The organism is Thiothrix fructosivorans (assembly GCF_017349355.1).
Lineage (GTDB): Bacteria > Pseudomonadota > Gammaproteobacteria > Thiotrichales > Thiotrichaceae > Thiothrix > Thiothrix fructosivorans.
Map to the genome: position 1 here is coordinate 1,033,283 of NZ_JAFMPM010000006.1, position 52,701 is coordinate 1,085,983.

Sequence of the window (52,701 nt, forward strand, 5' to 3'; positions counted from 1 at the left end):
TCGAAAGAGTTGGCGGAACGCATTGGCATTACCGAACAGAATGTGTCCCTGCTCAAATCCGGCAAGGTCAAAGGCATCCGCTTTGATACGCTGGAGAAAATTTGCGAGGTGTTGCAATGCCAGCCGGGGGATATTTTGGTGTTTGAAGCGGAGAGTGCGGGAATTCTACCGTGATTAATAAAACAGATATTAAGTGTCCTGCTTGCGGTGAAAACACTATTTCTACACTGAGTTTGTTTAGATCAGTTATTGGCATCGGTTTTCACCCTGAATGCTCCGCTTGTCATACGCAGTGGTCGGTTAGTTCAATCTGGCAAGGTGGTTATGCTGGCTTAATCCTATTGTCTTTTGTTTTATCAGCAGTTTTTAGTATCAAATTACATAGCTATGTTCCGTATTACTGGTTGATAGTTGCTTTGTTCTTAGCTGCATATAGCGTTGTCCGCTTTGCTAAACCAATGTTAAGAAAGCCGATACCCTACTGGTTGCAATTGTTGCATTACGTCGTTTTTGGACTGCTTATTTTTATTTTCATGAAAATTTAGTGAAAATTTGATTTATGGTTATTTTTATGTATCTATTTATTCTAATATTGTCGGTGATTTCTTGCTTTGTTGGGTTTGTCTTAGAGGTTGCCGAGGGGAATATTTGCCACATTCAGAATGGACGTTTACCCAATGCAGGTGTTGCGATTTTTCCGAATATTCCCGTTGTGCCGCTTATCTATGTGCTGGTGGTGTGGCTGCTCAACCATCTGTATCAAGACCTTGGGTTTATCGTTGTGGCTACTTATGCGGTTCTGGGTATCGGTGTTCAGCTATTTCAGTACAGGAAAGCTAACCGCCAATTGAAAACGCTAAATACATGACATTTGAGACGGGCGCAGTGGAGTAATCGTCTGATATGCAACAAGTGGTATACTCCGATCATACCAACCATTGACAGGTAAATGCTGATGTCGAGCATACAAATCACCTCACAAGTATCTACCGATGAGCTGCTGCATGGGGTAGAAAGTCTGCCAATTGAAGAATTGGAGCAGTTCGTTGCGCGGGTATTAGCACTTTGTGCCAGACGCAAAGCCAACAGTTTGAGTACCCAAGAAACACGTTTGCTGCAACTGATTAATCGCCCCGTCCCCTCAGTGCTGCAAAGCCGTTACGACGCATTGATTCAACAGCAACGTGCTGGCACTCTCACGCATCCGCAGGGTGATGAGCTAAACAATGTCATTGAGCAAATTGAGCTGTTTGATGCCGAACGTGTCCAACATTTGGTGAGCTTGGCGGCATTGCGGCAAGTATCTATAGATAAGTTAATGAAAGATCTGGGTATTCGCCAGCCTGATTATGTCTGACTACCTATCTAAAGCACTACGTACCACGGTTGCAACACGCGCAAACGGTTGTTGTGAATATTGTCGTAGCCAGGCGCGATTTGCCACCCATGAATCGAGGGCCTTTGGTCAATTTGCGGCGGGCACTGTATGGAATAGGGGAGCATCCGCCTGAATAAAATACAGTACTCACAAGGAGAAATGTTGCCATGAGCCATGCCGTACCTGATGCCCCTTGCCGTTGCGCATGGGTAGATCTGAGCAAACCCGATTACGTCGCCTACCACGACGAAGAATGGGGCGTACCCATCCACGATGACCGCAAATTGTTCGAGTTCATCGTGCTGGAATCGGCGCAAGCAGGCTTGAGTTGGTACACCATCCTGCGCAAGCGCGACAATTACCGCCAAGCCTTCGACGATTTCGACCCCGAAAAAATCGTGCTCTACGATGCTGCCAAAGTCGAGGAGTTGCTGGGCAATGCCGGGATTATCCGCAATCGCCTGAAAGTGTTGGCAACCATCAATAACGCACAACGCTTTCTGGCAGTGCAGGCAGCATTCGGCAGTTTCGATGCCTATCTGTGGCAGTTTGTCGGCGGCAAACCCATCGTCAACCACCGCAAAACCTTGGCAGAATACACCACCACTACCCCAGAATCGGATGCGATGAGCAAGGATTTGAAAAAGCGTGGCTTCAAATTCATGGGTTCAACCGTGTGTTACGCGTTTATGCAGGCGACGGGGATGGTGAATGACCATACGCTCGACTGCTTCCGACGCAATATCTGACGTATGGTCAATGCTTCTTTCATCCCAACGGCTTGTCAAATCAAGCTTTTAGCGATGCCATGTCGATCACGAAGCGGTATTTCACATCGCTTTTCAACATGCGCTCGTAGGCTGCATTAATTTCCTGAATCTGGATGACTTCGATGTCGGAGGTAATGCCATGTTCGCCGCAGAAATCCAGCATCTCCTGCGTTTCGGCAATGCCACCGATGAGAGAACCCGCCACCGACTTGCGTCCCAATACCAGCGGCGCGGAATTCAGGAAGGCAACTTTACCCAGCCGCTGCGTATTGATGCCCTCGCCAAGCAAGTCAATATGAGTACCTCCACCTTGCATCATCATTTCCGTGCGTTGACAGCCAAGAGTCCGCTCCAGTATCAGAAATGGTTACGCTTGCACGAAGCACGCCGCCTGATGCTGACCGAACATCAGGATGTTGCCAGCGCTGCTTTTGAGGTCGGTTATGAAAGCCCCTCGCAATTCAGCCGCGAATACCATCGCTTGTTTGGTGCGCCGCCCTTGCGCGATATTAGCTATTTACGCAATAGTTCAACAAACTGAAATTGCCAAGAGGATTGTCAGCGTGTGCATTTTATCCTACCACCCAATGCTGACGCACTCGCACCTTCGCGCCCATGCGCTCAAAGATTTTGGATAAGTGTAATGGCACGATTCGTTGGAAGCGGCCGAGCAAGGTGCTGCAATAACACCAGCACCGATAAATCTGTATGATGTGTCACCCAAGCCATCCGCTCATTTTGTAAGGAGTCCGCCGTGAACCCCACGATTACCACCAAAGCCATTGCCGTCCTGTTTTCCCTGTCAACCTTGGCGGCGTGTTCCAGCACGGGCATGAATGCCACCGCCAACACCTCCGGCTCAAATGCGGGGGCAACTTCATCCGTAGGAAGTGGTGACGCTTGCGCGGCGCAATACGTGGATGGCACGCAACCGCAATTGACCAACGCCAAACTTGCGCCGAAAACACGGGCGATTTGCTTTTCGGAATACGCGGTGCTGCATTCGGGGGTAACACGCACGCCGTTGTGGGCAAGCGAACACCTGACCTACAACGAGTTGCTGATGGATATTGATCGTAAAGACAATTTCCACGCTGAACAGTCCTTGCCGGAAGACGAACGTGCGGAATTGGCGGACTACGCTGGTTCGGGCTACGACCGTGGTCACCTTGCCCCCGCAGGCGATATGCCCTCGGTGGAAGCGATGAGCGAAAGCTTTTCCTTAGCCAATATGACTCCGCAAAACCCGACCAATAACCGAGGTTTGTGGTCGAGTATTGAGGCGAAAACCCGCAATCTGGCAAAGGAACGTGGTGAGCTGTTTGTGGTGTCTGGGGCGATTTTCGAGGGGTCATCCATCAAGCGCTTGAACAATCGCGTGTTTGTGCCGAGCAGCTATTTTAAAGCGATTTACGATGCCAACACGGGCGAGAGCGGTGCATATTGGGTTGCAAACGATGCCAATAAGAACTACAAGATGTTGAGTATTAACGAGTTGGTGCAAACGGCGGGTATCGACCCGTTTCCGAGCATCAGCGAAACCAGCAAAAATAACGTTATGGCATTACCGCAACCTTGAGACACAAATGGATTATTTCAAGAACGAATCGGAAACCCACATCCTGCACGAATTGAATATTGAAAACCGTTTGGATCGTGTGTCCCTGCACGGCAGCGTGGATATTACTCACGATGCCGCAGGGCTAGCGTTAGCGTGCCAGTTGCAGGCGATGTTGGCGGGGATGATTGCCGTATTGCAGACGGAGCAAGCAAATGGTGCGTTGCCTGAGCAGATCAGTCTTGCTAGCGCGGCTGAGGTGGATAATCCGTTTTTGTGAATCTTCTGTAATACCGTAATCTTCAGCGTTTGCACGCTGGCAAGGTGAATTCGATACGCCGATCCAGCGCATCGCGTTCATCATCACTGCCCGTCCCCACAATATTCTCACTGAAGCCTTTGCCAGCGGTACGGATCTTACTGGCGGTAGCAGGAAAAGCGGTTTTCATCATGTCCCGAACGTGATTGGCACGGCGTAACGACAAAGCATTGTTGAACGCTGCCGAACCGGAATGACTGCCATGCCCCGTAACACCGATACACTTTGGCTGTGCATCCAAGTAAGCGGCAATTTTGTCGACCCACAACGTGTATTGTTCCTGCGTCATTGGATTGCCCGCAAACTGTTCAGTTCCCACTTTGAAGAGGATTTTCAGTGCCAATTCCTTGTTTTGGGTGAAACTCAGTGCCAGCAGTTTGTCGAATGCTTGCTCTGATTGGTCGTTCTGCCCCAGCCGTAAATGGCTGATGTATAAGCCTGCATAGGTGCGCGGGGTCAAGCCGTCGGCGTGTTGGGCGGCAGCCTGATAGAGACGGATTGCTTTGCTGTATTGCTGTTTGGCGTAAGCCTCGCCCGCTTCATTTAACAGTGCCAAGGTCGCAAAGCCTTGCCGCTGGTGGGGAACAATGGTGGTGGGGTGCGGCGATTTCTGGAGCGTGTAAGACGGGCTGTCCTTAAATTCGGGGTAGCGTTGGTAATTCAGATTTTTATCCGTAATCCAAGCATCCGCCCGCGCAATGACTGTGCCATCTTGCGCTTTACGGATGATACCTTGCTGGTGATACAGCTTACCTAACGTTGGGTTGGGGTGTTGTTCCAACGCAATACTGCTTTGCAGCACGTAGTTGCTGTCACGCAGCGACTCGCGGGACAGCGGTAGGATGGGTTCGTCGGTGTACGCTTTTGCCGTTTGCTGGATGTATTGTGTCACTTGCTTGTTGAGCAGTAATTGTTCTTGTGAATACGCATCCACCATCACATCAAGCGCCATGCTCTTGGGGCGTAGTTGACCCCATAGCCCTTGGTTTGCGTGGATGCCTGCAAAAAGCTGGCGAGTGATGCTGGTTGTGGCGGCTTGCAAGGGCTGGGGCTGATCACTGGGTTGGATGACCTGCGTGCTGCAAGCGTTCAGGAAGGTTAGGCACAAGGCGAAGGATACGGCTAATCGTTGTTTTTTCAACATGGCGGTGAGTATTGATGTAGTTATGGGGTGAGGTTTAAGGACTGTTCCAGCATTTTAAACGCATCGGGTGCTTTTTTATGTTTAAGCGGTTGCCCTTTGGCGGGTTTATTGGCGCGTTTAATCGGAATGTCGGCTTTTGCGCTAACCGTGCGGGCTGGCGTGTGCGGTTTAATGCGGGGTTTGGCGAGAACAGGTTGGGCGGTTGTTCGTGTGACCTGCACAGGGGGCGGTGTAGCGACGGTGTTGACGACCGGCAGAATAGTTACCGTTACCGCTGTGGGCAGTGTCGTTATTTTCTGCGGAGGGATGAGAGGTGCTACCGCTTGAGGTGTAAGGTGTTTAGGTGGATCTTTCACAAAGAACAGCATGATGATGCCAATAATGGGCGCTGTCAACAGGATCGACTCTGCTAAGATTTTTAGAACCCATTTGAACGGATTTTGGGGTGTGTGAGTCGATTGCAACATGGGGGCAGCTTCCTGCTTGGTTAACTCCGTGTGCTGCTAACAGCAAATTTATATTAGCACATGTAGGAAATAGCCCTTGGTTATTTTATAATTAATGATTAAATTCTATACGTATAGGGATTCAGGTGTGCATTCCTTCGTCATCTGCTCGCTGTTCGGTGCGTTCGCATTCGGCAATCGCTTGCGCTCCGAACAGCAAAATAATCGCAGCAACTTCCAGAAATACCAAGGCAAGCACAGCGGTGGTGAGTGAGCCGTAGATGATGTTTACCATCGACAAGGTGGAAAAGTACCAGACCAAGATGTGACGGGTGATTTCCCACAACACCGCGACGCACACACTGCCCATCATGGCGTGCCGCCAGGAGATATTGCCGACCGGCATGACCATGTAAAATGAGGTCAGTAGCAAGCTCAAGCCGAAAATACCGAATAAATACAAAATGCCGCCGGTCACATTATCCAATTCCACTGCCCAGAAAAATACCGTGATGACTTGCCCGTGCCAAACGCTTAATGCGCCGCTGATGACCGTGATCAGCAAGATGCCTAGCCCCAACATTAAAATATACAAATACGGGATAATGGCGGAAATCAAGAAATGCCGCCGATGGATTTTAACGCGGTGAAAAAAGATTACCGACATGGCATTTTCCAGCACGGTAAACGCGATGGAACTGAAAAAGATCAAGATCGCAAAGCCGACTGTGCCGACTGTGTGGCGATTTTCCAGAAAAATGTGCATTTGTTCGGTGAGCAAGCCAGCGCGTTCCCCGAAAATCAGGCTGAGGTTATTGCGCACAATGTGCAATAGCTCTTGCTCGTCAATCAAGTGCGACAATGCCACAATCAGCAGCGTGAACAGCGGAATAATCGACAGCAAGGTATAATAGGCAATCGCCCCGGCCAACAGAATTCCTTGATTAGCGCGGAAGCTAACCAAGGTGCGTTTGAAAAAATCCCAGCCTTCGTGGAGGAGTGGCATGTGCTGGCTTAGCTCTTCATGATGAAGTAAGTACCAGCGGCGGCTAATGCCATCCACAAAATTACTGCACCAACGCCCAACATTTCCGAGAGCGTGCCCATGAACAGCAGAATCAGTAAAGCGGCGGCAAGCAAGCCATTGCCAATCCAGAAATTGGTGTTTTTCATTAACGCATCCCCAAGTGTTGCTAAGTGCGCCCATTGTAGGGGAATAGCGTAGCAACAGGTATCCTTAGCAAGGGATAATTCAGACGCGTCCGTCGTATTGATAAATAATACTATGTCTTGCGCTATGCCGTTTATCCGTTGCTTTAAACCGTCGCCGCTGTTCGGCACTCAATAACGCTGACGCGTGACCTATACCCCATCCCATTAGCAAACAGTAAACGGATGGGATCACGATGGCAAAACCAGCATGGCAAACAAAGTTGTGGGTAAGTACGACTGCATTGCTGCTGTTACTCTCAGGTTGCGGGGGCGGTAGCATGGCGCAAAGTCAAATTAACATTATTGCCCGTGCGGTCACACCGCCACAGCCTACAGTGGTCAGCACCGCGTTACTGTTTGAAGGTTCACCCACGGCAGCACGTTATGTTCGCACCGAGGGGATGATGACCACCACGCAACCGTTCCGCGTCGCCAGTATCGCCAAAGTGTTGACGGCGACAGTGGTGCTGCAATTGGTGGAAGAGGGCTATTTCACGCTGGATACGCCGCTGTCGCGCTTGCTGGATGATACGCTGTTGCCTGCGGGTTATACGCTGGATGATTTGCATGTGATGGGCAATCGTAAAGCGGGTGGCAGCATCACCGTGCGTCAATTGTTGCAACACACGGCGGGCTTGCGCGATTACATTGCGGATTCCCCGACGGCGCAGGATAGCAATGGCTTGTTTGCGCAAATGATCACGGATGTGCTGAACAATGACGGGCGCGGTATTGCCTCACGGCATTGGGATGGCAAAGCCTTGCTGGGTCATTACTTGACCACGGGTTTGGGACGCAATGCGTTGTCTGCGCCGGGGCAGCGCTTTGATTACAGCGACACGGATTATTTGCTGTTAGGTTTGGTGGTGGAGCGTGTCACCGGACAGACGCTAACCAGCCATTACCGTGGACGCATTTTCAACCGTTTGGGAATGGCGAATACGTGGCACGAAGGTTTTGAGGCGAATCGTGGCACAGTGGCACAGCATTTCCACACCGTTGCAACGTCGGGCAATTCGCGTACCCTTGACATGACGGCGACGCGCTTGGATATGTCAGCGGCGTGGGCAAGCGGTGCGCTGGTGTCTACACCGGACGAGTTGGCGGTATTTTTGCGGGCATTGATGCGGGGCGAGTTATTCCGCAATCCGGCGACGTTGGCGAAGATGAAGCAAATCAGCAAGGTCAGCCCGAATTACGGTTTGGGTTTGCAACGGGCGGTTTTGAATGGGCGTGAAGTGTGGGGTCATGCGGGGTTCTGGGGCACGATTATGTTGCACGATGCCAGCAAGGATGCGTTATTGGTGATGACGGTAAATGAAACCGGTCACGATATGTACCAAGAAGCAGCGAAGGTGTTGAGCATGGCAACGGGTTGGTAGTGGTAGACCTGACATTGTTATGGGTCATTGTGCTGGGGGCGGGGATTGTTTACGCTCTGTGCCATTCAACCCACTCCACTAGGATACGACAATGACTCAGCAAACAATGAACGAAGCGGAAGAGCTGTTAGTGAAAGCCTTGGCTGGTGAACTGGAAGGCGATGCTTTCATTCAGCAGTTGATGGAAGTGACGCTGTTCATGCCGATCTACGAAAAACACCAGATTGGTGGCTTGCAACCCACTACCAGCGATCAGGCCGTGCCGCTCACGTTGGATGATGAACAGGGCAATAAGATTCTGATCTTATTCACCAGCCCCGATCGCGCCAAGGTGTTTGTGCGTGATTTCCCCGGTTACGGCGGTGGCTTGCTGGCGGAATTTAAGTGGATTATTGAGAAAGTGGGTGTCGGTTACAGCATTTCGATCAATCCCGATCATGAGATGGGGATTGATTTGGAAGTAGGGATGTTGCAGGGCTTACATTAAGGCGTAGGCAAATACTGCGACCAGTCATGGTAATCCTTGCCGAATACGAAGAAATGCGGGTTCAGCAGGGATTCTTTGGTGTTGTAACGCATAGGCTGCATGTCGGTGCGGGTGAAATGCCCACCCGCTTCTTCGACAATGATTTGTGCGGCGGCGGTATCCCATTCGGAGGTTAAGCCAAGGCGTGGGTAAATATCGGCTGTGCCTTCGGCGACTAAACACGCTTTCAGGATGCTGCCCAGCACGGCGTAATCGTGTTCGCCAATGCGTTCCAAAAAGTGCGGCATGATCGGGTCACGGTGCGATTTGCTGCCCATGACTTTGAGCGGCTTGCCCGTCGGGCGCGTGCTGATCGGGAAAGTTTCCCCGTTGGCTTGTTTGAATGCGCCGCCGCCTTGATGGGCAAACCACGTTTCATTGAGGGCGGGGGCGTGAACCACACCGAGGATGGGAACGTGGTTGTGGATCAGCGCAATCAGCGTGCCAAATTCGCCATTGCGTTTGATGAATTCGCGCGTGCCGTCCAGCGGGTCAACCAGCCAGTAGGTTTGCCATTGGCTGCGTTCGCTGAACGGGAGTTTGGCGGATTCTTCGGATAGCACGGGGTATTGCGGGGTCAGCGCGGTTAACGCATCCACAATGTGGTGGTGCGAAGCCATATCCGCAGCGGTGAGCGGCGAGTCGTCGGCTTTGTGTTCCACTGAGAAATCGGCTGAGTTATAGACCTCCATAATTTTGTCGCCTGCTGTTTGCGCAATGCAAACGGTGGCGTGGAGGAGGTTAGGCAAGTCCATGAAAATCCCTGTGTGTCATTTTAATCGTGTTGTTTGAGCCAATCCTGCGCCAAATACAACGCCAGCAAGCTGCGCCCTTCGGTGAAATCATCCTGCAACAGCAAGTCGGCAGCGTCGGACAATTTCCACGGCACGACTTCCAGCGGCTCAGGTTCGTCGCCTTCCGTTCGCTGCGGGTAGAGGTCGCGGGCAAGAATCAGGTGGGTGCTGTGTTGCATATAGCCGGGGGAGAGGCTGACGCGCCGCAATACGTGTAAATCGCGTGCGCCGTAGCCGACTTCTTCCATGATTTCGCGGTTGGCAGCGTCGAGGACATCTTCGCCGCGTTCTACTTTGCCTTTGGGGAAGCCGAGTTCGTAGCGTCCCGTTCCGGCAGAATATTCGCGGATCAACAGCAGGGTGTCGTCATCCAGCAGCGGCACGATGAGCACCGCGCCATTGCCACGGTTGGCAAGGCGCTCGTAGGTGCGGCGTTCACCGTTGCTGAATTCCAAATGGAGTTCTTCCACATGGAACAAGCGGCTGCTGGTGACGGGGTGTATGGCGTGTATCGTGGGTGGTTTTTGCATCCCGCGATTCTAACCTACCACGCCTGACTTATCACCTTGTCCCCGTGCAGGTAATGGATGAATTCGCCAATCATCACCGAACGGTCATTTGGCCATTGGTAGCTGGAGTAGCTGTATGGGTCGGTGGCTGAGGCGGTTTTGCTAACGATGGGCGCAAGTGCTTGCATCGTGCCGGTTTGGGTGTTGATGTTGAGGCGGTAAAGCTCATCCTGTGTCCAGTTGTAGTAGGTGCTGGGTGCTGCGGAACTATCGCTGGCTGCCCCGTCATGTAGGCTGAGTGGCAATGCCATTTGCAGGTTAGCCCCTTGTTGCAACGTGGTTAACGCATGATGACTTTGGGAAACAGCGGTTTCTGTGCCACGTTTGCCAAGAATGATCTTTTGCTTCTCGTAAGGTGTTGCCGGATTGGTGATGTCGATCAGGGAAAGTTTCACGCCCTGATACCATGCGCCGCGTCCCTCATCACCACCTGCTGTGGCAATGGCATCTTTACCAATACCCAACAAGTAATTGTCGCCAACCGGGTGTAGGTAATCGGAATAGCCGTCAATTTTTAATTCGCTGGCAACGAACGGATCGGATGGATTCGACAAGTCTAATAAGTACAACGGGTCAGTCGTGCGGAAGGTGACGATATAGCCTTTATCGCCAAGGAAGCGAGTCGCATAAATCTGTTCGCCCGGTTTACCCAACGCGGTCGGACGGTTTTTGTTGGGTAAGGTTGCGAGAATATCGAGCGCTTGATTCGCGGTATTTTCCTGCAAGGTGGTCAAACGTGCGGGCGATGGATTCGTCGATAAATCGTTATCACCGTTGTAAGTAACCACGCGCAGCACATCCTTATGTTCGCTCATGCGGAATGGTTTTTGCTCTTGATTCCAACCAAGGTGTCCATCCACACGCCCAGAGCCACGGTAATTGATGCCCCCCGCGAGTGAGAATTTGTGTAAATCGGTGGTGATATTTGGTGCGTAAACAATGCTGGTACTGGTGCTATTGCCAGACGCATCGACACTCACGGGGACAGGGTAATTGTAACTGGTGGTTGCTAGATAAATCGCATCGGTGGAGGCGTACAAGGTTTCGGTATCACCCGCGAAACACTTGCCTTGTGGTGTTAGTGTGGCGCTATTCATGTCAATCGCTAGCAGACTGACAATGCTGGTCTGGTAGCTTTTCTTGTCGGTGTATTGCGTCATGAAGCAATCATCGCCGCTGAAGATTTCGTTTTTGCTGCCGCCATTGAGTTGGTAATCGGGCAGGAAATCGGCAAGCGTAGCCTTATCGATCAGTGCGCGGTTGGCTGCTGCTTCGGCTTCAGTGGTTGGGTATTGATTCAAATTGGGTAGGTTGGGGCTGTGACGCGTGGCGACGTACAGTGTTGAACCGATACGGCGGCTGCTAATCACTTGTCCATCCACCGTGAGTTTGGCGGTTTGGGTGGGGTTTTCAGGATTGGCAACGTTCAGCAAATACATCTGGCTTTGTTGGTTTTGCCAAAAGCTGGGGATGAACCAACGACTCCAGATATTGTAGATTTGCTGTTCTTCCGCGAGGGCGACCAGTTTTGCACCATCGAGGTACAGACCACTCAAGCGGGTATTGGTGTCATTCCCCACTGGTAGGTCTTTCACCAGCGTGTTGCTTGCGCCATTGGTTTTGAAAATGCGCACATTCGGCTGGTCGGTTGCGGTGGTGTAGAGGTACGTGCCGTCGGTTTTAATGCGGTCGGCTTCATCGACATTGGTTTCTTGGGTATTGGTGCTAGAAACGCTTTTGGAGGTGTCGGCAACAACGGAAGGTGTGGTTGTTGCCATTACCGGCATAATGCACATATCACTGCCTTTACCACAGGGATACATATTGGAACGTACCGTGCCGTACATTTCCAGCATTTGCTGTTTGATCAGTGTTTCGAGTTCTGCGTTGTTAGCGGCTTGTTTCAAAGCCGGTTTGCTCGCCGTGGTGCTGGGTGTGGTCGTCGTACCCGTGTTATTCGTGCTAACTGTCGTGCTAGAGCCGCCGCCACACGCGCTGAGTAACAAGGCGATAGAAATGCTTAAGCCAAACTGATGCGGATTTTTCATGATACCCTCCGGTATGATGTATTTTTAGTGGTATGTGGAAGCCCATAAGATGAATTATAGCGCAATCAATTTAAATTGGTATGACATTAACACCGTGTTTTTGGACATGGATGGCACGCTGTTGGATTTGCATTTCGACAACCATTTTTGGCTGGAACATTTGCCGGTTCGCTTGGCAGAACAGCGCGGTGCTACGCCGGATGAAATCCGCGCTTACTTGCACGCCCGTTACACCGAAATGGAAGGCACGTTGGATTGGTATTGCCTTGATTTTTGGCAGAATCATCTAGGTACAGATTTGGTGGCGCTCAAACACGAAATCGCCGATAGAGTGGCGATTCGGGCGCATGTTGAACAGTTTTTGCAATCCCTGCACGCACGCGGCAAACGGGTGGTGTTGCTAACTAATGCACATCAAAAAAGCGTGGGGATGAAATTCGGTTACGTGGCGTTAGAGCACTATTTTGACCGGATTATCACCTCGCATTCGCTTGGCTTACCGAAAGAGCACTCTGATTTTTGGCAGAAATTGAGCGAAGTGGAAGCCTACGATCCGGCGCATTCGCTGTTTATCGACGATAACCTGCATGTGCTGCGGGCGGCGCAAGCACATGGGGTTAAATACTTGCTGGCAATCCATCAACCGGATTCACAACAGCCGCCGAAAGACACGGAAGACTTTACGGCGGTGGAGTGTTATACGCAGTTGTTGGGGTGAGCGAAAAGCAGCGTTTAGAAGAACAACGCCACTTTAGCCTCAGCCCGATACTTATGCAGCAACGGCTCGGTATACCCGTTCGGCTGCTCACGCCCTTTGAACACCAAATCGCAAGCCGCTTTGAACGCGACGCTCTTGTCAGCATTGCCGCCCATCTTGGTGTAAGTCGGGTCGCCTTCGTTCTGCCCGTCAACCTTGCCCGCCATGCGCTTGAAGGCTTCCATGATTTGCGCTTCGGTACAGATACCGTGATGCAGCCAGTTTGCCATGTGCTGGCTGGAAATACGCAAGGTAGCGCGGTCTTCCATCAAACCCACGTCATTCACGTCCGGCACTTTGGAACAGCCCACGCCTTGGTTGACCCAACGCACGACGTAACCGAGGATGCCTTGCGCATTGTTATCCAGTTCTTGCTGGATTTCTTCAGCACTCCAGTTCGGGTTAGCCGCAACCGGAATGGTGAGGATGTCGTCGATATTGGCACGCGGACGGCTCTTCAGTTCTTCCTGACGCGCAAATACGTTGACCTTGTGGTAATGCAGGGCGTGTAAGGCGGCGGCGGTCGGGGATGGCACCCACGCCGTGTTTGCACCTGCTAACGGATGTCCAATCTTGGTAGCAAGCATGTTTGCCATTTGATCAGGAATAGCCCACATGCCTTTGCCGATTTGCGCGTGACCCGGCAAGCCGCATTCCAAACCAATATCCACGTTCCAGTCTTCGTAAGCCTTGATCCAAGCGGCGGTTTTCATGTCGCCTTTGCGGATCATCGGGCCTGCTTCCATCGAGGTGTGCATTTCGTCGCCGGTACGGTCGAGGAAGCCGGTGTTGATGAACACGACGCGTTCCTTGGCAGCGCGAATGCACTCTTTCAGGTTGACAGTGGTGCGGCGCTCTTCATCCATAATACCGACTTTCAGGGTATTGCGGGGCAAGCCCAGTGCGTCTTCGATGCTACCGAACAGTTCGTTGGTGAACGCGACTTCTTCAGGGCCGTGCATTTTCGGTTTAACGATGTACACCGAGCCAGTGCGCGAGTTGCTGAATTTTGCACTACCATTTAGGTTGTGGATGGCGATGGCGGCGGTCATGTAACCATCCAATATGCCTTCAGGAATTTCGTTGCCGTCTTTGTCGAGAATCGCGGGGTTAGTCATCAAGTGACCAACGTTACGCACAAACAGCAAGCTGCGACCCGGCAAGGAAACCGTGCCACCATTTGCAACGGTGTATTCGCGGTCAGGGTTCATGGCGCGGGTAAAGGTTTTGCCACCTTTGCTGACCTGTTCGGTCAAATCGCCTTTCATCAGACCCAACCAGTTGGTGTAAATCAGCACTTTATCGACATCATCGACCGCTGCAACGGAATCTTCGCAGTCCATAATGGTGGTGAGTGCCGCTTCCATGAGGATGTCGTTCACGCCAGCGGCATCTTCTTTGCCGATCAGCCCATCGCGGTCGATTTGAATTTCAAAGTGCAAGCCATTGTTGCGGATCAGAATGGCGGAAGGCGCATCTGCTGTGCCACGATAGCCGACAAACTGGTTGCTATCGCGCAGTGCTACGACTGAACCGCCGATCATGTCCACGACCAACGAGCCGCCTTCATCAACACGGTAGCCGCTAGCATTGTGGTGCGAGAGGAAGGAGAGCGGCGCGGCTTCGTCGAGGAAGTTACGGGCAAAGTCGATAACTTTTTTACCGCGCACAGGGTTGTAGGCTTTGCCAGCGGCAGCGCCATCGGTGGCTGGAATCGCATCTGTGCCGTACAGCGCATCGTACAAGCTGCCCCAACGCGCATTGGCTGCGTTCAGCGCGAAACGGGCATTCATAACGGGCACAACCAATTGCGCTCCGGCGGTGTGGGTGATTTCGTTATCAACATTAGCGGTGGTGACGTGGAAGGCATCACCTTCTGGCAGCAAGTAGCCGATGTCTTGCAGGAATGCTTTGTACGCCGCAAAATCAAATGCGCCTTTATTGGCAATGTGCCAAGCGTCGATTTGTGCTTGCAGCGCATCGCGTTTTGCCAGCAGTTCGCGGTTGCGCGGGGCATAGCGGTTTACGATAGTTTCTAATCCAGTCCAGAACGCGGCTGCGTCTACACCAGTACCCGGTAAGGCTTGTTGTGTTACAAAGTCATGCAGTAGTGTTGACACTTGTAAACCACCAACGGTAATCCTATTGCCCATGCGTCACGATCCTCTCAGAAAAACAAACAAAATTGTCGACATTTTCCGGTTATAACCCAATATTAGCGTTGGCAAAAATTGGAATTCTCAATACTAATGATTAAATTGACATCCTCCCCTCCCTAAAAGGAGGGGATTCCTACTGCATTCAGTTAAGGATTAGCTGACTTACTTCGGTGAGTTCCTGCTTCATCGAGCGACTGAATGCCGCATCTCCACAGGCTAACAAGCGGTGTCCCCGCTCTAAAACATTGACCGCCCCAACCACGTCGGCGTGGTTTTTATAGCCACATTCCACACACGCAAACCGCGCTTGGGTCTGGCGGTTATCCGCTGAGACGTGATGGCATTCGGGGCATTCTTGACTGGTGTAGTGGGCGGGAACGGCGAACAATATGCCGCCATTCCATGCCATTTTATAGTCGAGTTGCCGCCGGAATTCACCCCAGCCTTGGTCGAGAATGGCTTTGTTTAAACCGGACTTTGCCGCCACGTTCTTGCTGGGGTTTTCTGCCGTGCCTGCCGCTGATTTGGACATATTCCGTACCTGCAAATCTTCGACGAACACCACCGCGTGGTTTTGGCTGATGGTGGTCGTGGCTTTATTCAGGAAATCACGGCGGGCATTGGCGATTTTAGTGTGAAGTTTTTGAACTTTGGCTTTTGCCTTTTTCCAGTTGTTGCTGAATTTCTGCTTGTTTGCCATGCGCCGTTGGTATTTGGCGAGCTTGGCTTGTTGGGTTTTAAAGCTGTTGAGCGGGGCGATATAGCTGCCATCTGAGAAAGTGGCAAAACGGGCTATTCCCAAGTCGATACCGATAGCCGTTGTTGCGGTGGACACGGGTTGTTCTACTTCCCGCTGGGTTTGGATACTCACAAACCATTTCCCGTTTTTGCTAGAAACCGTGACATTGCGCAACTCGCCTAACACCTCGCGGCTATTGCGGTAGCGTATCCAGCCTAATTTGGGCAGGAAAAGACGGCTGTTGGCTTGGTCGAGTTTGATTTGTTTGGGGTCAGGGTAGCGGAAGCTGTCGCTACTGCCTTTGCGTTTGAACCGAGGGAAGTCGGCACGCTTGGCAAAGAAGTTTTTGTAGGCTGTTTCCAAGTCCTTTAAGGCGTGCTGTAAGGGATGGACAGGGGCATCTTTCAGCCACGGCGTTTCTTCCCCATTGCGCCACGCCGTCAGGTACTTTGCCATTGCCACGTAACCAATGAACTTCTCACCCGCTTCATGGTTGGCTTGCTGCAATGCCAACGCCTTGTTGTAAACAAAGCGACACGAACCAGCGTAACGACGCAAATTGCGCTGTTGTCCGCCGTCTGGCTTGAGTTCGTATTTAAAGGCTTGTAAGCGTTGCATAGGCTTGATTATACACCAAAAGTGGCGATGTCGGCTTTGGTGAACAACCTGAAAGGCGTTTCTAGCCGGATTAACGCCGCTAAAAACTATCTCAGCATACGTAAGAATTTGGGCGGGGCGTTGTGGTCGATCCCCCATTTCAGCGATTCGCCAATACATCAAGCAGCAACAAACACCACATTAATCACTCCGAACATAGGGCGGCTTCGCCACCCGCGCTATCCTCCCCTCCCTGAAGGGCGAGGTTTGCCGCGCAATCTGATCAACGATTTTTCTATCTGATGAGGGGCATGATGTATACTTTTGCGCATGATCAATGTTCAGCACTTAGCTTTTCTGCATCGGCTCGCCAATATAATGGCACTCAGCGTCATGTTGGTGGGGGGAATTGTGTTATTCGGTTGGGGAAATCATTTACCCGCCTTGTACCGTGTTAACGATAATTTGCCGATGATGACACCGGTAGCGGCGTTCTCGTTTATTTTCACGGGGGCGGCGTTGTTTTTGGTGCAGCCCGCCAAACTGTCAGCGCTGCGGCGGCTGGCAGCGCAAGTATTGGCGTTTGGTGGTATTGCGCTGGGTATCTTGATGCTGTTGAGCTATTGGCATCCACTACCTGACCAATGGCTGGGACGCGGCTTGGTGTCGTTACAAGTGTTTAATTTGTCGCCTGAGAAAGACTCGCTGCAAACGGCAGTCGCCTTCATTCTGACCTGTACCGGCTTATTTCTGCTTAGTTTGCAACGCCCTATCCTGATCAGTGTGGCGCAATGGTCGGCGTTTATTAGTTTGATGTTGTTGGTGACGGTGTTCTTTGGCTTCGCGCATCAAGAAGATATGTTTGCCGTATTTACGCACGAACGGGGTATGGCGTTACCGACGGCGACGGCGTTTGCGTTGGTGGGTTGGGGCATTATTTTAGCCAAGGTGGAAAACGGTTTTTTCAGCATTATGGCGCACGACGCCTCCAGCGGTTTAGTGGTGCGGTGGGTCATGTTCCTGATGGCATGGTTTCCGCCGCTATTGGGGTGGTTGCCTGTGCTGTTGGTGTCGGATTGGTTAACGCATACCCGCGTGGAATCGTTGCTGGCATCGGTGATGGTGGTGGCGATTGTGCTGACGATTATCCATTTGGCGTATCGCTTGGAGCGTGAGGAACGTTTGCGTACCCAAGCGCAAGAAGAGGCGGAGCAACACCAAACCGAACTGTCACGCATGGTGAATCTCAATACGATGGGGGAAATGGCATCCGGTATTGCCCACGAATTGAATCAACCCTTAGCGGCGGTTGCCAATTATGCGAGTGCTTGCCAACGCTTGTTAAGCGCGGGGGAAGATGCGCAGCGTTTGTCCGAGCCATTGCGGGCGATTCAGCAGCAAGCTTTGCGTGCTTCCGAAATTATTCGCCGCTTGCGTACTTTGGTGCGTAAACAGCCGCCGCATAAAACCCATGCTTGTTTGGAACAGGTGATTCACGAAGCCTTGCATTTAACTAAAAGCAGTAGCCGCAAGCTGAATGTGCCGCTGTTACTGGAATTGGATGATGCCGTGCCAGACATTGCGATTGACACGATTCAGATTCAACAGGTGATTTTGAATATTGTGCAAAACGCCATTGATGCAATGCAGGCTATCCCGATTCAGCGTCGTCAGGTGTTGGTGCGGAGTTTTGTGCCCGCTGAGGGTTGGGTGCAAGTGGCGATTTCGGATACTGGACCTGGCATAGCAGAAGAATTGAAAGCGCGAGTATTTGAAGCGTTTGTGACCACGAAAGGCAAGCATGGCATGGGAATTGGCTTGTCCTTGTGCCGTTCGATTATCGAAGCACACGGCGGACGCTTGTGGGTGGAATCAGAACCGGGGCAGGGTGCAACATTTGCGTTCACCCTGCCGGTATGATGTTAGGCTTTGATGAATGGCAGTTTCTTCAGAACCATTGCCGCTGGGCAGAAGCCCGTGAAAGCCGATTGAATCAGGTTAATGCCGATGAAAGCGAGGAAAAGAACGGAAAAAGTGCCGAAGCCGAGAGCGCCAAGCAACAATGCGAATAAAATCATAGTGCCTGCGAAAACTTGTACTGCGTTACTGAGAGTCATGGCGTATTCCTTATTGGTTTATCAGGTGGTTAAATTTACATATTTTGGTGAAGCCTAGTGTATTAGAGTTTGTTAATAAACACAATTGACTCATTGCCATGCAGTATAGCCACTGGTCTGAGAGGTTGCTGCGCCTTTCGTTTCATCGTTAACCCAGCTTGAGTACTTCCACGCGCTGGGTATCCGTCACGATCAGCCAAGCACTCAAGTTTTTGAGGGCGGTGCGAGTTGGTAAGTAGCTTGCTGTTGTAGATTCAATCAAGCTCATCATAACAGCGTGCAAACTCTTCCAACGTCCCTTGGAAAAGCAACTTCTGTTGGAATCCGTGAATCGTGATCTTGTACTGATTTTGGCTAATATCAACTTCGCACAAGTAGTTCATATTTTCATCTCCGCCGCCGTCATACAATCCTACCAAGGCAAACATCTGAAATAGTCTTTTCACGTTGAGAATGTCAGCAGGCGTTACACTTTGTAGGGCTAAAATTAAATTTGGGGCAAATTTACTGACGAATCCATCCATGTGTATGTAAGTTGCTGCTATCACTTTGCCATCGTTCACAAGCTTGATGCGAGCGCGTGTACCCATAGTTTAATACTCCTAAAAAAACAGATGATGGGAGCAGTAAACGGTGCGGACGCATCAAGAATAAGTAGCTTGTCCACAGTAGGGGATTTTGAGGTTCATGGATGCCTGCCGACTGCTCTGAGGGTTACAGTTTAGCATACGGGCAAAAGCACGGTGTGCTCTGTGTCGTGCTACAACCCGCGTAGCCACTCTGGCCGTAACTGCACACTGCCCGGCTGGTGAATCGCCTGATCCACGGTGTGTAACAGCTTGGCCTTATCCTTGTTGAGCACGCCTTTGAGCACCAGATAGTTGGAGGCGTGGTCGCTGCGGAAAATGGTTTTTTCCAGTTCCAGCGTTGCTAGCATCAGGCGGATTTCGCGGAACAGGTCGAGCTGTTCCAGCGCTTCATATTGCCCGTTATAGCCTTGCTGTATGCGTTCCATGCTGTGGAACGTTACGACCAGTGTTGCCAGATAGTCGGGTTGGGCGGCGTTCATGAGGCGGGCGGAGTTGATGGCGTGCTGTTCGGAATAGCGTTTGCCGCCCATGCCGTTGAGGATCATGACCGAGCTTTTCATGCCTGCCGCTTTGATTTTCTGTAAGGCTGCCAGTGAACTGGCGAAGGTTTCGCCTTTGTGGATGGCTGCCAGCACGGTGTCGTCGCCGCTTTCGCAGCCGACATACATCAGCGACAAGCCGAGTTGGCGCAGTTCTGCTAGCTCTTCCGCGCTTTTGTTGTGCAGATTGCGCGGCAGGCAATAGGAGGACACGCGCTGCACGGTGGGCAGGTAGTGCCGAATCGCCTGCATGATGGCGAGCAAGCGCCGGAACGAGAGCGTCATCGCGTCGCCATCCGCTAGAAACACGCGGCGTATCGGCCAGCCTTGCGCGGCGGCGGTCTGCAATTCGCGCTCGATGTCGGCTTGTGCTTTGGGGCGGAAACGCTTTTGCGGCGCGGTGTACATCTCGCAAAAGGTACAGTTGTTCCACGAGCAAATGCACGAATGAAAAGAGCCTTATTTTTCAGTCTATTGGCTTGCCGTTGTAAGGTTTTTGTAAGTCTTTTGTATCCGGTGATGTGCTTTTCAGGTTCAAGGTGTGCCAGTCATCGCCCCTAGTGTCGTGGTATCTTTCTGTTGATTTGGCGGATTTGTGCGCCAGCAGCGTTTGGGTATTGATTCCCTGCTCACCATAAAGCCGCTCGGATAGGCTTCTTACTTCGTACAACGTGCCGGGTTTCTTGTCGCCCCAGTCAATACCCGCTTTTATAGCCAGTGCCTTGAATGTGTCGGTAAGGAGTCTAGGTGAAATTTTATGACCGCGCTTCGCCCCGCCAATGTCTCTGATGTGATGCAGCAAGTAAGGCGACAATATTTTAGTGGATGCGCATTTCTGCACGGTATCCCCTAGATTCCAGCCTAGGCGCTCTAGGGTGAGTTCTAAGGGGATTTTGACACCTTCGCCTGTCTTGGTGCGTCGAATCCATAGAAACCCGTCTTTCGGCTTTTGCAGCGTCGAAAGGTCAGCAGTTCCCGCGTGACTTGTCAGAATCGCCAGCTCTAGCATTCTCTTTTCCCATTCCTCAGTAGCTTGCGCGTAAATCAGTTTGAACTGTTCGAGTGTTAGTCTGGCGCGTTGCGTCCTCACTTTGGGGGAACGGGTGAGTTTTGCGGGGTTGTTGTTTGCTTCCATCCAGCCCGTAGAAATAGCCTCAGTGAAAATGTCTGACAGGCTGTTGCGTATGCTTTGCGCCGTCCGAGCCTTGCCCCGCTCAACGTATCCATCCATGAATTCACTGATTAGGCGTGTAGATACCTCTGTTAGTGGCTTTTCTCCGAACTGCTTAACCAGTAGCTTTGCGTAATGCTTTCGCCCCTTGCGGGTACTTGGCTTCATGTCGGTGGCTTCGATCATTGGTAGATACTTGGTTTCAATGAAGGTGGCGAATGTCTTACCGCTGCCGTTGATGCGGTTAAGTATTTGCTGCTCCCGATCGGTGCGGTATTGCGCTTGCAGAGAATGAAGGACTTTGCAGGCGATAACAAAATCCTTTCCCAGTGAATGACGTTTGCCAGTTTCAGGGTGAAGGCAGGTGTAGTACACCGTGCCATTCGCCGCTTTGAAGCTATGCAAACCTTGTGGCTTGCGTTTTTTCACTCACTGATACCCTCGTATGGGTCATAGAATTTCGCATCCTCACGAACGCGGTAGTATTTGCCGTGCCGGATTGGTTGCGGCTGGATTTTCCCAGCTTTCACCCATGCACGAAGTACCCTAATGCTAGGGGTGTGATCTGGATAGCGCAATCCTGCCCATGTTTCAAGTGTGAGTAACTTTTTCATTGTGCAGCTCTCCGTAGCGGATAAACATAAGCAAACCATTCGCAAGCCTTGCGGATACCAGCAGGCGAAACACCGCCGCTCCCAAAGTCGTGAATATCGCCATCAAAGAATGCTAATAGTTCGGCAAAGTCTAGGGGCAAGCCTTGCGCCGCCATTGATAGCAGTTCAACGCCATTGAGCCTGATTGCGGCTCGTTGTGCTTCAAGCTCTTGCCTTATCGGCTCTTTTTGTTGCCGTGCAATCTCTAGCAAATCGTCCGGTATGGGGCGATCAAGCCACACATCGCCAGCATCCACCACGAAACGCGCACCAGTAGCGGTGATGTCATTGATAAAACGCTGCACCGGATTACTCATAAATTCACCGCCTTTTTATGCCCGAATGTTGTAGACGTTTTAAGTTCATCACGTTCATCACATCCATCACTACTGCGGGTTTGCTTCATAACAACTTCATCACAAACACCCCTAAGTTCATCACAAGAAGATATTAAGGGTAATTTCTTAGAGTCAAATTCTGTACGAAGTCTAAGTCCTGAAAGAATAGCGCCTTGACCACCTTTAGTTTTGAGGCGATAACCTTGCTTATGGGTTGTCTGGATGCCGTATGTCCGGCAATTGTCCAGCACAATGGAACTAAAGCGCTGAAGAGCCATTGGTTCGCGCCCTTGACCTTCACAGTAGTTGCAATAGTTAGGGTAAAGCCCTTCGGATGGAAGTTGCTTTTTTGTGCCGATGTAATCCTCTTCCTGATTGGGCGAACACTGCACCACCCTTTCATCCAGCCACGCCAGCACGGGATTCACTTTTAGTTCCGCTTCAACTTTTTGGCGTTTCATTTCGCCGTCTGGATTGTTGATAAGCTCCACTACTTCGGATTCATCCAGCGAGAGAAGCCAATTCACTAATCCTGACATTTGCGCCTGCATAGCCTTGATGATGCCGCCGCGCTTGCGGTAGCGACGTTTTTGCTTTTCAGTTGCGCGGTGCTCAAATTGAACGGGTATTTTCCGACGTGCCAGACCGCTGGTGTAGTCGCTGCTTTGAATGGACTCATTTGCCGCGATCATCACAAGCCCACTAAATACGAACGGTTCAGTAGCCTGAATGCCCTTTTTTTCGTAGCGTATAGGGTCGCCGCCTGTAATGGCTTTTAGTACAGCAACTTCGCCGCCGTGCCTGCCTGAATCTGTGATCTGTGCAAGACGCTTGCCTTTCAGGTTCGCGGTTTCAAACTGGCTTTTTTCCAGTTGCTTCAAGTCGGTAATCACGCGGTTTTCATCGCCCACAAGCATAGAGCAAAGGTCTAAGAAGGTGCTTTTACCCGTACCGCCTGAACCAGTGAGTTCAAGGTATTTTTGCAGGTCACTTCTGCCAGTGAGAACGGCATACATCCACGCCAGCAAAAAGCGGATAACGGACTTATCGCCGCCTGTTGCGGTCACAAGGTAGCGTTTGACTGTTGGGCAAGTTTCAAGCGGGTCAAATGCGTATGGTAATGACCAATCAAAAAGCCGTTCACCATATTGCTCTAGCGCCTTGGTGCGTAGATTCAGCACACCGTTAGCCATTGGCAACAGATGACGGCTTGTTTCCCATTGCTCAACCTGCAAATCAATACGCATAAACTTTTCAATGCTTGATACCAGATTAAAGGCATATCCAGTTTCAGATTTTGCTTTATCCAATTCGCGTTTAATAAGTTTCTGTGTGGCAATTTCGCGGGATGGTTTCCAGATATTGCCTGATTTGCTGAACCATTGCTGTGTGCTGTCATCCCAACGGATACGTTTAAGCAGCTTTTCAGCAATAGCACTGGCAAGTTTATTTTGTGGAAGTTCGCCGTCAATATCGGTGTTCGGGATTGTTTCGGCTTCGTGGTCTGCGAATGACTTAAACATAATCCACCCCGCTTTTATGTGCGTAGGCTTCGAGTATTGCCGCGTTAAGCTCTTGCGCCGTGTTTACTTCGTCAATGGTAGGCTCTGCAATATAACCGCCGTTAAAGCGCACCGCTTGGCGCTGTAGGTATTGACGATGGCGGATTTCATCAATCAGATTTTCGAGCATGGTTAATACATTGCTGTCACGTAATTGATCACATCCCCACCCCTTGCGGTAAAGCGGGCAGGGCAAAGCCAGCGCGGGCAGCGGTAATAACACTGGCAAGATAAGCCAAGGCAGACTGTCCACGTTTGCGGCAAGTACCGATGATGCTGGCCAGCATGGCAAACGCACGGCTCCCCGTAGCACTCTTTGTGCCATGGTTGGTTTTGCGCAGGATCACCCAATGGCGCAACGCCCGCTCAGCCTCATTATTGGTCAAGGGAAGCCACGGGTGGTCAAGGATTCGGAAAATGGCATCCCAATCATTGATGAACTCTTTCGCCAGTGCCGCCGTCTTGTCATGGGCAGATACGGCATGGATCAAGCATAATGCCCTGAATTCCAGGAGTTTTGCCTGATGGCGTTGACGGATCACGTCGGTTTGCGTCCCCACCGTGCCGCCTGCTGCCCGCCAAGCGTAAATGTCGTCCTGTAATACCCTCAGCCAAGCGAGGGTGAAGTTGCCAAACGTCCGCCCGTCTTTGTCCAGTGATTCTGCCAGCCCACGGGCTTTGCGGATCAGGTGCGCCCAGCAACGCAAGCGTTTGGGGTGGTGGCGGTAAGCGGCATAGCCATCACTCATCAGCCAGCCCCCAAAGTGGGGGCTAATCACGTTGTCGAGCATTTCAATGGTGCGCTGCCCTACGTAGAAACAAACGCTGAGGGTGGTGACGAATGTCCATAGCCACAGGGCTTCGCCACGCTCTTTCCAAGAGGTTTCATCAATATACAGCACCCCGCCGTCAGCGGTGGCTTCTGCCAACAGCCCTTCCACCAAGGCATCTTCCAATGGAGAAGCACTCGCGGCTGCTTCCTCAAAACATTGCTGCAACACCCCGACACTTAGGGGAATGCCCAACACCTCCCGCAACAGTTCTTGTGTGCCACGCAGTGACAAGCGTGAGCGCAGCCGTAGGTGGACAATAAGTGCCGCCAGATTGCCCCCAATCAGCCGCCACTCGCCCACATCAACCTCCGGGTATAACGGGTCGGGAGCTTGGCGATGCGGGATATGGCGGCTCACATGACCGCAGGTGCATACGCTATCGTGAAGGTGGTGGCGGGTGGTGATGACGGTCAGTCCGGGGTTCCCATCCGTGCCAAACTGGATGTCCACACTGTCATAGGCGGTATAAATACGGGAGACAGCCGCATCCAGGGACCTGCCACAGGCTTCACATCGGCTGGGGTAATGGTGTTCGTCTGCATTGATGGGCGGATGCCATACCCGACCATAACCCGGTGCGCCGGGTTGTTTACCCGCTTTGCGTTTGGCTGGTTGGGCTGGCTTTGTGCCCGCCACAGCTTCTGGTTCCGGGGTTGGCTTTCCTCTGGCTGCACCCACCCCTTCTGTTTCGGGCAAAGCCACCGTTTTGGGTGACGTTTCCCACGGGAAACCGCTGCTGGGTGGTTTGGAGGAGTTGTTGGAGTTTTGGTTGATCTGTTCCCGCGCTTCTTTCAGGTCATGCAACAACTTGGTCGACAGGTGCAGCAGTTCCTCCGGCGTGAGCTTGGCAAGGTACTGGCTGTTAAGCTGTTTGAGGCTGTGGTCTTTCAGTTGTTGGGTCATCGGGGGAGTGTCGCAAATTTAGTGCGTTTGGGTAAGGGGGGACTGTTCAGTTACGCTGTCACGTCTTGCCTGTTCGTCTTTTTTGGCAATAGCGGCTAGCAAGTTTTTTGCCTGCTTTTCGGCAATCGCCCTGATTTTATCGCGCTCTTTGTTGTCCAGCGTGGACAAACCGAGATAATCAGCAACGGCTTTTAGTTGCTCTTGTGGAGTCCAGCCGAAAACATGCCCTAATAGGCTGAATCCATCGCCCGACTGTTGATCGCCGCCGCCACCGCAAAACCACTTACCTGTATTGGCGTAATCGGGCAACACCCTAAAGCGGTCTTTACCGCCACAACCTTGGCAAGCTGTATGCTTTGTGTGTGAGGTGCTTGCAAGCTGGATGCCCAAGGCGCGGTGAATGCTCTCCCATTTGCCGTGAGCAGCTTGACGGCAAATAGAGAAGCTAAGGTACTGATTATCTGTGTCGGGCGTGCTATAATTCGCCGCGTAATGTTTTTGATTCTCAGCCCTGCCAGTTTGTCCGCTGGTGGGGTTTATTCGTTTTGGGGCTTGTGATAATTGAGCGTTCATTATTTGTCGCCCCCATTTAGCCACGCCTGAAAATCGGATTCCAGCCAGCCCACAAGCCAACTTCCCAGCTTGCGACGTTTTGGGAATTTGCCCTGCTTTTCCCAGCGCAGCAGCGTTGATCTAGATAACCCAGTTCTGTGGATAATTTCGGGTTCACGGAGGATTCGATTATTTTGGGTGTTGTCATTGGTCATAATATGATTCTCGATATTATGCCGTGCGGTATTTTTTTGGAGCACGGCGAAAAACAGAAATAGCCTGACTGTTACATCAGAGTAATCCTTGTTTTGCTTCGCGCCGCCTTGCGGGTTGAGAGCTTGCCCCATCAGGGCAAAATACAGAGGGGTTTTAAACGCTGGTATCTGTTCTAGAAGCCTTGCCCGACAATCATTTATGCCGTACCGCGAATAATGTTTACTGAATGTAGCAGATTTATTCATTAGATGTCATCTAGGGTTTTAATGTTTAATGAGGTTTTTTTAAAACTGGCAGAACAAGGCGTTTAAGCCCTGCCCTGCCGTGTTTCAATTAAGCCGCCAACAAGTATTTCGGAAATGGTGGCTTTCCGGTGTACTTCGGATTCAGCAGCAACACGCCCTCTTTTGCCGCCCGTGCTTGCCAGATAACAATGAGCGCGTTCATTCCTTCGGGTGTAATCGTGCGTTTTTTGCCTTGGCACAAATGAGCGTTAACGAATGAGCGTCCGTCACGGGTAGTCAGTTTCGCCTCTCTCGCTACAATCGCCGCTTTCCACTGTTCATATAGCCCGTATCCCTCTTTAAGAATATCCGCGTCAACCTTACCTTGTGCATCCTTCATGGCTTCCAATAGCTCTTTTTCCGCATCAAATGAATGAGCGCGTTCATTGGTTGGAATGAGCGTGTCATCGGATGCAGTACGTTCATTCCGCTCACCAATGATCTGTTCATTGCTGGAATGAGCGCGTTCATTGGTTGGAATGATTTTTCCAGCGACGCGCTCAAGGATTGCATCAGAGAGTGGTGCAGGGTTTGGCATAGCTGCAAACGCATCGAATACCGCCGCCGTAATCGCTTCAGGTGAGCTTGCGCCGCTTGCCTTTACACTGGCTTGGATTTGCTTAACCGTATCCGTCACGGACAAACGCGGGGTTAAATACGCCAATGTATTTTCACCGGAAAGGGTAGGGGTTTTATCGGTACGCGGGATTAAGTCATAGTCCTCTGCTGTTTTACCTTCGCCCACTGGAAATTGAATTTTCTGCGGGTAGTTTTTACGGTTCTCAGCATTTAACGCGTCATCCAGCTTATTGCCGATCTTGCCAGCAAATGCGGCTGCGTCGGCTAATACCTGCTTATTGGCATAATCAGCACGCGCATATTCAGTGGCGACAATTTCCGGTGCGGATTTTAAACCTTGCTCAAACTTTTTCGCGAATTCCGCAACGCCCTGTTTGGCGGAATCTGCCAGCGGGGCAAATGCTGCCATTGGTGCGGATTCACCCGATAGGGCAGGGGGCGCTTCACGCGTATAACTCACGCCATCCACATAACGCGCCTTGATTTTGTTGCTGGATACAGCAATGCCCAAAGCACGCATACGGTCTTTTAGCTGACGCAACAAGCCGCCTAGATACGCCATTGCTACTTCCATGCTGCCGATAATGATAAAGGCGATTAGGAAAGAGGCAACGATAGCGGGCATCCCGAATGACACCAGTAATAAGACGATAGGCTGCAAAAAACCATCATCGGCTTCGAGTTCCTTCAACATACCCGTGTCTTGCTTCAATTGGCTGGATGATGCTGTGAGTGAGGCACTACCCGCCATCTGAAAGCCTTCAGCCTTCGCTTGTGCAGCGGCGATATTGCCCGTTTCGATGCGCTCACAGCGTTGGCGACGCGCTTCCACGGTGTAGCGGCTACAGGCTGCAAGTTCGGTTTGTGCCTTGGCTTTTTCCGCCATTGCCGCCGCCATTGCGCTACTGATACCCGTGTCAGAGGTAACACCCGCATTCTTAACCCGACCTGCCATGATTTTGAAGGCTTCGCTATTGGTAGCGGCTTCGTGGCGGGTATCTTCGGCACGGGTCATGCTTTGTCCGATCTCGGCAAACATCGGGAAGGCGATTGCTACAAATAGCACAAAGGCGCGTTGCTTGGCGTTCAATTCCATTTGGTAGAAAAAGTACGTAAACGCGTTGAAACCGAAGGCGAAGCCCACGGAGATAAACAAGTACGCCAGTTGACCGAATCCCCAATTCAGCCCGTTCACTGCGTCCCAGATGGGTTTGGATGTGCCTATCATGTTGTGCGTGACAAAAAACGTCATCGCCAAAAATGACGCGATGGTGATGATTAAGTAACCCGCCGTGATGACGCGGCGTTGTGCTTCGAGTTCATCGTGTGAATAGTTGTCGAACTGATTATTTTTCATGGTATTGCCCTTAAATCCAAGATGTCATTAGCGTTTGCGCAGCGGTGAACAGTACGGCGCGTGGCGTGTCGTGTAGTGCGTGTGCGACTGCGCCGCATACCACTAGCCCTAAGCCGTTGAAGATGAACGGCAAGCCTGTGTGTACGCCCTGTACTAGCTCATAGCTCACTGGCACGAGATTCCCGCCGACGTATGCGCCGCCGTTGAATGCGACGATTAGCGCGGCAATAAAACGCGCCCATGTGACGTTGAAGAACGGGATTAATGCGTTATCCGTTGGGTGAGTGGATACAGTGTTCCCGAAATTGCTTTCGGTAACATGCGCTGCGCCGTTGCTGCGTAGCGCTGCCAGTTCCCCATTCTCTGAGGGTGAAAGTAGTGGGTTGCTCATAAGCGCACCTCCACGCGTCTGCCATCATCTGCCAGTTGGTAGATTTTCAGCTTTGCGCCGCCACGTTCGCGGGATAGGAACGCAAGCACCTTCTTAGCAATGGCTAAATCGTCGAACTGGTGCAGTTTTGCATGGTGGCTTGAACCGTCTTGAAGCGTCACGGGATAGGTGTTATCCCAGCTATACCCGCCCCAAAGTTGGTTGGGGGTTTCGATGATGTAACGGCTCATTTGCTGCCCCGCTTGCCCGTGGCGCTAAGGATGGTCAATACCACGATGACGGCAAACCCGATAAGCACGGGGTCAACTGCCAGCGTTTTGGGTAGGTGGAATGTGGGCATGTGCAGCACGTTGGTCTGTGCTGCGAGGTATGCGCCTGTGACGATTCCGATGATGAAGGTGATAACGGTTTTCATGACTTCACCTCCGACAATTTCCGCCCGATGTATGCAGCCGCATCGTCGATAGCAGCGCAAAAATCAGCGTTTTCAGCATTCTGGATACGCAAGGCTTCGAGGGTGGAACTGTCACGCTCCACAATCGCCACCATGACGTTAAAAACGAATTGCTTATGATCTGTCGGTAACGCGTCGAATTTCGCAAGGATGCGTTGTGCTTGCTGGTTATTTTTCATGATTACGCCCCCACCATGCCGATTAAAACAGCACGAAAGCCATTGATAGCTTGCTGGCGTTGGTCGATTGGTAGCGCGTCCACAAGGTGAAATGCCGTGATTGAATGACGGCAATACGCTGGTGCTTCGTGGTCTGCGAAAAGCGGTTCAAGGTCGCGGCTCACCAATCTAAGCAGCTTGATAGCACCATGCAGCGATTCGGTTTCCGGTTGCTCATTCAAGGCTAGGTATTGGTCGATAATGCACGCGATTGCCGCAATGTCGGCTTGTGCAGTTCCGGCAATGGAACGAATGTCGATATGCGCTTTAGGCGTTTTTGAGGTATGATTTTTCATACTGGTTACTTCTCTATAATGGTTGTCAGTAGTTGGCTGTTTTGGTGCTGGTAACACCTTGCAGCCCTTGAGCGCCTCACCCTTCGCAGAGTGGGGCGTTTTCGTTTTTAGTCGGCTTGCGTCTCAATCAAGCATTTGCATTTAGTGCCGACTTTGCCTAGGAACTCGTAATGGTTGTGCAGATACCAAATGCCGCTTTTCAGGTAAGAACATGATTCACTTGGATAGAGCGCTTGACCCATGCCGCCCGTCTTGGCTTCAACAGCCGCCGTGTAAATCCCTACTGCTTGTTCAAATTCCATGATTGGATTCCTTTCGTTTAAAAATTAGTTAGTTGTAACGTTTATGCAGCATTACGCCGCGCTTTAATCCAGCCTTCCACCTCCGTTTCAGCCCAACGGCTTGCCTTACCAAACTTGTGGGGTGCAGGAAACCCGCTTGTTTTGATCAATTCATAAATGGTCGTTTTCGATAGATTCAGCATGGCGCGTAGCTGGTGCATGGTTAGCATGGGTTTGTTGCCTCCGTTTGTTGCTGTTGCGCCGCATCTTTTGCCTGTCTCACGATGCGGGTTAGTTCCGCGTTCATTGATCGGTCGCCAGTTTTTGCGCATTCTTTCACCCACTGGGATAGGTCGTGGTCAAGTCGTAGCGGGTAAGATTTCGGCTGTTTTTCTTTCATTGGCTGTTCTCCTTTTTAAATCTCAATAAATTAAATAGAATCTTATACTGAGAATCTCATAGATTCAACTAAATTCATTGAATCGAATAGAATCTTTCTGTGAGAATGACGGCATGAAGCAAGAACCAAGACAACCAGCCTCTTACCCGTTGCGCCTTGAAACAGAAACACGCGCAAAACTTGAAGCCTTAGCCAAGGCTAACGGTAGGTCACTGAATGCTCAGATAGTGCTTATGCTTGACGGGTTATTGCAATCTGATAGCGAGCAAACCACGCCTGATGGTCTGGTGGCTGAACGCATCAAGGAATATGTGCGGCAGGAAATGGCGGAACAACAGGCGAAACTTGAATCTATGGCTGAATCCATCAAGTGCGAATTTGCAGAACTGTCCGCCCTGCACAATAGGGTTGCGCGTGATCTGGAAGAGCTAAACAAAAGCAGCAAGTAACCGCCCCACTTTATCCGGTTTTCCATACAGCCACGTACAGCCGCAACCAGTGGCGTACAGCAATCATGATTATCCACCATTAGTATATTAATCTCTGCAAAGCACTGGTTTTAAAGCGGTTTACCGTAAGCACCGGATAACCTTATCCGGTTTGTTATCCGGTTTGGTGGAAAAAAGCCGAACGTAGGCGATTCTTCCAGACTTGCGCGGGTGATTGCCCCAAAGATTCGCCCACGATTCCACCAATGGTGGAAACGCCTTTCAAATCAAGACCATCCATATCTGGATTGGTGGGTGGCGGGAATGAGCCGCTTAAGTTCGTGCTATCCCTGAATCTTGCCCGTCGTCATCTCGATACGGTTGATGTTTGCAAGGTGGTCGATTCGGTTGCGGATATTTTTGAACGGCAGGCGAAGGAGAGGCAGGCGAAAGCACTTTTGCAGGGAAATATCACGCGGCATGTTGAATCCCCGATTAAGGCACTAGTGCCTGAATCGGCAGAGCAAGAAGCCGAACCAGCGCAAGCCAAGCCAACCCCAAAGAAACCAGAACCCCAAGCCCGTGATTTAGCGGTAGCAGCCGTAGGCAATCAGGTAAGCGCCCATCCATCACTGGTGGTTTGAAGTTCATCAGTGGCGTACTTGTTCACGATGCCCGAAAATGACACCGTAGACATTGGGTGTCCGAAAAATGCAGCCAATCCGACAAGTACGATGAATTCGTAGTGGTGTACTTGTTCACCCTCAGATTGAGGATGGAAACGTTGAAGCCCCCCAGTGAGGTACTTCATGCCATATCGGTTTCGAGTCGCAGCTCAACAAGCGCCAGTAGCGAGGCTAACTCTTCGGTGGTGGCGGTTTCCAGCCATTCGAGAATTGTTTTCAGGTCGGTCATGGTAAATCCTCATATTTTGGGCAATAGTCGGCAATCCGCTTTTTGTTGCGCCCGACCAATTCCGCCACGGTTGGAACTTGCAGGCGTTTGCCGCCGTGCTGGGTGAGTAGGTGAGCAACTGCATCATCGGCAACAGTCGCCCCGTGCAAGCCGTGTAAATTCCACCAAAGCGAGTGCAGGAAACCACGGGATTGAACCGCCTCAGAGATTGCCACGGTCAAAAGCACCGGATTCACTTACCACCGTCCAGCAATCGCCCGATGTAATGCTGGATGACCAATAGCAGCACGTCGGCTTGTGATGCCGCCACGATTAGCCCGATACAGATTAAGTTATCCATGAATCGCCCCCTCGCTACCAGCACGAAGCGCCGCAACGTAATCAAGCATGGTTTCCTGCTGATTTTCACCGTATCGCTTGCGGCGGTAGTCGATAATTGCCGCTTGCCATAATCGCGCCTCTAATGCCCATAGTTCGCGCTGAATCATTGCGGCTGTATCTTTTGCCCATCGGTCACTAGGGGGCGCTACAGGCTCAACAGGCTTGAAATTCGCGCATTGGCTGCACTGTGATTGCTGCATCATTTGCCTAACCCCAACTGGGCACGAACCGCCGATTTAAGCACCTGCAAGCCTTTTGCCTGCGCTAGCGTGTTTGCGAACCCGTCAATTTCAAGCGGGGAAACTCCGTACTGATTCGCCAGTGATTCGCGCTCTAAGCGGGTCATTTGCACCTCACCTGTTGCGCTGGCGTGTTTGTCTAGCGCGGATTCTAGCGCCTGTAAATCTTCTAATTTCATGGGTTTTCTGCCTGTGCGTGTTCGAGTTCTTTGGGTAAAAGGATTTTCAGCTTTCGCAATATTTCGCGCTGCTGGAAACATTGGCGTTTCAAGTCGGCAAGTTGTCGCTTTTTATCCGCAATTCGCCCACCGATGTCGGTAAGTTCCCGAAGGTCAGCAATCTGGCGCTGATAAACCCGACTTGGTGTGAGAGCCGCCCCTTTGCCGAATGCTTGTGACCTGTCGCGGCTTTGCATCAAGGCTGGCTTAGTTAAAAACGTCTTGATTCGCGGTATGTACATTTGCAGACCGCCCAAACCCTTAATAACCGCCAATTTGCAGGATTCCGCTGGTGAATATCCGCGCTCCAAGAAATTCCTCAGCTCACGGTCAATCAAGCCCAGCGACTCAGCCCACGCCGTTTTGTCGGTGAAATTGTCCAGAATTTCCAAAACGCGGTCGCATTGGGAATCTGTAAGGTCAATGTCATTCGTCACGCCAGCACCTCGATTAAATATTGTGATGCGCTCATTTTGGCGGATTTGGGTCGTTTCTTAATAACGAGCTGTGAGCGGGGCGATATGGTCAAAAAGGGGGTTTTGTCAGTTTTGGCAGTGCTACGGCGGCACACATTCCAGAAAAAAAACCCATCGAAGGGGGTTTTGTCAGTTTTGGCAGTGCTACGGTGAGGCGCTTTCTTGTTTTTTTCTTTCTGTGAATGGCAGACACAAAAAAGCCGCATCAGGTACGGCTCTCAATTCGTGATGCTAGCGCGTGATCTATGCCGATTCTTTCGCGCCTACCAGCCTGTAAACGCTGTTGCGTGCAATCTGGTACTTATCGGCAATGGCTTGCATGGAAAGGATGCCAGCTTTAACGTCTGCTCTCAGTGCATCAAGCTGTTCATCGGTCAATTTCGCCTTTCTGCCAAACTGCACGCCTTTAAGTTTTGCCGCCCGTCTGCCTTCGTCACATCGAGAATTGATAAGGTCGCGTTCAAACTCTGCCAGACTGCCCAAAATGTTGAACAGTAATTTGCCCGTGGGTGTGGTGGTGTCAATGTTTTGGTCGAGCACAATAAAGCCCACGCCGTTTTTCTGTAGCTTGCTGGTGATGCTTGTCAGGTCATTCATGGAACGCGCCAGACGGTCGAGCTTTGTTACTACAAGCGTCCAGCCCTCACCACCCAATTCTAAGAAGTCTAGCGCCTTCTGAAGCTCTGCCCGATCATCTGCGGATTTGCCTGATTGTTTCTCAAAGAATATTTTTTTGCATCCAGCAGCTTGCAGCTTGTCCAGTTGGGTTTGGTAGTCTTGCCCCGTGCTTGAAACCCGTGCGTAACCGATTTTCATGATGTCATCCCCTGTTTGTGTCATGCCGTTGCATGTTGTGTAAAAACTGTAACTTAACTTGCAACTATTGTACTAAATGTCCTAGATGTTGTCTAACTGTATTTTGTTACAACTTTTAGTACAGTCATGACACGGCTTGAACCCGCATTCTACGCACTGATACAAACTTTCTTGATGTGTACTAAATATTGTAAGTTTTAGTACAGCCTGATTTGCTTGTGATGAACTCACCATCTGATGTGATGCAATGCGCCGTTATTCCCCCGCGCTGTGATGCTTGTTACGGACTTGTGACGGACTTGTGATGAAGGCATTTTTTCAAGTGCTTGATTTTATTAAGGGTGTGATGAATGTGATGAATGTGATGAACTTTGAACGTGTGCAGAATTCAGGGAATGTGACGGACACAAAAAAGCCGCATCAGGCGCGGCTCTTGGTGGGAAGTTATTTGTAAAACTAACAGGTAAGCGATTGTTTTTCATAGCGTCATAATGGTAACTATTGGTGTGCTTTTCCTTGCCTTATATGTGGTTTAAGTTATTGTTTTTAGTTGGAAAAAGTCAATTTATCCGACTATGTTCCACGAGCAACCGTTGGTGACTTGCAGGATCAGCGATTCTGCTTCACTGGGCGGGCGGAATACGGGTTCGATGTAGGTGATGGTTTGCATGGGGGGATATTACTGCTGATCGCCGGATATGGGAAATTCAAGTTTCATCAAGCAGAATTATGATTTACACTCGGTCAAATGATGCTCAGAGTAAACTTCATGCAACTTTTAGTGTGTAACGCTAGGGCGGTAGCGTCGGTTTTAGATGGGCGCTGGGTTTCCTGTCGTGTTTTACGGCAACTTACGTGGGCAATCCCTACGAATAGGATGGGCTGCGTGTGTTAACCGATTGAGTATTAAAGAGATTGGCTTTTCCCTTGATGATAAAATGCAGTGGTTACGTTCATTTACAACAATTGGTGGTTTCCCAACCTTCACCGTGCGCTAATGCGTGACAGACAACTCCAACTTGAACAACCGAAAATAGAACGCTCGTCCTTTGCTGACAACAAAAGTGCTCCTGTTCATTTGCCCAGATTGGTGCCAACCCAAAAAAATCGTGCGCTGATGCGTGACACAAAATGCCAAATTTATGATCTGTTTTGACCATGCTTGAACCAAAGATTACGTTACAATTTAGTAACCAATAAAAACTTGAATTTAATATTAAAAAAAATTGTCTTACTAGTGCTAATATTGTTTCCCGTATTGGCTTATGCAAATACAGGTATTCCAATTTTGCTTTATATGTCAGCATGGCAGGTCTTTTTGTTAATACCAATCATTGTAATTGAGGCCATCGTTTTACACAAAGGGACTGAGATAAGATTTCTTCACTCTTTATTGGCGGCATTTATTGCAAATATAGCATCGACAATATTTGGCTTTTTGGTGTCATTTCCCACATACTTCATCCCTATCATGTTTCCATGGGGATATGGCACAGTCATTCTATTAATAATTCTAATGTATCCTTTTTATCTGTTATCTATCTGGTCTGAGTATCAAGTCCTAAAATTGAAATTGCGTCAAGATACTTTGCGCAATGCAGTTGTTACTGCAAATAGGGCAAGTTATTTACTTTTGGTTACTTTCTTGTTGACTATTCTGGCTAAAAGCTATTTTATGCGATAAAACCAACTCTAAATTTACAATTTATTTTAGCTGTGCCTGAACCAAAGATTACACCACAATTCAGCAAGTGATATTAATGCGCCAACAAGGGTGTCGACGACGGACGCGGTGACAGCCCGCGACTCCGCCCATTTTACTCCACGCCGCGCCCGTCAGATTTGACGTTGGCTTTTCAAATCAACGATAAGCATCACCAGATTTGAAGAGACTGTAAACTGACGGATGCCATCGGCGGCGGCATCTGCGCTCACACGTTGGGCGGCGATACGTGCATATCAACAACCAAGCAAGAGATAAACATGAATCCAGAATTGCCACCCCCTATCGACCGTTTCTTTCGGGCACACAACACCGGACACACGGAGGATTTCAACGCCTTGTTTACTGCTGACGCTATTGTCAGTGACGAGGCGCATGAGTATCGCGGCGCTGCCATCAAGGAATGGATCGACAATGCGGTTGAGCAATACAAGCCACACGCAGAGGTGATCACACTCGCGCCTACCGGAGACAAGACGATTGTTACAGCACTGATCAGTGGCACGTTTCCCGGCAGCCCGATTCAGCTCCGTTACCAATTCACCGTCGAGGGCGAAAAAATTGGAGCTTTGAGCATTGGTGTTTGAGTCGCACCTGTTCCGAGGGGAAATCTTGATTTTAATTCATGTACGAAAAGGAGATTAATATGGTTCAGGGTAGCTGCCTATGTGGACAGATAGAATATGAAGTGGAACTTATCCCAAACAAGATATTCAATTGCCACTGTTCATATTGTCGGAAAGCGCACGGCGCAGCTTTCGTAACGGTTGCTCTTGCAAAAGGCGACACCTTAAAAATCACCAAGGGAAACGAAGCCCTTAAAGAGCATCAGAACGAATTAGGCGGCTTTAGAGCATTTTGTTTTAACTGCGGAACGCGGTTAATGAACTATGCACCCGATAAGTCTCTGTATCTAAGCGTTTCCCTGTCCACGATCGACACACCGATTGATGCTAAGCCCATTGCCCACGTAAACATCGAATCGAAAGCGTCATGGCACGAGCCTTATGAAGGCATTCCCGCGCTTGAAGGGCTACCCTTAGATATATTAAGTTGAAAACCCCACAATAGAATTTCTATCATGACTGATCTATTTCCACCTTGGCATTTGTTCTCTACATTCTGAGTCTGTCAACTCCCGCCCTGAAATAGGCTGCACTTCCCCTGCTGTGACTGTTTGCAAACGTCAGCCACACCAATGTGGATGCCGTCGCGCCAGCTTTAAAAGCTCTTTACATTTGTATCTATTCGGATACAATCAGTGACATGAACATTATCCTGAAATCAGATGAATTTGATGCTTGGTTGTCCAGCCTGAAAGACAAGAGGGCGAAAGCCAAGATTGCTTTACGGGTTGGTCGTGCTGAACTAGGTAACTTCGGTGATGTTGAACCTGTCGGCGAAGGTGTGTCCGAGATGCGCATCCACTATGGCCCCGGCTACCGCCTTTATTTCACTCGACGGGGGGAGGTCGTCTACCTGTTGCTATTAGGTGGCGACAAATCTACCCAACAGCGTGATATCAAAAAAGCGATAGAGATGGCAAACACTCTGCCAAAGGAACAGACTCCATGACAAAATTTACCCCATTTGATGCTGCCGATTACCTCGATGATGAGGAAACCATCGCTGCTTATCTCTCCGAAGCATTAGAAGACCCAGACCCAGACGTATTCCTGATGGCAATCAGAACCGTGGCGCGAGCGCGTGGCATGACACAATTGGCGAAGGATTCAGGGTTAGGACGCGAGAGCCTTTATAAAGCCTTAGCTCCCGGTGCGAAACCCCGTTATGACACCATGATGAAGGTTGTCCGTGCGCTTGGAGTCAAGCTACACGCAGAGGCGGCTTAAGTCTAACTAGAACGCCGCTGGGCAGTCTCAATGTCTTGCCGGTAATTTGTACTCACACGTTGGGCGGCGATACGTGCATATCAACAACCAAGCAAGAGATAAACATGAATACAGAATTGCCACCCCCTATCGACCGTTTCTTTCAGACGCACAACACCGGACACACGGAGGATTTCAACGCCTTGTTTACCGCTGACGCTGTTGTCAGTGACGAGGCGCATGAGTATCGCGGCGCAGCCATCAAGGAATGGATCGACAATGCGGTTGAGCAATACAAGCCACACGCAGAAGTGATCGCACTCGCGCCTGCCGGAGACAAGACGATTGTTACTGCACAGATCAGCGGCACGTTTCCCGGCAGCCCGATTCAGCTCCGTTACCAATTCACCGTCGAGGGTGACAAAATTGGAGCTTTGAGCATTGGCGTTTGAGTCGCGCCTGTTCCGGGGAAAGTCTTGATTTTAATTCTCATGGCACGAACATTATGAAGGCATTCCCGCGTTTGAAAGGCTACCCGTAGGTATATTAAGTTTAAAACCCCACAATAGAATTTTTTGTTAAATCCCACCGTGAAATAGGCTACGCGACACCCTGTCGCGACTGCTTGCCAGCAGCAAGCGCTTCCAGCCATTTAAAAATCCCTTAATTCTTCAAATACTTGCCGAGGACGATGCGCCTTGGCAAGTTTTGCCGTGTCCGTCTGATGGGTGAATATGAACCACGACTGCCATTCAGTTAAGATCTGCTGTAGGGTGGGTTTTAACTGAATGGAGGAAAAACATGGAACGCATTACCGTTTCACTGGATGGCGAATTGGCAGAGCAGTTTGGTCAATTCATGGCACAACGCGGCTACAGCAACCGTTCGGAGGCGGTGCGTGACCTGATCCGCACCAAGCTGGAAGCGGAACGTTTGCAAGCCCCCGCGCTCGACGGGTTTTGCATTGGCAGCCTGACCTACATCTACAACCACCACGAACGCGAACTCGCGAGCCGCATTACGCAATCCCACCATGATCACCACAACCTGACGGTTTCCATGCAGCATGTGCATTTGGATCACGATAACTGCATGGAAACGGTCATTGTGCGCGGTGCAGTGCGTGATGTGCAGGCATTCGCCGATAGCGTGATCAGTTCCCCCGGCATCCGTCACGGCAAGCTGCACCTGATTCCAGTCGCTGCCCAAATGGATAGGTAAGCGTTCACGCCGTCTGTAGCGGGTTAGAAGCTAACGGTTGAGCCAAAGGGAAGCGCACCGAGACAGACTTATGAGCCAAGCCTTGTGAGCAAATGTCCCGCATCAATATCGCCATATTCATCCCCAATTGACGTGCCGTCCCCAGCACGGTCATCACCGTTGGACGGAATCTGTCACCTTGTGCCGACTGGCTGGCAAAGCTGGTTTTCCGCCATTGCACATACGGCCTGATCACCCGCTCGGCACGGTTATTGGTGAGGGGAATGCGACTATCCTTGAGGAAAGTCCAACACATCGCCTCATCCTTGAGCAAATGCTTGCATTGGTTGGTGGTGCGTTTGCAATTCTCCAATGCCAAGCCTTTGTTGAGCGTGGCTTGGAAGCTGCGGCGCAAGCGGAGTATCCGCCGTTGGTAGCGAGCGGCTTCATCGGGTTGTTGTTGCCAGCGGTGATGGGTGCGGACGGTGGTATAGGCGAGTAACAACAGGCGTTTGCCCACGCTTCCCCCTTCGCCGCAACGCCCCGCCATTTTGCGGAAGTGGCGGATCAAATGCGCCCAACACAGTTGCCGCCGTTCGGGTGGGACGTTGCCGTAACCACTGAAGTGGTCGGTGACCAGATAGCCAGTAAAGCTGCCCAACAAGGCATCGGCGGCGGCCTTGCCGCGTGAGTAATGGGTCATGAAGTAACTCACGCTATGGTCAGCCAATGCCCATAACCAGTAAGTGTTCGTACCGCGATAATGGCGGGTTTCATCGGCGTGGCATACCGCTTGTCCGCGTACATACTGACCTACTTGACGGTATAGCGGCCCCATCCACGGAATGGCTTTGCCTTGCGCCTTGCTGATAGCCCCAGTGCTAAAACGCACGTGGCACATTTCCCACAACAGAACCTGGATCTGGCGCATGGATAGGCGGAACTGACCACTCAAAATCACCACCCAGGCGATCACGCCTGCACCCATTTGACCGCTCGGCACCCAATCCGGCCACTGGCTGTGGTGCTTGATGCCGCAGGATTGGCAAACACCCTGATAAAACTGGTGTTCCGTCACGTCCGGTGGCGGCGGTGGAGCAATATCCGTGACCTGATGGCGGTAAGGGTTTCCCCAATCAATCGCCACTGCCCCACCACAGGAACAGGTGCTTTCAGGGAAATACTGTTCGGTACGGGTCACTTGTTCGGGAGGATATAACGCCCGTTCGTGACGCGGATGCCCCGGTTGCCCACCGTGTGGGCGGCTACTCCCCTTGCGTTTGGGACGCAACGCCCGTTGTTCCGGGCTGTCGGAGGACGGCGCTTTGGAACTGTTACGCGAACTGCTGCCGAATTTGGCAACCAGTTCTTCCAGTTGTTTTTGCAGCATTTCGACTTGTTGCTCCAGCACCGCCACCCGTGCCACTTGCTTCTCCAACTCAGTTATCCGTTCCTGTTGGCGCACGATCACCTGATGCGCTTCATCCAGTGTCGTGGGTAAGGTAGGAACGGCGGCTAACAAGGGGTAAATGACTCGCTGTTGGGATGGGGTGAATTTACTACAAGTTCGCTGGAATGCCTAATAGAGGGCGTGAACGCTTACTTCACCGTCGAGGGTGACAAAATTGGAGCTTTGAGCATTGGCGTTTGAGTCGCGCCTGTTCCGGGGAAAGTCTTGATTTTAATTCTCATGGCACGAACATTATGAAGGCATTCCCGCGTTTGAAAGGCTACCCGTAGGTATATTAAGTTTAAAACCCCACAATAGAATTTTTTGTTAAATCCCACCGTGAAATAGGCTACGCGACACCCTGTCGCGACTGCTTGCCAGCAGCAAGCGCTTCCAGCCATTTAAAAATCCCTTAATTCTTCAAATACTTGCCGAGGACGATGCGCCTTGGCAAGTTTTGCCGTGTCCGTCTGATGGGTGAATATGAACCACGACTGCCATTCAGTTAAGATCTGCTGTAGGGTGGGTTTTAACTGAATGGAGGAAAAACATGGAACGCATTACCGTTTCACTGGATGGCGAATTGGCAGAGCAGTTTGGTCAATTCATGGCACAACGCGGCTACAGCAACCGTTCGGAGGCAGTGCGTGATCTGATCCGCACCAAGCTAGAAGCGGAACGCTTGCAAGCCCCCGCGCCCGATGGGTTTTGCATTGGCAGCCTGACCTACATCTACAACCACCACGAACGCGAACTGGCGAGCCGCATCACGCAATCCCACCATGATCACCACAACCTGACGGTTTCCATGCAGCATGTGCATTTGGATCACGATAACTGCATGGAAACGGTCATTGTGCGCGGTGCAGTGCGTGATGTGCAGGCATTCGCCGATAGCGTGATCAGTTCCCCCGGCATCCGTCACGGCAAGCTGCACCTGATTCCAGTCGCTGCCCAAATGGATAGCCACTCGCACGGCAAAGTGCCGTATGCCAACCATTTTCAGCATGTGCATTTCAGCCCGATTACTTGATGGACTTTACGGTAGGGCAGGGCTACACTTTTTAGTATTCATACGAATTTATTTTTCTTCATACCGTAGTAAAAGGAGGATAACCATGCACATTCCTGATGCCATGTTACAAGGCGCAATCTGTCCGGTGACAGCGACTGTTAGCGTTGTCGGTGTGTTGGCGGCGGCTTGGTGGGCGACGAAAAGTGAGCGCAAGCCGAGTGCGGGGCGCTTTGCGGCTATCGTAGCGTTGCTGTTTGCGGCGCAGATGATGAATTTTCCGGTGATGCACGGTACATCCGGTCACTTACTCGGTGGGGTATTGGCAGCCAGTGTGCTGGGGACGCCGTTGGGTGTGCTGGCAATCGCGCTGGTGGTCACGATCCAAAGTCTGGTGTTTGCGGATGGCGGGGTTACGGTGCTGGGGGCAAATGTCTTCAATATGGCGCTGCTGGGTGCGGGTGTTGGTGGCTGGTTGCAGCAACGGTTGGTTGGCGCATTGGGGCAATACGCCGCGACGGCAGTGGCAGCGTGGGGTGCGGTGATGCTGGCGGCATTGGCGGTGAGTGTGGAGTTGGCGCTGGATGGGCAAGTGGCTTTTGGCAGCGTGTTGGCAGCCATGCTTGGCACTCACGCGCTGATTGGCGTGGGCGAAGCACTGATTACCGTAGCAGCCGTGGCGTTGCTGGCAAATCGTTGGGGTCATGCTGAAGGTAAAGCGCAGGTGGCAGTGCCCTTGCTGACGGCGGCGCTGGTCGGTTTGCTGCTTAGCCCGTTTGCGTCTGGCTTCCCCGATGGTTTGGAATGGGTGGCTGGGCAATACCAGTTCCTGCATGAAGCCGCGCCTGCGTTCGTGAGTGCAATGCCGGATTACAGCGTGGCAGCGATCAGCAATGCGAGCTTGTCGACTGGCTTGGCGGGTCTGGCAGGTGTGTTGATTTGTTTCACGCTGGGGTTTGGTTTGTTGCGTGGTTTGGAACGTGTGCCGCCATTGTGTGTGAAATAACCCAGTTACTGCATTTATCCACTAAGTTAAAATAGGTTTTGCTGTTTTAGCTAAGGTGGATAATGGAATTTCTACAAGCCAATTTGGATTATCTGGTGCTGGGTACGCTCGGTTTCATGAGCTTTGTGATGCTGGCGCTGGTGATTGAGCGTTACTTGTATTTGCGCAAGGTCAGCTTGCAACAGTTCGACCACATCGAAACCCTGAAAATCGACCTGACCCGCAACCTCACCACCATTTCCAGCATTGGCTCGAATGCGCCTTACGTGGGCTTGCTGGGTACGGTGCTGGGGATTCTGGTGACGTTTTACACGATGGGTCAGGGCGGCAAGATTGAAGTCAATGCCATTATGCTGGGGTTGGCGTTGGCATTGAAAGCAACGGCTGCGGGTTTGCTGGTCGCGATTCCCGCCATCATGTTCTACAACGGTTTGCTGCGTAAAGTCGAAGTGCTGACCGCTCGCTGGCAGGCAATGCGTGACGGGAAAAGCGCATGAAACGCTTCGATCAAATCAACATGATCCCCTTCATCGACATTATGCTGGTGCTGCTGGCAATCGTGCTGACGACCGCTTCGTTTATTTCGCAAGGGCTGATCCCCGTGGATTTGCCCAAAGCCGAGCAAAGCGAACAGGCAACGGGCGACGAAACGGTGCTGGAAATCGCCATCAATGCGCAAAACCAGATTTTCTTCGACGGCACGCCCATTACCGCAGTAGAACTGGGCAGCAAGCTGGAGGCACACCCCAACACCACACCCGTGCACTTGCGCGTCGACAAAGTGGCAGCGTTCGAGCATTTCATCAGTGTGGTGGATGTGTTGAAAGCTAAGCAGTTTGCCGCCGTCTCCATCCAAACTGAGCACGCGCAGTGAAAGGACATCTGACGGGTTTTGGTGTTTCCGCGTTGCTGCACGGTACGGTATTGCTGGCGGCACTGCCGTTGCTGTTGTGGCAAAATAAACTGAGTTTGCCAGAAGAACAACCGCTCACATTATCGCTTGCCCAATTCCAGCCAGCGCCGCCGTTGCCCGAACCTGCGCCACCAGAGCCGATAGCACCACCGCCTGTTGCCCAACCAGAGCCGCCACCACCCAAGCCTGAACCTAAACCGGTGGTAAAACCCAAGCCTGTCGATAAGCCTAAGCCGCCGGAAAAGCCCATCGAAAAGCCTAAGCCGAAACCCAAACCGGAAAAGCCCCGCGAGCAGCCTGAACCTAAACCAGACATTGCTCCTCAGCCAGCGCCAGTGAAGGAACTTGCCCCTGTGGTTGCGCCGCGTCCTGCACCTGCACCTCGTCCGGTACAGCGTGTCGTTGCATCCGCTCCATCTGCCGCGCCCGCGCCTGTCGTAAATAACGCTGCCGCCGAAGCCGCTTACCGCCAAAAATTGCAAAGCCTGATTGCCGCCCGTAAGCAATACCCACGCATGGCAGAAAAAGCCGAAGTGGAAGGTACAGTCACGGTGTCCTTCACGGTATTGCCGAATGGCACGATCACGGGCGCACGGGTGAGTCAGAGTTCCGGCAATGAATGGCTGGATAAAGCAGCAGTGCAAGCGGTGAATGCCACTTCCGGCGCATTACCGTTCCCAGCGGGTATTCACAAAACGCAGTGGGATTTTGCCTTGAAGGTGAATTTCAAGCTGGATTGGTAAAACGTGGGCAAAAAAATACGGGCCGAAGCCCGTACCGGATCGCGCAACCTGAGGAGAGGTAGGTAAGTCTCAGGCAGCTTCACAAAGTGGATGACGTACCGTCGGTTTCACGGCTTGGGGGCGTTGCGCCCGTACCGGAATAATGTCCAGCCCCAGTTCGTCATGGTGTTTCAAGAGCCAGCGGCGGGCTTCGGGCGAAATGTGTTTGCCGACCACAAAACCCGTTGCGCCGTAATTGCGGCTGACCAGTGCTTGCAGCAGCAGGCAACGGTTTTCGCCCAGCCCTTCCACGCACGGTAACAGCGACAGTTTGACTTGACGCGCCGAGGTGCATTTGACTTGATTGCGCAGTTCACGCACTTGCTGGTGGAAATCGGGGGACGTTTCATTGATGCCAATTTGTACCAGCAAGCCGCCGCCGGTTTCGGTATCGGTCAGCCATTCGCAGGCGCGTTGCAAGTCGTTGCTATCCAGCGTGGGCGCCGCTTGCACGGCAATAATGCTGTTCCAGTCTTGCACGTTTTGGCGCAGGGCGGGGACGTTGAAGCGCAGGCTGTTAAACGCCGGATGCAGGATTTTCTGCAACGGTTTGACTGCGCCGCTGGCATACCATGTGTCAGGGGTGCGTGCTGGGTCAAACGCTTGTGCCAGTTCAGCGACATCCGCAGGCAGACGGTAGAAGCTATCTACACTGACTTCGGCAATGGCGCGGCGTTCCAGCCCATCGACCAGCACGATGCGCCCGCTGAGTTGTGCTTCGCGTTTTTCGGTTGGTGTGAGGGATAGTGCCAGTGGCAGCGGCCAGAGTGTGCCGTTTGCTAGGCGATTGCGTTGCAAGACGCTGCAATGGTCATCTTGATTGAGGTAGCCGTGCAACGGTGCGAATGCGCCATTCAACAGCAGTTCTAAGATACTGATTTCGTTGTGGTTGACGATTTTGTGCAGGATGCTCATGGGCTATGCCTCTCGGTAGTCTTTGGTTGCGGGCAAGTATGGGATAATGCGTAAATAATTAAAAACGCTATAATTCGCTATAGTTATCTTAAAAAGCGATAAAGTATGAAACTGTTCCAACTACGCTTACTCAAAACGCTGCTGAATAACGGCATGAACGTGTCGCGAGCGGCGGATCAACATTACATTGTGCAATCTGCCGTGAGTCGTCAATTGGGCTTGCTGGAAGAAGAGTTGGGGATGCCGCTGTTCGAGCGCAAAGGCAAACGGCTGGTTGAGCCAACCCCAGTATGCAAGGCGATTGTGCAGGAACTTGACCGTATCGAGCAGTCGATGGAAAACATCCGTGCGGTGGCGGACGATTACCGCCTGCAAACCCGTGGTGAAATTCGTATCGCCACCACGCACACTCAAGCCAAGTATTTTTTGCCCGAAGTCATGTTGGAATTTCGCCAGCGTTACCCCGATGTGGCGATTCATTTTTTGCAAGGTACGCCCGTGGAATTGGTGCGGATGCTGCACGATGGCAAGGCGGATATTGCAGTGTGTACCGAGGAATTGGACAAAGATTCCGCGTTAGACAGCCGCAAGTGTTACGACTGGAATCACGGGCTGGTGCTGCCGGATGGGCATCCGTTAGCGGAAGGAAAGTTGACGTTGGCACGCATTGCGGCGCATCCGGTGCTGACCTACATTTTCGGGTTTACGGGGCGTTCCAAAATCCATGAAACGTTTCGCAGTGCGGGGTTGGAATTGGATGTGACGTTTGCAGCGACGGACACGGATGTGATTATTAGCTACGTGCGGCTAGGATTTGGGGCGGGGATTATTGCGAAAATGGCGTATTCGCATATTCACGACGACGATTTAGTGCTGCGGGATTTGTCGCACCTGTTCCCGCTTTCCACTACCCGCGTGGCGTGGATGAAAAATAAGTACCTCAAGCAGTATGTGATGGAAATGGTTGATCTACTGGTGGAGCAGGGCGAGAGTGAGGAGTGGTATGCGTAATGCCCAGCGTTAAGCCAAACGGTTGCAACAGCTTGCTGACAGTATTGATCGCAGGGTTAGCATTGCCCGCTTCAATGGCATGAATGGTACGCGGCGCAACCCCAGTCAGACGTGAATATTCCTGCACGGTCAACCGCAAGCCCGTGCGGAGTTGGCGGATGGCTTGCGCCAAGGGTATATCCGGTTGTTGTTGGATGGTGTCCAGCAGGGCAATGCGTTGCTGAAGTTGTTCGATGGGGGAAAGCGGGGTGTAGCGTTTGTCCATTAGCGGCAATTCTCCAACTGCGTGGCGGCATCGCGGCAGACGGGGGCAAAGCGTTCCACCGTGTGGGGCGGAATACCCAGATGACGCATGACATTAGGCAGCGCCACCAACATTGGCGCTACCGCCGTTACGGCTTGTTGCAAAGGGGCAAGCGGCAATTGAGCAGCTTCAGCCGCTTGGCGGATGGCAGAACGCCAGTCGGGTGTGCCGTGGTCGTCTGCTTCCCAGCGCATACTGCGGGCAATGCCATCAGGGTGTAAGACCATCGGTGCGAAATCAAACAGCGGGGTTAGCCCAACCCAACCATTTTCGCGCCGCTGAATCGCGGTATTGCGCCCGTGATTATCCTTGTTACCCAGCACGACATTGGCGATGTCACGTTTGAGGTATTCGACGATTTCGGTCATGGGGTCAGCCACCGCCAATCGGGTTGCCTGCACCTGCCATGAGTAATGCCCAGTCGGCGTGGGTTTCGGCGCGTTCGGTCAGCCCTAATTGTCGCAGTAATTCGCGTCGTCCGTAACCTTGCGGCAGCAAGTCCATGATGAATCCGGGCCAGTGCGGTGAGCGCAGCGGGGTGAGATTGACCGGAAATGTCCATGACAGTGCTTTCGCATCGCGGCAGTCGGCGTAGTGGATGGCATGGTCAACGGCGTAACCCAGATACGTTCCACCTTGCCAGCCTTGCGTGCTGGATGTTAGCAATGCCATGCTGCCAACACTCTGCCAAGTGCCGTTGAGGAAAAGCTCGAAGGTGCAATCTGTTTTCATCCCTGCATTATAGCGCGGAAGTAGTGTGGGTATTGGGGCTTTTTCTGCATCCTATTGCACGAATGCCTTGTAGGGAAAACTGCGCTATGATGCGCGGTATCGTCTTTTGAAAGGTTTCTGCATGAAATACGCATTACGCGCTAGCCTACTCGCCCTGACCCTCGGCATGAGCGGCTGCGACTCATCCCCCAACCAAAAGCCGGAAGATTTGCCTTGGCAAGTGACCAGTACGGCGGAAGGCAATACGCAAGTATTCCATTTGGATGTCGGTAAAGTGACGTTGAAAGAGGTGATTGAGCGTTTCCACAGCTTTCCTGAAATGGCGGTGTTTGCGCACGAAAGCGGCAAACGTAGTCTCGAAGCCTATTTCAGTACCATGCGGATTGGCTTGTTTGAAGCCAAAATCATTGCGGAATTGCAAGCCGAGCCTGCGCAGTTGGACAGTTTTCAGACCAACAATACCAAGCGCGAAGGCATGGCGAGTGGGCAGTGGAAATACACGCTCTCGGAAACCGATATGCAAATTGCCAACGGCTTGCGGGTACAGCGGTTGATTTACATGCCGATGATTGATTACGATCTCGACATCGTGGTGGCGCGATTTGGTGAACCGGAGGAACGCGTTGCGTCCCAGCAGGCGGGGATCGAATACTGGTTCTACCCCAGCAAAGGCTTGACGATTGCGATGAATACCGACGGCAAAGAGATCCTGTATTACACAGCTAAAGCGGATTTCGCCGCCCTAAAACAGACTTTGCTGGAGGCAAAACCCACTAATGACCGATAAATTGCCTGCAAAACCCCGCGCCTTGCCGTGGTGGAAGCAAAAAAGCCTTGCGGAAATGAATGAAGCCGAATGGGAAAGCATTTGTGACAATTGCGCGAAATGCTGCCTGATCAAGCTGGAAGACGAGGAAGACAGCACGGTGTATTACACCGATGTGGCGTGCGATTTGCTGGATGGTACGACTTGCCACTGCAAAGATTACGCGAATCGTGAAACCCTCGTGCCGGATTGTTTGCATTTAACACCGGATAATTTGGATGAGCTGTATTGGATGCCGCCGAGTTGCGCCTACCGATTGCTGCATGAGGGGAAAAACTTGCCGTCCTGGCATCATCTGGTGTCGGGTGATCGGCAAAGTATTCACCGCATGAAGCAATCGGTGATCGGGCGGTTTACCTATGCCGCTGAGGTGAAGGAAGAAGATTGGGAGGATAGGGTCGTTACATGGCCGCTGAAGAAGAAAATGTAAGCCAACGGCTGGATAAATGGCTGTGGGCGGCACGGTTTTTTAAGACCCGCCCACTCGCGGTGGAAGCGATTGACGGCGGGCATGTGCGTGTCAATGATGAACGGGTAAAACCGTCGCGCACGGTGCGCCCCGGCGACAAGCTGCGTATCAAAAAAGGCTTTGAAACGTGGGTGGTGACGGTGTTAGGGGTGAATGACTATCGCCGCCCTGCTGCTGAAGCTCGCTTGCTGTATGAAGAGTCTGAACACGAACGGGAACAGCGCGAAGCGGTGATCGAAGAACGTCGCTTGCACGGGGTCAATATTGCGGTGAAGAAGCCGGATAAGCGTGAGCGGCGCATGATCGACAAGTTCAAACAAGGCTGGGAAAGTTAAGTATTAGCAAATGCTTATGAATGGGTATAAACTGGTGAAACCACTAGAAGGAAACACCCTCATGAGCACACGTATCATTATTTTCACTGCTTTGACCTTGCTAACCAGTACCGCATCGGCTGATTTTTTCGATGGTTTCGATATGGGCAATTTTTTCGGCAATAACCGCCAAGATCAATCCCACCAAGCCAACACCAACGGGCAAACCTACGGGCATTCACGCGGGCGTGGCGAAGCTGACATTAATCTGGATTTCGACCTGAATTTCCGCGCCAAAGGCTTCACCCTGTTGAATACTGACAGTCGGGCGCACAGTCGCGGCGATGTGGCACAGTCTCAAAACGCGCAATGGAATGCTTACGGGACGGGCTATAACACGGTTTATCCTTACGGTTATTACTACCCACACGCCTATTATCCGCAGCAGTACTACCCGCAAGCCTACTACCTGCCGCCTGTCCGATAGGTTATAGTCAGGCACAATATAAAAAGGCTATTGAAAGGACTATCGTATGCCATTATTGCGCCCACTCGCTTGGTTATTAGGGTTATTGTTGCTGATTGTGGCGCTGCTTGCGGTGTTTGCACTGACCTTTGACGCCAACCGTTACAAGCCAGAAATTCAAGCCCTCGTTAAGGAACAAACGGGGCGCGAATTGACTATCGACGGCAAGATTAATTTGTCGTTTTACCCGAATATCGCCCTGCAATTGGGGCAAGTGAAGCTCGGTAATGCGGTGGGTTTCGCGAAAGAAAGCTTTGCCGAAGCGGAGAATGCGCGTGTCGCCGTGCAATTTTTACCCCTGTTAGAACAGCAACTCAAAATCAATGACGTGCATTTGCAGGGCTTGAAGCTCAATTTGCATCGGGTGAAAAGCGGTAAAACCAATTGGCAAGATTTGCTGCCGGAAGGTTCTTCCCAAGCCACTGCGGATGCAGGTGAAGCCATGACCAGTCTGTTGGGCGGTTTAGTGATCACGGGGGTGAGCGTGAGCGATTCGCAAGTGCGCTGGCGTGATGATCAACATGGCAATGCGTTAACGCTAGCACCGCTGAATTTGCAGACAGGTACGTTTCACCCCGGTAAGCCCGTGGCGATTAGTTTGGATACGAATCTCAAGCAAAGCGCCCCCGCGTTGGATGTGCATTTTCACCTGACCACAACAGCGCAATTGGCGGATAACGCCAAGGATTTTTCCCTCGCCAATTTGAGTGTACAAGCGCAATTGCCCGACACACTGGAAGCAAACATCAGCGGCAATCTGCAAGGCAATCTGGACAAAAAGTCTGCTGAAATCCCCGATTTTAAAGCCGATATTAACCTTGTGGGGCAGGGCACGTTTAACGTGGGCGGGCAGTTGGATGTGAATTTGGCAAAGCAGAAATTGGCGCTGGCGGCATTGACCTTAGAGGCAGATCTGAAAACGGCGCAAGTGCCGGGTGGAACGCTACAGTCCAACGCCAGCGGTAAACTCGATGTGAATCTGGCAAGCGGCAAAGGCTTGCTGGATTTGCCGCACGTACAGCTTAACTTGTTGGATCAAGCATTGACGGGCGTGTTACAGGTGCAAGACCCTTTGCAGCCTAGCCGTGTGGTGGAAGGTAAATTCAAAACGGATCAGCTCAGTTACCCGCCGTTTGCTTTGCAACAAGCAACGTTGGGTGTCCATTTTGCGGATGGGCAGGTGAAACTGACCCCCAGCGGCAAGCTGTTTCAGGGCGATTACCACGGCACCATTAATGTTGATACCCTGTTAACGCCGCCGGTGGTGCGTACCGAACATAAAGTACAAAAGCTGCGTACTGACGACTTATTGTTTGCACTGACCGATGATCGCTTAATCACGGGGGCGTTGGATATGACGGCGCAATTGGATTCCGTCGCGGGTGATGCGGAGGCTTTCAAGCAAAATCTGAACGGCAACATTGCGCTGGAATTAAACGACGGTACGATTCGGGATGCCAATTTTGCACAAAAAACCAAGGAGGTGGTCACGCTATTCGAGAAAGAGCATGTCAACGCACTGGGTGAAAAAGAAGTTGCTTTCACCAAGCTGGAGGGGCAGTGGCAGGTAGATAAAGGCGTGTTCCATACCGAAGAAAGCGTCATGACTGCGCCGCATTTTCAGGTGAAAGGCAGCGGTGACGTGAATATTGTGAATGAGTCGCTTGATGTCAAACTGCGTATCAGCGAAAAACCCAAAGCGGATAAGCCGCAAGGGCTGTTTGCGCCACTGCATATTGTCGGGGCGTGGGATAAGCCGAGTTATGCGCTGGAATTGGATGTATTGCTCAAAGAACTCGCTAAAAGTCAGCTCGACACCGAAAAGCAGAAGCAGATGGATGCCCTTCAGCAACAGCGTGATTCTGTCACTGAACGCTTGAAAAATGAATTGCAGGATGAGAAACAGAAACTGACCGATGAATTGAAGAACCAGTTGAAAGGCTTGTTCTAAGCATAGTCTTCGATTAAACCGAACGTAACATTAGAAACAATTCACTGTAAATTTCATTAGCGGCTGCTTATACTGCGCAGCATCAAATCACTTTTATAGATCGTTTGTGAAAAATCAATTTAAGGAAACTACATATGTTTGAAAATAAAGAAGGTCAACGCGTTCCTAGCGTCACATTCCGTACTCGCCAAAACAATGCGTGGGTCGATGTGTCCAGCGCCGCGCTGTTCGCAGGCAAGACTGTCATCGTTTTCTCACTGCCGGGCGCATTCACCCCGACGTGTTCTTCTACTCACGTTCCGCGTTACAACCAACTGGCGGATACGTTTAAGCAGAATGGCGTGGATGAGATTATCTGCATGTCCGTCAACGACACGTTTGTCATGAACGAGTGGAAAGTTGATCAGAAAGCCGACAAAATTACCTTCATCCCAGACGGCAACGGCGAATTCACCGACGGCATGGGTCTGTTGGTGGACAAGCAAGACATCGGTTTCGGCAAGCGTTCATGGCGTTATTCCATGCTGGTGAAAGACGGTGTGGTGGCTAAGATGTTCATCGAACCGAACAAACCGGGCGACCCGTTTGAAGTTTCCGATGCTGACACCATGCTGGCTTACGTTGCGCCGCAAGTCACCGCACCGGCTGATATTGTTGTGTTCACGCGCCCCGGTTGCCCATTCTGCGCCAAAGCCAAAGGCATGTTGCACGATGCAGGCATGGATTTCGACGAACTGGTATTGAACCAAGACTACACCAACCGCAGTTTGCGGGCGGTCGCGGGTGTGGATATGGTGCCGCAAGTTTTCATCAACGGCGCATTGATTGGTGGGTCGGACAAACTCGAAGCGTGGTTGAACGCGAAGTAAGCACAAGGAGCAAAGCATGAGCCAACATTACGATTTAATCGCCATCGGCGCGGGCAGCGGTGGTTTGTCAGTGGTCGAAAAGGCTGCGAAACATGGCGCAAAGTGCGCGGTCGTGGAAGTCAATGACGACCTCGGCGGTACGTGCGTCAATCGGGGTTGCGTCCCCAAAAAAGTGATGTGGTTTGCCGCGAACTTGGCTCATGCCCAGCACGACGCACAGGATTACGGTTTCGCCACGGTTCCCGGCAAGCTCGATTGGGGCAAGCTGGTGAACAAGCGCGATAATATGATCGGCGGCATTACCGACTGGTACATGGATAGCTTTTTGTCCGAAGCGGGCATTGACCTGATCCAAGGGCAAGCGCGTTTTGTCGATGCGAAAACGCTGGACGTCAACGGCGAAACTTACACCGCTGACCACATTGTGATTTCCACGGGTGGTCGCCCGATTGTGCCGACCGATATTCCCGGCGCGGAACATGGTATTAGCTCCGACGGCTTTTTCGAGCTGGACGAGCAGCCTGCGAAAGTCGCGGTTGTCGGCGGCGGTTACATTGCGCTGGAATTGGCGGGTGTGCTGAATGCCCTCGGTTCAGAAACGCACATGCTACACCAAGGTTTTCCTGTGCTAATTGGTTTCGATAGCCTGATGCAGAAAACCCTGCGCACGCAAATGGAAGCTGATGGCATTGTGTTCAATGACACGGCGAAAATTGCCAGCGTGGAAAAGCAGGCTGACGGCAAACTTACCGTGAACTATGCCGATGGCAGCACGTTAAGTGATTTGGATCAGTTGTTGTGGGCGATTGGTCGCAAAACCAACACCGACGATATTGGTTTGGAAAACATTGGTTTGGCGCTTGCCTCTGGTGGTTTCATCGACGTGAACGACTATCAGGAAACCAGCGTTCCCGGTGTTTACGCGATTGGTGACATTATCAATAAGCGCGGGGTGCAACTGACTCCGGTAGCGATTGCGGCAGGTCGTCGTTTAGGTGATCGTTTATTTGGTGGCATGAAAGATCGTAAGTTGGACTACAGCCTGATTCCCACCGTCATGTTCACGCATCCGCCGATTGGCACGATTGGTCTGTCGGAAGAAGCGGCGCGGGAACAATACGGTGAGGCGGTGAAGGTATACAGCACCGAATTCACCCCGATGTATTATTCCTTCGTTAAGCACAAGGCCAAAACGGCGATGAAGTTGGTCGTGGTCGGTGAAGACGAAAAAATCGTCGGCTGCCACGCGATTGGTTTGGGT

74 protein-coding genes and 1 pseudogene (2 of these 75 only partly in view) are annotated in these 52,701 nt (G+C 51.5%); 34 read left to right on the forward strand and 41 right to left on the reverse strand.

Features of this window, described 5'->3' with window-relative positions; all coding sequences use genetic code 11:
• The 5 genes from J1836_RS08345 to J1836_RS08365 all read left to right on the forward strand — a co-directional run.
• Positions 1–174, forward strand: the 3' portion of a protein-coding gene (locus J1836_RS08345; RefSeq protein WP_207250674.1) for a helix-turn-helix domain-containing protein. It extends 51 nt beyond the left edge of the window; only the last 174 of its 225 coding nucleotides appear in the window; the start codon falls outside the window, past its left edge; the stop codon is at positions 172–174.
• Complete coding sequence (locus tag J1836_RS08350; RefSeq protein WP_207250675.1) at positions 171–545, forward strand: hypothetical protein; 375 nt, start codon at positions 171–173, stop codon at positions 543–545. The genes J1836_RS08345 and J1836_RS08350 overlap by 4 nt, the downstream gene beginning before the upstream one ends.
• A 14-nt stretch (positions 546–559) precedes the next feature.
• Positions 560–868 carry a hypothetical protein gene (locus J1836_RS08355; RefSeq protein WP_207250676.1) on the forward strand — a complete coding sequence of 103 codons (309 nt, stop codon included), beginning with the start codon at positions 560–562 and terminating at the stop codon, positions 866–868.
• 87 nt (positions 869–955) lie between these two features.
• Complete coding sequence (locus J1836_RS08360; RefSeq protein WP_207250677.1) at positions 956–1,357, forward strand: hypothetical protein; 402 nt, start codon at positions 956–958, stop codon at positions 1,355–1,357.
• Positions 1,358–1,545: 188 nt separating this feature from the next.
• Positions 1,546–2,127 (forward strand): DNA-3-methyladenine glycosylase I, encoded by a 582-nt coding sequence (locus J1836_RS08365; protein WP_207250678.1) that lies wholly within the window; start codon positions 1,546–1,548, stop codon positions 2,125–2,127.
• Between the two features lie 40 nt (positions 2,128–2,167).
• On the opposite strand, the gene J1836_RS08370 is transcribed toward J1836_RS08365, so the two are convergent.
• Positions 2,168–2,470, reverse strand: a complete 303-nt coding sequence (locus tag J1836_RS08370) for a hypothetical protein (protein WP_372447669.1) — start codon at positions 2,468–2,470, stop codon at positions 2,168–2,170.
• On the opposite strand from J1836_RS08370, the gene J1836_RS08375 reads away from it, so the two are divergent.
• The 3 genes from J1836_RS08375 to J1836_RS08385 all read left to right on the forward strand — a co-directional run bounded on the left by J1836_RS08375 (position 2,444) and on the right by J1836_RS08385 (position 3,986).
• On the forward strand, positions 2,444–2,689 hold the full coding sequence (locus tag J1836_RS08375) for a helix-turn-helix transcriptional regulator (RefSeq protein ID WP_278189468.1): 246 nt from the start codon (positions 2,444–2,446) through the stop codon (positions 2,687–2,689). The two genes, J1836_RS08370 and J1836_RS08375, sit on opposite strands and share 27 nt — an antisense overlap.
• 213 nt (positions 2,690–2,902) lie before the next feature.
• Complete coding sequence (locus J1836_RS08380) at positions 2,903–3,727, forward strand: DNA/RNA non-specific endonuclease (RefSeq protein WP_242632778.1); 825 nt, start codon at positions 2,903–2,905, stop codon at positions 3,725–3,727.
• A gap of 7 nt (positions 3,728–3,734) precedes the next feature.
• Positions 3,735–3,986, forward strand: coding sequence for a hypothetical protein (locus J1836_RS08385; protein ID WP_207250680.1), 252 nt, complete (start codon positions 3,735–3,737; stop codon positions 3,984–3,986).
• A gap of 22 nt (positions 3,987–4,008) precedes the next feature.
• On the opposite strand, the gene J1836_RS08390 is transcribed toward J1836_RS08385, so the two are convergent.
• The 4 genes from J1836_RS08390 to J1836_RS08405 form a co-directional block, all read right to left on the reverse strand.
• A complete protein-coding gene (locus J1836_RS08390; RefSeq protein ID WP_207250681.1) occupies positions 4,009–5,169 on the reverse strand; it encodes an OmpA family protein in 1,161 nt (386 codons plus the stop codon).
• Between the two features lie 20 nt (positions 5,170–5,189).
• Positions 5,190–5,636, reverse strand: coding sequence for a hypothetical protein (locus J1836_RS08395; protein WP_207250682.1), 447 nt, complete (start codon positions 5,634–5,636; stop codon positions 5,190–5,192).
• Positions 5,637–5,757: 121 nt separating this feature from the next.
• A complete protein-coding gene (locus J1836_RS08400) occupies positions 5,758–6,621 on the reverse strand; it encodes a YihY/virulence factor BrkB family protein (RefSeq protein WP_207250683.1) in 864 nt (287 codons plus the stop codon).
• A gap of 8 nt (positions 6,622–6,629) precedes the next feature.
• Positions 6,630–6,788, reverse strand: a complete 159-nt coding sequence (locus tag J1836_RS08405; protein WP_207250684.1) for a hypothetical protein — start codon at positions 6,786–6,788, stop codon at positions 6,630–6,632.
• Between the two features lie 233 nt (positions 6,789–7,021).
• Between J1836_RS08405 and J1836_RS08410 the strand changes: the two genes are divergently transcribed.
• Positions 7,022–8,209 (forward strand): serine hydrolase domain-containing protein, encoded by a 1,188-nt coding sequence (locus tag J1836_RS08410; protein WP_207250685.1) that lies wholly within the window; start codon positions 7,022–7,024, stop codon positions 8,207–8,209.
• Between the two features lie 91 nt (positions 8,210–8,300).
• The gene (locus J1836_RS08415) at positions 8,301–8,696 is read left to right on the forward strand and encodes an SseB family protein (RefSeq protein ID WP_207250686.1); all 396 of its coding nucleotides are present in this window, start codon (positions 8,301–8,303) and stop codon (positions 8,694–8,696) included.
• Here J1836_RS08415 and cysQ read toward each other — a convergent pair.
• Genes cysQ through J1836_RS08430 form a run of 3 tightly spaced genes read right to left on the reverse strand, consistent with a single transcriptional unit; the run spans position 8,693 to position 12,146 of the window.
• Positions 8,693–9,490: a 3'(2'),5'-bisphosphate nucleotidase CysQ gene (cysQ, locus tag J1836_RS08420; RefSeq protein ID WP_207250687.1), complete on the reverse strand. Its 798-nt coding sequence runs from the start codon at positions 9,488–9,490 to the stop codon at positions 8,693–8,695. The genes J1836_RS08415 and cysQ overlap by 4 nt on opposite strands.
• A 20-nt stretch (positions 9,491–9,510) precedes the next feature.
• Positions 9,511–10,059, reverse strand: a complete 549-nt coding sequence (gene nudE, locus J1836_RS08425; RefSeq protein ID WP_207250688.1) for an ADP compounds hydrolase NudE — start codon at positions 10,057–10,059, stop codon at positions 9,511–9,513.
• Between the two features lie 14 nt (positions 10,060–10,073).
• Complete coding sequence (locus J1836_RS08430) at positions 10,074–12,146, reverse strand: beta-propeller domain-containing protein (RefSeq protein ID WP_207250689.1); 2,073 nt, start codon at positions 12,144–12,146, stop codon at positions 10,074–10,076.
• 49 nt (positions 12,147–12,195) lie between these two features.
• Here J1836_RS08430 and yrfG point away from each other — a divergent pair, with 49 nt between their 5' ends.
• Positions 12,196–12,864, forward strand: a complete 669-nt coding sequence (yrfG, locus tag J1836_RS08435) for a GMP/IMP nucleotidase (RefSeq protein ID WP_207250690.1) — start codon at positions 12,196–12,198, stop codon at positions 12,862–12,864.
• 14 nt (positions 12,865–12,878) lie between these two features.
• Here yrfG and J1836_RS08440 read toward each other — a convergent pair whose 3' ends face one another.
• Positions 12,879–15,056 (reverse strand): malate synthase G, encoded by a 2,178-nt coding sequence (locus J1836_RS08440; RefSeq protein WP_207250691.1) that lies wholly within the window; start codon positions 15,054–15,056, stop codon positions 12,879–12,881.
• A gap of 148 nt (positions 15,057–15,204) precedes the next feature.
• Positions 15,205–16,419: an RNA-guided endonuclease InsQ/TnpB family protein gene (locus tag J1836_RS08445; protein ID WP_207250692.1), complete on the reverse strand. Its 1,215-nt coding sequence runs from the start codon at positions 16,417–16,419 to the stop codon at positions 15,205–15,207.
• 3 nt (positions 16,420–16,422) lie between these two features.
• On the opposite strand from J1836_RS08445, the pseudogene J1836_RS21515 reads away from it, so the two are divergent.
• Both J1836_RS21515 and J1836_RS08450 read left to right on the forward strand, forming a co-directional pair.
• Positions 16,423–16,603, forward strand: a pseudogene (locus J1836_RS21515) (transposase); the annotation flags it as partial.
• A gap of 173 nt (positions 16,604–16,776) precedes the next feature.
• On the forward strand, positions 16,777–18,318 hold the full coding sequence (locus tag J1836_RS08450; RefSeq protein ID WP_207250693.1) for a sensor histidine kinase: 1,542 nt from the start codon (positions 16,777–16,779) through the stop codon (positions 18,316–18,318).
• A gap of 2 nt (positions 18,319–18,320) precedes the next feature.
• Here the strand turns inward: J1836_RS08450 and J1836_RS08455 are convergent, their stop codons facing one another.
• From J1836_RS08455 to J1836_RS21990, 20 genes are all read right to left on the reverse strand, one after another.
• On the reverse strand, positions 18,321–18,515 hold the full coding sequence (locus tag J1836_RS08455) for a YgaP family membrane protein (RefSeq protein ID WP_207250694.1): 195 nt from the start codon (positions 18,513–18,515) through the stop codon (positions 18,321–18,323).
• Between the two features lie 254 nt (positions 18,516–18,769).
• Positions 18,770–19,105, reverse strand: a complete 336-nt coding sequence (locus tag J1836_RS08460; protein ID WP_207250695.1) for a hypothetical protein — start codon at positions 19,103–19,105, stop codon at positions 18,770–18,772.
• A 170-nt stretch (positions 19,106–19,275) separates the two neighbouring features.
• On the reverse strand, positions 19,276–20,085 hold the full coding sequence (locus J1836_RS08465) for a radical SAM protein (protein ID WP_278189487.1): 810 nt from the start codon (positions 20,083–20,085) through the stop codon (positions 19,276–19,278).
• 25 nt (positions 20,086–20,110) lie between these two features.
• A complete protein-coding gene (locus tag J1836_RS08470; protein ID WP_207250697.1) occupies positions 20,111–21,244 on the reverse strand; it encodes a tyrosine-type recombinase/integrase in 1,134 nt (377 codons plus the stop codon).
• The gene (locus J1836_RS21985; protein WP_372447670.1) at positions 21,241–21,468 is read right to left on the reverse strand and encodes an excisionase; all 228 of its coding nucleotides are present in this window, start codon (positions 21,466–21,468) and stop codon (positions 21,241–21,243) included. The genes J1836_RS08470 and J1836_RS21985 overlap by 4 nt, the downstream gene beginning before the upstream one ends.
• Positions 21,426–21,785 carry a hypothetical protein gene (locus J1836_RS08480; protein WP_207250699.1) on the reverse strand — a complete coding sequence of 120 codons (360 nt, stop codon included), beginning with the start codon at positions 21,783–21,785 and terminating at the stop codon, positions 21,426–21,428. The genes J1836_RS21985 and J1836_RS08480 overlap by 43 nt, the downstream gene beginning before the upstream one ends.
• Positions 21,782–23,329: a DNA primase family protein gene (locus tag J1836_RS08485; protein ID WP_207250700.1), complete on the reverse strand. Its 1,548-nt coding sequence runs from the start codon at positions 23,327–23,329 to the stop codon at positions 21,782–21,784. Before J1836_RS08485 ends, J1836_RS08480 begins: the two co-directional genes overlap by 4 nt.
• Entirely contained in the window at positions 23,322–23,564 is a 243-nt protein-coding gene (locus J1836_RS08490) for a hypothetical protein (protein ID WP_207251537.1), read from the reverse strand. The genes J1836_RS08485 and J1836_RS08490 overlap by 8 nt, the downstream gene beginning before the upstream one ends.
• Entirely contained in the window at positions 23,527–25,104 is a 1,578-nt protein-coding gene (gene tnpC, locus J1836_RS08495; protein ID WP_242632653.1) for an IS66 family transposase, read from the reverse strand. The genes J1836_RS08490 and tnpC (J1836_RS08495) overlap by 38 nt, the downstream gene beginning before the upstream one ends.
• 18 nt (positions 25,105–25,122) lie before the next feature.
• The gene (locus J1836_RS08500) at positions 25,123–25,677 is read right to left on the reverse strand and encodes a primase-helicase zinc-binding domain-containing protein (RefSeq protein ID WP_207250701.1); all 555 of its coding nucleotides are present in this window, start codon (positions 25,675–25,677) and stop codon (positions 25,123–25,125) included.
• On the reverse strand, positions 25,677–26,117 hold the full coding sequence (locus J1836_RS21520; RefSeq protein WP_242632779.1) for a helix-turn-helix transcriptional regulator: 441 nt from the start codon (positions 26,115–26,117) through the stop codon (positions 25,677–25,679). Before J1836_RS21520 ends, J1836_RS08500 begins: the two co-directional genes overlap by 1 nt.
• Before the next feature lie 88 nt (positions 26,118–26,205).
• Positions 26,206–28,092, reverse strand: coding sequence for a hypothetical protein (locus tag J1836_RS08510; RefSeq protein WP_207250702.1), 1,887 nt, complete (start codon positions 28,090–28,092; stop codon positions 26,206–26,208).
• Between the two features lie 10 nt (positions 28,093–28,102).
• Complete coding sequence (locus J1836_RS08515; RefSeq protein ID WP_207250703.1) at positions 28,103–28,483, reverse strand: hypothetical protein; 381 nt, start codon at positions 28,481–28,483, stop codon at positions 28,103–28,105.
• Positions 28,480–28,713, reverse strand: coding sequence for a hypothetical protein (locus tag J1836_RS08520; RefSeq protein WP_207250704.1), 234 nt, complete (start codon positions 28,711–28,713; stop codon positions 28,480–28,482). Before J1836_RS08520 ends, J1836_RS08515 begins: the two co-directional genes overlap by 4 nt.
• Positions 28,710–28,898: a hypothetical protein gene (locus J1836_RS08525; RefSeq protein ID WP_207250705.1), complete on the reverse strand. Its 189-nt coding sequence runs from the start codon at positions 28,896–28,898 to the stop codon at positions 28,710–28,712. Before J1836_RS08525 ends, J1836_RS08520 begins: the two co-directional genes overlap by 4 nt.
• Positions 28,895–29,116 (reverse strand): hypothetical protein, encoded by a 222-nt coding sequence (locus J1836_RS08530; protein WP_207250706.1) that lies wholly within the window; start codon positions 29,114–29,116, stop codon positions 28,895–28,897. The genes J1836_RS08525 and J1836_RS08530 overlap by 4 nt, the downstream gene beginning before the upstream one ends.
• A gap of 2 nt (positions 29,117–29,118) precedes the next feature.
• Positions 29,119–29,451 (reverse strand): hypothetical protein, encoded by a 333-nt coding sequence (locus J1836_RS08535; RefSeq protein ID WP_207250707.1) that lies wholly within the window; start codon positions 29,449–29,451, stop codon positions 29,119–29,121.
• Positions 29,452–29,558: 107 nt separating this feature from the next.
• On the reverse strand, positions 29,559–29,753 hold the full coding sequence (locus tag J1836_RS08540; RefSeq protein WP_207250708.1) for a hypothetical protein: 195 nt from the start codon (positions 29,751–29,753) through the stop codon (positions 29,559–29,561).
• Between the two features lie 41 nt (positions 29,754–29,794).
• On the reverse strand, positions 29,795–29,962 hold the full coding sequence (locus J1836_RS08545) for a helix-turn-helix transcriptional regulator (protein ID WP_207250709.1): 168 nt from the start codon (positions 29,960–29,962) through the stop codon (positions 29,795–29,797).
• Positions 29,956–30,132 (reverse strand): Arc family DNA-binding protein, encoded by a 177-nt coding sequence (locus J1836_RS21990; RefSeq protein ID WP_207250710.1) that lies wholly within the window; start codon positions 30,130–30,132, stop codon positions 29,956–29,958. Before J1836_RS21990 ends, J1836_RS08545 begins: the two co-directional genes overlap by 7 nt.
• A 113-nt stretch (positions 30,133–30,245) precedes the next feature.
• On the opposite strand from J1836_RS21990, the gene J1836_RS08555 reads away from it, so the two are divergent.
• The gene (locus J1836_RS08555; protein ID WP_207250711.1) at positions 30,246–30,581 is read left to right on the forward strand and encodes a hypothetical protein; all 336 of its coding nucleotides are present in this window, start codon (positions 30,246–30,248) and stop codon (positions 30,579–30,581) included.
• Positions 30,582–30,735: 154 nt separating this feature from the next.
• Here the strand turns inward: J1836_RS08555 and J1836_RS21780 are convergent, their stop codons facing one another.
• Positions 30,736–30,861, reverse strand: a complete 126-nt coding sequence (locus tag J1836_RS21780; protein WP_278189469.1) for a hypothetical protein — start codon at positions 30,859–30,861, stop codon at positions 30,736–30,738.
• A 40-nt stretch (positions 30,862–30,901) separates the two neighbouring features.
• On the opposite strand from J1836_RS21780, the gene J1836_RS08560 reads away from it, so the two are divergent.
• Entirely contained in the window at positions 30,902–31,204 is a 303-nt protein-coding gene (locus J1836_RS08560) for a hypothetical protein (protein WP_207250712.1), read from the forward strand.
• 267 nt (positions 31,205–31,471) lie between these two features.
• Here J1836_RS08560 and J1836_RS08565 read toward each other — a convergent pair whose 3' ends face one another.
• The 5 genes from J1836_RS08565 to J1836_RS08585 form a co-directional block, all read right to left on the reverse strand.
• Positions 31,472–31,711 carry a hypothetical protein gene (locus J1836_RS08565; RefSeq protein ID WP_207250713.1) on the reverse strand — a complete coding sequence of 80 codons (240 nt, stop codon included), beginning with the start codon at positions 31,709–31,711 and terminating at the stop codon, positions 31,472–31,474.
• Between the two features lie 96 nt (positions 31,712–31,807).
• Positions 31,808–32,059 (reverse strand): hypothetical protein, encoded by a 252-nt coding sequence (locus J1836_RS08570; protein ID WP_207250714.1) that lies wholly within the window; start codon positions 32,057–32,059, stop codon positions 31,808–31,810.
• On the reverse strand, positions 32,056–32,274 hold the full coding sequence (locus J1836_RS08575) for a hypothetical protein (protein ID WP_207250715.1): 219 nt from the start codon (positions 32,272–32,274) through the stop codon (positions 32,056–32,058). The genes J1836_RS08570 and J1836_RS08575 overlap by 4 nt, the downstream gene beginning before the upstream one ends.
• Positions 32,271–32,750 (reverse strand): hypothetical protein, encoded by a 480-nt coding sequence (locus J1836_RS08580; RefSeq protein WP_207250716.1) that lies wholly within the window; start codon positions 32,748–32,750, stop codon positions 32,271–32,273. The genes J1836_RS08575 and J1836_RS08580 overlap by 4 nt, the downstream gene beginning before the upstream one ends.
• Before the next feature lie 282 nt (positions 32,751–33,032).
• Positions 33,033–33,629 (reverse strand): recombinase family protein, encoded by a 597-nt coding sequence (locus J1836_RS08585; RefSeq protein WP_207250717.1) that lies wholly within the window; start codon positions 33,627–33,629, stop codon positions 33,033–33,035.
• A 1,959-nt stretch (positions 33,630–35,588) separates the two neighbouring features.
• Here J1836_RS08585 and J1836_RS08590 point away from each other — a divergent pair.
• The 6 genes from J1836_RS08590 (at position 35,589) to nikR (J1836_RS08615) (ending at position 38,381) form a co-directional block, all read left to right on the forward strand.
• The gene (locus J1836_RS08590) at positions 35,589–35,915 is read left to right on the forward strand and encodes a nuclear transport factor 2 family protein (protein WP_207250718.1); all 327 of its coding nucleotides are present in this window, start codon (positions 35,589–35,591) and stop codon (positions 35,913–35,915) included.
• Positions 35,916–35,974: 59 nt separating this feature from the next.
• Positions 35,975–36,385, forward strand: a complete 411-nt coding sequence (locus J1836_RS08595; RefSeq protein WP_207250719.1) for a GFA family protein — start codon at positions 35,975–35,977, stop codon at positions 36,383–36,385.
• A gap of 143 nt (positions 36,386–36,528) precedes the next feature.
• The gene (locus J1836_RS08600) at positions 36,529–36,903 is read left to right on the forward strand and encodes a type II toxin-antitoxin system RelE/ParE family toxin (RefSeq protein ID WP_242632780.1); all 375 of its coding nucleotides are present in this window, start codon (positions 36,529–36,531) and stop codon (positions 36,901–36,903) included.
• Complete coding sequence (locus J1836_RS08605) at positions 36,900–37,181, forward strand: addiction module antidote protein (protein ID WP_207250720.1); 282 nt, start codon at positions 36,900–36,902, stop codon at positions 37,179–37,181. The genes J1836_RS08600 and J1836_RS08605 overlap by 4 nt, the downstream gene beginning before the upstream one ends.
• A 104-nt stretch (positions 37,182–37,285) precedes the next feature.
• Positions 37,286–37,612 carry a nuclear transport factor 2 family protein gene (locus tag J1836_RS08610; RefSeq protein WP_207250721.1) on the forward strand — a complete coding sequence of 109 codons (327 nt, stop codon included), beginning with the start codon at positions 37,286–37,288 and terminating at the stop codon, positions 37,610–37,612.
• Between the two features lie 349 nt (positions 37,613–37,961).
• Positions 37,962–38,381 (forward strand): nickel-responsive transcriptional regulator NikR, encoded by a 420-nt coding sequence (gene nikR / locus J1836_RS08615; RefSeq protein ID WP_207250722.1) that lies wholly within the window; start codon positions 37,962–37,964, stop codon positions 38,379–38,381.
• Positions 38,382–38,385: 4 nt separating this feature from the next.
• Here nikR (J1836_RS08615) and tnpC (J1836_RS08620) read toward each other — a convergent pair whose 3' ends face one another.
• The gene (gene tnpC / locus J1836_RS08620; RefSeq protein ID WP_207250294.1) at positions 38,386–39,882 is read right to left on the reverse strand and encodes an IS66 family transposase; all 1,497 of its coding nucleotides are present in this window, start codon (positions 39,880–39,882) and stop codon (positions 38,386–38,388) included.
• A gap of 478 nt (positions 39,883–40,360) precedes the next feature.
• Here tnpC (J1836_RS08620) and nikR (J1836_RS08625) point away from each other — a divergent pair, with 478 nt between their 5' ends.
• From nikR (J1836_RS08625) to J1836_RS08645, 5 genes are all read left to right on the forward strand, one after another.
• Positions 40,361–40,843 (forward strand): nickel-responsive transcriptional regulator NikR, encoded by a 483-nt coding sequence (nikR, locus tag J1836_RS08625; RefSeq protein ID WP_207250723.1) that lies wholly within the window; start codon positions 40,361–40,363, stop codon positions 40,841–40,843.
• 85 nt (positions 40,844–40,928) lie between these two features.
• On the forward strand, positions 40,929–41,828 hold the full coding sequence (locus J1836_RS08630) for an energy-coupling factor ABC transporter permease (RefSeq protein WP_207250724.1): 900 nt from the start codon (positions 40,929–40,931) through the stop codon (positions 41,826–41,828).
• Positions 41,829–41,890: 62 nt separating this feature from the next.
• A complete protein-coding gene (gene exbB / locus J1836_RS08635) occupies positions 41,891–42,325 on the forward strand; it encodes a TonB-system energizer ExbB (RefSeq protein ID WP_207250725.1) in 435 nt (144 codons plus the stop codon).
• Positions 42,322–42,702 carry a TonB system transport protein ExbD gene (gene exbD, locus J1836_RS08640; protein ID WP_207250726.1) on the forward strand — a complete coding sequence of 127 codons (381 nt, stop codon included), beginning with the start codon at positions 42,322–42,324 and terminating at the stop codon, positions 42,700–42,702. The genes exbB and exbD overlap by 4 nt, the downstream gene beginning before the upstream one ends.
• Positions 42,699–43,484: an energy transducer TonB gene (locus J1836_RS08645; protein ID WP_207250727.1), complete on the forward strand. Its 786-nt coding sequence runs from the start codon at positions 42,699–42,701 to the stop codon at positions 43,482–43,484. The genes exbD and J1836_RS08645 overlap by 4 nt, the downstream gene beginning before the upstream one ends.
• Before the next feature lie 69 nt (positions 43,485–43,553).
• On the opposite strand, the gene J1836_RS08650 is transcribed toward J1836_RS08645, so the two are convergent.
• Positions 43,554–44,438 carry a bifunctional sulfate adenylyltransferase/adenylylsulfate kinase gene (locus J1836_RS08650; protein ID WP_207250728.1) on the reverse strand — a complete coding sequence of 295 codons (885 nt, stop codon included), beginning with the start codon at positions 44,436–44,438 and terminating at the stop codon, positions 43,554–43,556.
• A 105-nt stretch (positions 44,439–44,543) separates the two neighbouring features.
• On the opposite strand from J1836_RS08650, the gene J1836_RS08655 reads away from it, so the two are divergent.
• On the forward strand, positions 44,544–45,449 hold the full coding sequence (locus J1836_RS08655; protein WP_207250729.1) for a LysR substrate-binding domain-containing protein: 906 nt from the start codon (positions 44,544–44,546) through the stop codon (positions 45,447–45,449).
• Here the strand turns inward: J1836_RS08655 and J1836_RS08660 are convergent.
• Genes J1836_RS08660 through J1836_RS08670 form a run of 3 tightly spaced genes read right to left on the reverse strand, consistent with a single transcriptional unit; the run spans position 45,379 to position 46,485 of the window.
• Entirely contained in the window at positions 45,379–45,714 is a 336-nt protein-coding gene (locus tag J1836_RS08660) for a helix-turn-helix transcriptional regulator (protein WP_207250730.1), read from the reverse strand. The two genes, J1836_RS08655 and J1836_RS08660, sit on opposite strands and share 71 nt — an antisense overlap.
• Complete coding sequence (locus J1836_RS08665; protein WP_207250731.1) at positions 45,714–46,154, reverse strand: HipA domain-containing protein; 441 nt, start codon at positions 46,152–46,154, stop codon at positions 45,714–45,716. Before J1836_RS08665 ends, J1836_RS08660 begins: the two co-directional genes overlap by 1 nt.
• On the reverse strand, positions 46,126–46,485 hold the full coding sequence (locus J1836_RS08670; RefSeq protein ID WP_207250732.1) for a HipA N-terminal domain-containing protein: 360 nt from the start codon (positions 46,483–46,485) through the stop codon (positions 46,126–46,128). Before J1836_RS08670 ends, J1836_RS08665 begins: the two co-directional genes overlap by 29 nt.
• Positions 46,486–46,606: 121 nt before the next feature.
• On the opposite strand from J1836_RS08670, the gene J1836_RS08675 reads away from it, so the two are divergent.
• From J1836_RS08675 to gorA, 7 genes are all read left to right on the forward strand, one after another.
• Complete coding sequence (locus J1836_RS08675; RefSeq protein ID WP_207250733.1) at positions 46,607–47,272, forward strand: hypothetical protein; 666 nt, start codon at positions 46,607–46,609, stop codon at positions 47,270–47,272.
• Positions 47,262–47,741: a YcgN family cysteine cluster protein gene (locus J1836_RS08680; protein WP_207250734.1), complete on the forward strand. Its 480-nt coding sequence runs from the start codon at positions 47,262–47,264 to the stop codon at positions 47,739–47,741. The genes J1836_RS08675 and J1836_RS08680 overlap by 11 nt, the downstream gene beginning before the upstream one ends.
• A complete protein-coding gene (locus tag J1836_RS08685; protein WP_207250735.1) occupies positions 47,717–48,115 on the forward strand; it encodes an RNA-binding S4 domain-containing protein in 399 nt (132 codons plus the stop codon). Before J1836_RS08680 ends, J1836_RS08685 begins: the two co-directional genes overlap by 25 nt.
• A gap of 61 nt (positions 48,116–48,176) precedes the next feature.
• Complete coding sequence (locus J1836_RS08690; RefSeq protein WP_207250736.1) at positions 48,177–48,581, forward strand: hypothetical protein; 405 nt, start codon at positions 48,177–48,179, stop codon at positions 48,579–48,581.
• A 46-nt stretch (positions 48,582–48,627) separates the two neighbouring features.
• Entirely contained in the window at positions 48,628–50,571 is a 1,944-nt protein-coding gene (locus J1836_RS08695) for an AsmA family protein (RefSeq protein WP_207250737.1), read from the forward strand.
• Between the two features lie 134 nt (positions 50,572–50,705).
• Positions 50,706–51,440 carry a glutathione peroxidase gene (locus J1836_RS08700; RefSeq protein ID WP_207250738.1) on the forward strand — a complete coding sequence of 245 codons (735 nt, stop codon included), beginning with the start codon at positions 50,706–50,708 and terminating at the stop codon, positions 51,438–51,440.
• Between the two features lie 16 nt (positions 51,441–51,456).
• Positions 51,457–52,701, forward strand: the 5' portion of a protein-coding gene (gene gorA / locus J1836_RS08705) for a glutathione-disulfide reductase (protein ID WP_207250739.1). Its footprint extends 120 nt past the window's final position; only the first 1,245 of its 1,365 coding nucleotides appear in the window; the start codon lies at positions 51,457–51,459; its stop codon lies off the right edge, out of view.

Coding starts and splice junctions, on each gene's coding strand:
- J1836_RS08655 (WP_207250729.1), top strand. CDS start 44,544: ATGAAACTGTTCCAACTACGCTTACTCAAAACGCTGCTGAATAACGGC.
- J1836_RS08385 (WP_207250680.1), top strand. CDS start 3,735: ATGGATTATTTCAAGAACGAATCGGAAACCCACATCCTGCACGAATTG.
- J1836_RS08445 (WP_207250692.1), bottom strand. CDS start 16,419: ATGCAACGCTTACAAGCCTTTAAATACGAACTCAAGCCAGACGGCGGA.
- J1836_RS08365 (WP_207250678.1), top strand. CDS start 1,546: ATGAGCCATGCCGTACCTGATGCCCCTTGCCGTTGCGCATGGGTAGAT.
- J1836_RS08370 (WP_372447669.1), bottom strand. CDS start 2,470: ATGATGATGCAAGGTGGAGGTACTCATATTGACTTGCTTGGCGAGGGC.
- J1836_RS08355 (WP_207250676.1), top strand. CDS start 560: ATGGTTATTTTTATGTATCTATTTATTCTAATATTGTCGGTGATTTCT.
- tnpC (WP_242632653.1), bottom strand. CDS start 25,104: ATGACCCAACAACTGAAAGACCACAGCCTCAAACAGCTTAACAGCCAG.
- J1836_RS08670 (WP_207250732.1), bottom strand. CDS start 46,485: ATGAAAACAGATTGCACCTTCGAGCTTTTCCTCAACGGCACTTGGCAG.
- J1836_RS08575 (WP_207250715.1), bottom strand. CDS start 32,274: ATGAAATTAGAAGATTTACAGGCGCTAGAATCCGCGCTAGACAAACAC.
- J1836_RS08610 (WP_207250721.1), top strand. CDS start 37,286: ATGAATACAGAATTGCCACCCCCTATCGACCGTTTCTTTCAGACGCAC.
- J1836_RS08570 (WP_207250714.1), bottom strand. CDS start 32,059: ATGATGCAGCAATCACAGTGCAGCCAATGCGCGAATTTCAAGCCTGTT.
- cysQ (WP_207250687.1), bottom strand. CDS start 9,490: ATGGACTTGCCTAACCTCCTCCACGCCACCGTTTGCATTGCGCAAACA.
- J1836_RS08430 (WP_207250689.1), bottom strand. CDS start 12,146: ATGAAAAATCCGCATCAGTTTGGCTTAAGCATTTCTATCGCCTTGTTA.
- J1836_RS08530 (WP_207250706.1), bottom strand. CDS start 29,116: ATGAAAAATAACCAGCAAGCACAACGCATCCTTGCGAAATTCGACGCG.
- J1836_RS08605 (WP_207250720.1), top strand. CDS start 36,900: ATGACAAAATTTACCCCATTTGATGCTGCCGATTACCTCGATGATGAG.
- J1836_RS08595 (WP_207250719.1), top strand. CDS start 35,975: ATGGTTCAGGGTAGCTGCCTATGTGGACAGATAGAATATGAAGTGGAA.
- J1836_RS21985 (WP_372447670.1), bottom strand. CDS start 21,468: ATGGTTTGCTTATGTTTATCCGCTACGGAGAGCTGCACAATGAAAAAG.
- J1836_RS08585 (WP_207250717.1), bottom strand. CDS start 33,629: ATGACACAAACAGGGGATGACATCATGAAAATCGGTTACGCACGGGTT.
- J1836_RS08360 (WP_207250677.1), top strand. CDS start 956: ATGTCGAGCATACAAATCACCTCACAAGTATCTACCGATGAGCTGCTG.
- nudE (WP_207250688.1), bottom strand. CDS start 10,059: ATGCAAAAACCACCCACGATACACGCCATACACCCCGTCACCAGCAGC.
- exbD (WP_207250726.1), top strand. CDS start 42,322: ATGAAACGCTTCGATCAAATCAACATGATCCCCTTCATCGACATTATG.
- J1836_RS08700 (WP_207250738.1), top strand. CDS start 50,706: ATGTTTGAAAATAAAGAAGGTCAACGCGTTCCTAGCGTCACATTCCGT.
- J1836_RS08545 (WP_207250709.1), bottom strand. CDS start 29,962: ATGCTAACCATGCACCAGCTACGCGCCATGCTGAATCTATCGAAAACG.
- exbB (WP_207250725.1), top strand. CDS start 41,891: ATGGAATTTCTACAAGCCAATTTGGATTATCTGGTGCTGGGTACGCTC.
- J1836_RS08460 (WP_207250695.1), bottom strand. CDS start 19,105: ATGGGTACACGCGCTCGCATCAAGCTTGTGAACGATGGCAAAGTGATA.
- J1836_RS21990 (WP_207250710.1), bottom strand. CDS start 30,132: ATGAAAGAAAAACAGCCGAAATCTTACCCGCTACGACTTGACCACGAC.
- J1836_RS08535 (WP_207250707.1), bottom strand. CDS start 29,451: ATGAAAAATCATACCTCAAAAACGCCTAAAGCGCATATCGACATTCGT.
- J1836_RS08390 (WP_207250681.1), bottom strand. CDS start 5,169: ATGTTGAAAAAACAACGATTAGCCGTATCCTTCGCCTTGTGCCTAACC.
- J1836_RS08415 (WP_207250686.1), top strand. CDS start 8,301: ATGACTCAGCAAACAATGAACGAAGCGGAAGAGCTGTTAGTGAAAGCC.
- J1836_RS08395 (WP_207250682.1), bottom strand. CDS start 5,636: ATGTTGCAATCGACTCACACACCCCAAAATCCGTTCAAATGGGTTCTA.
- J1836_RS08455 (WP_207250694.1), bottom strand. CDS start 18,515: ATGACTCTCAGTAACGCAGTACAAGTTTTCGCAGGCACTATGATTTTA.
- J1836_RS08680 (WP_207250734.1), top strand. CDS start 47,262: ATGACCGATAAATTGCCTGCAAAACCCCGCGCCTTGCCGTGGTGGAAG.
- J1836_RS08630 (WP_207250724.1), top strand. CDS start 40,929: ATGCACATTCCTGATGCCATGTTACAAGGCGCAATCTGTCCGGTGACA.
- J1836_RS08410 (WP_207250685.1), top strand. CDS start 7,022: ATGGCAAAACCAGCATGGCAAACAAAGTTGTGGGTAAGTACGACTGCA.
- J1836_RS08480 (WP_207250699.1), bottom strand. CDS start 21,785: ATGAGTAATCCGGTGCAGCGTTTTATCAATGACATCACCGCTACTGGT.
- J1836_RS08500 (WP_207250701.1), bottom strand. CDS start 25,677: ATGAACGCTCAATTATCACAAGCCCCAAAACGAATAAACCCCACCAGC.
- yrfG (WP_207250690.1), top strand. CDS start 12,196: ATGAATTATAGCGCAATCAATTTAAATTGGTATGACATTAACACCGTG.
- J1836_RS08485 (WP_207250700.1), bottom strand. CDS start 23,329: ATGTTTAAGTCATTCGCAGACCACGAAGCCGAAACAATCCCGAACACC.
- J1836_RS08525 (WP_207250705.1), bottom strand. CDS start 28,898: ATGAAAACCGTTATCACCTTCATCATCGGAATCGTCACAGGCGCATAC.
- nikR (WP_207250722.1), top strand. CDS start 37,962: ATGGAACGCATTACCGTTTCACTGGATGGCGAATTGGCAGAGCAGTTT.
- J1836_RS08540 (WP_207250708.1), bottom strand. CDS start 29,753: ATGGAATTTGAACAAGCAGTAGGGATTTACACGGCGGCTGTTGAAGCC.
- J1836_RS08405 (WP_207250684.1), bottom strand. CDS start 6,788: ATGAAAAACACCAATTTCTGGATTGGCAATGGCTTGCTTGCCGCCGCT.
- J1836_RS08675 (WP_207250733.1), top strand. CDS start 46,607: ATGAAATACGCATTACGCGCTAGCCTACTCGCCCTGACCCTCGGCATG.
- nikR (WP_207250723.1), top strand. CDS start 40,361: ATGGAACGCATTACCGTTTCACTGGATGGCGAATTGGCAGAGCAGTTT.
- J1836_RS08650 (WP_207250728.1), bottom strand. CDS start 44,438: ATGAGCATCCTGCACAAAATCGTCAACCACAACGAAATCAGTATCTTA.
- J1836_RS08685 (WP_207250735.1), top strand. CDS start 47,717: ATGGCCGCTGAAGAAGAAAATGTAAGCCAACGGCTGGATAAATGGCTG.
- J1836_RS08400 (WP_207250683.1), bottom strand. CDS start 6,621: ATGCCACTCCTCCACGAAGGCTGGGATTTTTTCAAACGCACCTTGGTT.
- J1836_RS08440 (WP_207250691.1), bottom strand. CDS start 15,056: ATGGGCAATAGGATTACCGTTGGTGGTTTACAAGTGTCAACACTACTG.
- J1836_RS08510 (WP_207250702.1), bottom strand. CDS start 28,092: ATGAAAAATAATCAGTTCGACAACTATTCACACGATGAACTCGAAGCA.
- J1836_RS21520 (WP_242632779.1), bottom strand. CDS start 26,117: ATGAATAAATCTGCTACATTCAGTAAACATTATTCGCGGTACGGCATA.
- J1836_RS08375 (WP_278189468.1), top strand. CDS start 2,444: ATGAGTACCTCCACCTTGCATCATCATTTCCGTGCGTTGACAGCCAAG.
- J1836_RS08555 (WP_207250711.1), top strand. CDS start 30,246: ATGAAGCAAGAACCAAGACAACCAGCCTCTTACCCGTTGCGCCTTGAA.
- J1836_RS08660 (WP_207250730.1), bottom strand. CDS start 45,714: ATGGACAAACGCTACACCCCGCTTTCCCCCATCGAACAACTTCAGCAA.
- J1836_RS08690 (WP_207250736.1), top strand. CDS start 48,177: ATGAGCACACGTATCATTATTTTCACTGCTTTGACCTTGCTAACCAGT.
- J1836_RS08515 (WP_207250703.1), bottom strand. CDS start 28,483: ATGAGCAACCCACTACTTTCACCCTCAGAGAATGGGGAACTGGCAGCG.
- J1836_RS08590 (WP_207250718.1), top strand. CDS start 35,589: ATGAATCCAGAATTGCCACCCCCTATCGACCGTTTCTTTCGGGCACAC.
- J1836_RS08520 (WP_207250704.1), bottom strand. CDS start 28,713: ATGAGCCGTTACATCATCGAAACCCCCAACCAACTTTGGGGCGGGTAT.
- J1836_RS08695 (WP_207250737.1), top strand. CDS start 48,628: ATGCCATTATTGCGCCCACTCGCTTGGTTATTAGGGTTATTGTTGCTG.
- J1836_RS08450 (WP_207250693.1), top strand. CDS start 16,777: ATGGCACTCAGCGTCATGTTGGTGGGGGGAATTGTGTTATTCGGTTGG.
- J1836_RS21780 (WP_278189469.1), bottom strand. CDS start 30,861: ATGGATGGTCTTGATTTGAAAGGCGTTTCCACCATTGGTGGAATCGTG.